The following is a 53771-nucleotide window of genomic DNA, read 5'->3' on the forward strand; positions in this document are numbered from 1 at the left end:
TGGACACAGAACTCGCCGCGCTGGGGATTGAGATGATCGCGCCAAACCGTAAGAACCGAAAGCACAAAACGCAAGACGGACGACCGCTGCGCCGTTATAGGCGGCGCTGGAAAGTGGAGCGAACCATCGCCTGGTTGCAGTCCTTCCGCCGTGTCCGAACCCGCGACGAGCACAAAGCCCAGAACTTCTTAGGCTTTGTCCAGCTCGCCTGCATTCTCATCCTGCTGCGCCGAATTTCCGGATGATCTCTAGAGGGTTGAAACCGTGAGTCTTATCAGGTCGACAAACTCTTGGGAGAGGAGGTGACCGAAAATCAGCGAGAGGAGGGCTTTACGGAGGCGGCAGAACAGCGCAGAGATTCGGAACACCATTGTGGCTAAGCCTCACCTAGCAATCGGCATTCTTATATCTTGCCACCACTCTCTTCATCAGCGGATGTCGGTTTTGAAGAACTTCTGCGACGTTCCGGCATAAGAACCGTCTTTCAGAACTTTGGCCAGCGCCACATTCAGGGCACTGCGCAATCCAGTATTGCCCTTTTCCACAGCTATACCGCTGCTGGTGCTCCAGAGCGTCTCCCCGATGGTCAGACCAGCCTTGCTGTATGTTTCCAGGGCTTTGACAGCGCCCAACCGGTCGACCAGGACGGCGTCCACTTCACCGAGCGCCACGCTCCGAATCGCCAGGTCAGAGGTCCGGTAGACCTCAATCTGCTTTTGAAACGGCAATTTCTGCAAGAAACCCAGGTTGATGCCGCCCGACTCCGCACCAATTCGGCGCCCTTCCAATGCCTTGCTGGTCAGCGGTCCGCCACTTTTGGCCAGCAAAACATTGCTGCCGCACGAATGGGGGTTGGTGAAGTCCACAATTTTGGCGCGAGTGGACGTGATGGCGTGCGCTGCAATCACCACGTCATATTCACCGCTCTCAAAATCATTGAGCAGCGTGTCGAAGGGATGCTTCACCTAGACGGCCTTGACATTCATCTGTTTGGCCAGGAGGTTACCCAGTTCGACCTCGAATCCCGCAAACTGGCCGTCTTGCATAAAGTTGAACGGTTCGTAATCGGCACTGGTGGCCAGCCGAAGGACACCGCTGGCCCGGATTTCGGTGAGGGTGCGGGCCTGGCCGGTAGAGAGCAGGGGCAACAGAAGCAATGGGGCAAGGAAGATGGGACGCATAACAGCTCCTTTTCAGCAGCCCAGGAAGACAGGCCCTGTGAGTTTCAGGACTTTAGAGTCGCCCTTCTCGCAGCGGCGTCACAGGAGATGGAAGGACAACAGGACAACATTCAAGGTATTTCCCCGAGAGGTCGTCCTGCTCTCTAGCACAAAGGAGTCTTGAATTCTCAGTCGTCACTTTCTTCTAGCGTCATCACTTGACGACAGAGTGAGCGAGACTGCTCCGAAGCACAACCACAAAGATTTTCCGGATCACTCGCAGTTTTTGCACTACTGCTCAAGGAGTCGTGGTACTTCGGCGTGGTGGCCTGACCCTCGCCTTTTCCACAACTTGACTTGCTGCCTGCAGCACCACGCTGGTTGCTGAAGCGCCCCCAATCCCCAGTCAAGCTTCCAGGCACAAGAGCTTATCCCGCGCAGGTGGCTGGCAGCGCCGATAGGATCGTTCATCGCCTCCAGCCTTCGTCGTGAACGGACGCCCCGAAGGACGCCACTCCTCCCGTATTTCTTGCCCCTCACTCTGCTTCGCCGCTGTGCCAGTCCACTCAGATGATTCTCGCGCAGTCTCGTCACTTGATACCAGACCAGGACAGCCCCGCACTCGCGGAACAGTTTGGCAGCGGCCTGAACAGTGCGTTCCCAGTTCTGGGCAGCCTGCGACCTGAACACTCTGTGCATGATTGCTCCTCTGCTGGCATGGGTGGTGGGTGCGTGGGAGCCTACATGGAACAATCGCCCATTGACTCTCTTTAGATCATCATTGTAATCTATTCTTAGATGAGGAAGATCATCTAAATGGCCTGGGAGCTTGGTCCAAAGTGGTCAGCTTTCCCGCATCCTTCAGGAGACGCATGCAAATCGAAAATTCCGTTGCTCTCGTTACCGGAGCCAACCGTGGCCTCGGCCTGGCTTTCGTCCAGGCCCTTCTCGCGGGCGGGGCGCACAAGGTTTACGCTGCCGTCCGTGACCCTTCCAGCATCCAGATTCCTGGCGTGCAGGCGATTCGGCTGGACGTCACCTCGGCGGCAGACATTGCCGCCGCCGCTCAACACTGCGGTGACGTGACCCTCCTGATCAACAACGCCGGGATCTCGGACGCCCAGGGCCAGCTTCTTTTACAGGCAGGCAGCACCCAGGCCGCGCAACGTGAGTTCGAGACGAACGTGCTGGGGCCGCTGCAACTCAGCCAGGCCTTCGCACCAGTACTGGCCCGGAATGGGGGCGGCGCAATCCTGAACGTGCTGTCCGTGCTGAGCTGGATCAGTGTTCCTGGGGCAGCCACCTACAGCGTGTCCAAGGCGGCGGCGTGGTCGCTGACCAATGGCCTGCGCCACGAACTGCAAGCTCAGGGAACCCAGGTCACCGGCCTGCACGTCGGTTATATCGACACCGATATGTCGCGCGGCGTGACTGGTGACAAGACCGCGCCGGAAGAGGTGGTACGCCAGGCGCTGCTGGGCCTTGAAGCGGGACAGCCCGAGGTGCTGGCCGACGCAGTTTCCCGGCAGGTCCGCGCAGGACTCTCGGCCATACCGGCGGCCTATTTCTGAACTCGGGCTGTCCGGGAATCCGGGCCAGTTCTGTTTTCACGTCTCAGCCGTGTGACCCCACGGTCTGACCAGGCCAGCAGGTTAAGTGAGGCAGCCTGGACGGAGACCATTCCGTCGCCCTCAAGGAGACCGCCATGACTCAGCACGCGTCCGGCCAGCTCACCCCACAGATCGCCCCTTCCCCCTGGCCGATCTTCCTGACCGCCAGCATTGCGGTGCTGCTGATCTCCATCGACGCCACCGTGCTGTACGCCGCCTTTCCCGTGCTCTCCCGCGCCTTTTCGGCTGCCCAGCCCAGTGATCTCTCGTGGGTTCTCAACGCCTACACCGTCGTGTACGCCGTGCTGCTCATCCCCGCTGGCCGCTTCGCCGACCTGTACGGACGCAAACGCATGTTCCTGATCGGCTTGCTCATTTTTCTGGTGGCTTCTCTGGGATGCGGACTGTCGGGCCAGGTCTGGGTGCTGATCTTCTTCCGGGCGCTTCAGGCGGTTGGCGCGGCGGCCCTGCTTCCGGCCTCGCTGGCCGTGGTGCTGGGGGCCTTTCCCACCGAGCGCCGCGCGGTCGCCGTCAGTCTCTGGGGGGCGGTCAGTGCGCTGGGAGCCGCCGTTGGTCCGAGTCTGGGGTCGTGGCTGATCGAGCTGGGCGGCTGGCCCTGGGCCTTCTACCTGAATCTGCCGCTGGGTATCCTCTCGGTCTGGGGAGCGAGCCGTTTGCTGAAATCTGCTCCACCCGAAGGCACCCCGGCCCGGCTGGACGTGACCGGCCTACTGCTGCTGATGGTCAGCGTGGGAGCCGTCGCCCTGGGTCTGGTTCGCTCGGAAGCGCTGGGATGGACCTCGCCAGCGGTGCTGGGGTCTCTTGCCGGAGGCGTGCTGACCCTGCTCGTCTTCGTGGGGTGGGCGCGGCGGGTCCCGGCTCCGGCTGTGGACCTCACGCTGTTCGACAACCCCACCTACCGCTTTGTCAATCTGGCGACGCTGAGTTTCGGAATGGCCTTTTCCATGATGTTCTTCTCGTACTTCCTGTTCATGGCGGACATCTGGCACCTCCCGCTGGCCGTGGCGGGCATCGCCATCCTGCCCGGCCCACTGCTGGTCATTCCCACCTCGGTGGTTTCGGGGCGGGTGGCCTCGCGGCTAGGGCACCGCCCCCTGCTAGTAGGCGGCAGTCTGGTTTTCGCGGCGGGGGCGCTGTGGACCATGCTGGTGCCGGGTCTCACGCCCTCCTATCTGGCCCACTGGCTGCCCGCACTGCTGCTCACGGGTGTCGGCACCGGGATGGTGTTGCCCTCTCTGTCTGCCGCCGCCGTCTCGCGGTTGAATCCTGCCCGGTTCGGGGTCGGCAGCGCGATCAATCAGGCGGTGCGTCAGATCGGCACCGTGCTGGGGGTGGCCGTGACCGTGGCGCTGCTGGGAGGCGCGTCAGCACAACTCACCGATTTCAGGACTGTTTTCGGCTGGGAGGTGGCGCTGTGCCTGGTGACCGCCGCGCTCTGCCTCTCTGTGGATACCCGTCCCCAGCAACTCAGGGCAAGTTCCTGATCAGATGGTTGGCGGGCTGTGGTCACACACACAGCGATTACTCCGCTTTTGCATTCAACTCCGGGATTTTTTGTGGCTGATGCTTTCTTTATCCGCAAGTATGGTGGGCCAGAGGTACTGGAGGGTGGCCCACTCCCCTCACTGCGCCCCGGCCAGCCCAGCGGGAGAGTATTCACCTTGCAGGACGCCTGCCCACCCCTGTTTGGGCACCCCCCACAGCGGCGGGATTCGGGCCGGTTCAGCCCCGGTCCTCCAAAACTCCCGGTGAGAGGGAGCCTGATGCCGAGTTACTGCTTTCTCCGCTCTCACTTTTAAAGGCATGAAGTACGTCGGGATGAACGCAGACCCGGTTGCGGCCTGCTCTTTTGGCGGCGTACAGCGCTGCGTCCGCCCGTTCCAGAAGAGCAGGTTCCCTTGTATAGCAGGCTACACCAATGGACACGGTTACCCTCCCGCCCCCCAGCATCGACAGGGGGTGTTCTTCGACTGCTGCCCGCAGACGCTCTGCCACCTCCACCAGACGGACGGATTCCACCCGGCGCAGAATCAATGCGAATTCTTCTCCGCCGTACCGGTAGACGGTATCCCGCGTGCGTACCTTTTCTGCAAGGCACCGCGCAACCTCTTCAAGAACTTCGTCTCCCACGGCATGCCCGAACGTATCGTTGACGCGCTTGAAGTGATCGATGTCGATCAGCAGCAGCGCGTCTTGCTCATCCATCTGGGCCAGGTCCGCGTTGAAGCGTCGGCGGTTTGCCAGACCTGTCAGGGCGTCCACTTCCGCCTGCCGGGTCAGGTGCTGTAAGGCTCTGAGCGCCTGAAAGCGTCCCACCAGAATCGAGGCGCACACCAGCAGGCCCACGGCGTTGAACAGCACGAGCGGGCCACCCAGCCGCATAAACACGGCCTCTCCGTTCGGCAGAAGGAGGAGTGTGAGCGGATAAGGCAGCAACAGCAGGAAAGCCCAGTAGAACAGCCGACCAACCAGATCCTCCATGCGCAGAGAAACCCACCGACGCGCGGCCCCGGCGAGGACCGTCACCGACAACAGGGCGAGGGCTGCTGGCAGGACACCCGCTCCCCCCTGAAGGTACCGGACCGACAGAATGGAAGCGGCAATCCCCAGTCCGGGGAGCAGGCCGTATTCGAGTGTGACCAGCAGGACAGGCACGGCCCGCAAGTCCAGGACCACGCCAGGAGCAAGTTGCGCTGGAAAGAAGAGCAGCACGGTGCCCATCACATTGAATGCCACGAGCCGCTGCAACGATCCCCCTTCCCCGGAAACTGGAGAGCGCTGGTAGGTCAGACTCAACAGATACGTCAGGGTGATCAGGACGCAGGCGTTCAGGAACAGTGCCCTGAGCATCAACTGCTCCCGCGCAGACGGCCAAGGGATTCCCCAAACGGTGCGGGGCGGCCCAACAGGTAGCCCTGTCCTCGCCGGACCCCCATCTGCCGCAGCAGCACCAGCGTGTCGATGTTCTCGATGCCTTCGGCCACCACCGGAAACCCGAGCTGGGTCGCAAGTACGACCGTCTGCGCCAGTACCGTTTGCGCGGCTGGTTGGCTGAGGGCCTCGGTCAGGAACGTTCGGTCAAGTTTGATCACGTCGATGGGCAGGCGCGACAGCAGCGAGAGGCTGGAGTACCCGGCCCCGAAGTCGTCCAGCGCGATCTGAATGCCAGCGTTTCGGAGGGTGTTCAGCTGCGCCGTGGCCAGTTCGAGGTTTTCCAGCACTGCGCTTTCAGTCACTTCCAGTACCAGCCGCGGTGGCGGCAGGCCGACCTGTCTGATGGTGGCGAGGGTATCTTCCGCGAACGATGGACTGAGAAGTTGCAGTGGGCTGACGTTCACGTTCACGTTCAGGGTGGGGTGGCCCACGCTCAGCAGGTCACGCGCGGCCTGCCGCAGCACCCACTGACCCAGCGCGTAGATGTGCCCCCCACGTTCGGCCAGCGGAATGAACTCGGCGGGCGACACTGCCCCCAATTCCGGATGCTGCCAGCGCAGCAGCGCCTCGAACGCCACAGGCCGCTGCCCGTTGAGGTCGACGATCGTCTGGTAGTGCAGCGTGAACGTTTCGTCGGTCAGGCTGCGCAGACTCTCTTCCAGCGTGCGGGTTCGCGTGAGTCGTTGCCGGGTCTGGCGGGTGTACGTCCGGGTGAAGTCTCCAAATTCATGCGTTTCTTGAAGCGCAAGCTCCGCACACTCCAAGAGTTCCTCGGCGGATTTCAACCCGTCGCCCTCCACCAGACCGACGTAGAGGCGCAGCTGCACTTCACCGGTATTGACCGGGTAGGGTCTAGCGGCCGCCGTGATGGCAGGCATCAGAGAACTGAGCGGCTGGTTGCACAGCAGCGCGAAAGTGTCTGACCGGATGCGTGCCCAGAGCGAGGCAGGAGCGTGTTCACGCAGCCGCGCGGCGAATTCCAGCAATAACTGGTCGGCCCGGACAGACCCGTACAGGCCGCTGAGACTTTCCAGGCTGCCGATCTGCACGATGACCGCCGCCTGGAGCGAATAGGGGCGAGCCGCGAGAACCAGACCATCACGGTTGAGCAGACCGGTCAGTGCGTCCCGCTCCTGCATGGTCTGAATCCTGGTGTACTGCCGCCGGTGCTGGTCGGTGAGTTCGTTGATGGTGGTTGCCAGGCGGCCCAGTTCGTTGTTGCCCTGAACGGTAAGTCGGTATTCGGGATCCTGACGCATCTGCTGAACGCCGCGGTCGTAACGTTCCACGACCTGCAGCACCTGACGGCGGATGAAAGCTGTGCCCAGCAGCAGCGCGATCAGGGCGCTCAGAGCGGTAATCAGTGAAATCTGCACGGTGGCGGCGCGGCCCGCTTCCAGAATGCGCCGGGGTTGCGTGACACGCAGCGTGGCCGAGGGAACGCCATCTGGAGAAAGGAGGGGCAGTGTCAATGTCAGCTGATCGGCGGGATCATTGTTCTCGGGAACAGCTGAAGCTGGAGGTATCAGGCGCAACCGGGTATCTGCTCCAGGGGAAACGACCTCGGAAAGTGCCTGCGGGGTCAGCTCACGCGCCATAAGAAAACGGCCAGCCAGTCCACTTCCGTCGTCCCGAGTGACGGGTTGTGAGGCCATCAGGTAGAACTTTCCGTTGATCTGCAACACTCCCGAGGCGGTCTGGGCGGAGTCGGACGGCGTCTGCCGGATCAGTACAGCTACGAGCGAACGGGCCGCCTCACCGGTCTGGAGGCCAGAGGAGTTGTAGGTGGCGGCAGAGAGCAGCTGGCCTGTGCGGTTGGTGACGCCCCACACGCTGACGTTGCCGCCCTCGAAGGTACTGGGGATCAGGTTGGAATTCAGGAACCCAGGGTTGCGGCCCTGCGCGAAGCGGAACGTTTCGGACCACGCGGCGAAGTTCTTGGTGAACGCACGGATCCGGGTTTCTTCCCTGACGTAAGCCCGTTTGATCGTCTCGCCACTGTCGGTCAGCTGCTCTTGCTCCAGCGTCCTGAAGCGTTGCAGGAGCAGCTGCGGTATGACGACGGCCTGCAGCAAGACAGAGGGAATGATGATGGTCAGGATCAGGAGATTGGCCTGCCGGCGCAAAGACAGATGACTCAGATGAGAGAACGGCAGGTGCTTGAGGCTCGTCATAGGACTCCTGAACAGGGAAGAAAAACGGTGCGGCAAAAATCGAGAGGCTCCTTTGGGTAGAGCGGCGTTGCGTTGAAAGGATTTCGAAGTTGACTCATCTCTTCGCGCCGCGTGAGGGGTCGGAGCAGTACCGGGCTGAATATTCCGGCTGATTTGCGTGTCGGCCTGAGACGTAAATCAGCCAGCCCCCTTCTAGGACATCGCTGCACGGAGACTTCCAGCCCTCGCCCACACCACTGAAGGCACAGGATTCGTTTCGGCTCCTGTTCCAGACGAGTGAGTGGATGCCCTTCTACCGGGCAATGGCCCCGGCAGCATGACAGGCCATAGGAACTGACGGATCTGAACTCCCTCCAGAAACGCAGCCTCCTGTGCGTCCATCAGTGAACCCCACCCTGAAGACAGCACTGCCCGGCGATATGGGTGGTCAGGGCACTCACCCAACCCGGAAGAATGGCGGCATCAAACGGACTGACGCTGGTCCTCGGCTGAACTCTGTCCATCCGGGCGGCGCTGGTGGTGGGATAAGCGCAGATTGGCCAGCCTGTCTTGTCCATAAGAGTCGCCCGTAGCGCGTTCTTCTGGCTGATCGCGCCATAAAGGTGACCCACCGACTGCCAGTCCAGGCTGGCCCAGGAACCTGTGGCCGGAGACAGAGGACGGCTGCCGTCAGCCAGCGCCTGACCGGAGAAGAGGTTGAGAAAAACCGATCTCCAGAATGTTGCTTTTTTCCTGCCTTTCATTGTTGAGACCTCGGCATTCAGATGGTGTTTGGGGGAGGCCGAGCGTCTTTTGGGAGAGACATATCCGGTACAAAGCGCTTGGGAGTTACTTCTGAATTTCCACGAATTTTATCCGAGGGTTCATTCAAATTTCGTACAAATATCTGCTCTAAACGCCAATTTGAATGATTAGAGTCCTATAAAGCATTCATTTGGCAGGCTTTAATCTATAGAGTGAAGTTTCCCCAGCGCGGTCCGATCCGGTTGTACGGCAACACTTATCTCAGCCCGCTGGGTTGAGGCGAGCGACTGGTTGCGCTGAATGATTGTCGAGCGATCTATAGGCACGCACCCCGTTGTCATCCCGGTGCCGGGCCTCCACAACTTGGTGGATTTGGGGCGCGGCAAGACCGACACGATGGATGCCGAGATCATCGCGTGGTATGGCGTAGTGATATGGCCGAGCCTGTGGGAACCCCCTGCCGCCTCCGCCGAAGAATTGAAAGTCCTGGTGCGGGACCGGGAAACCTTGCCGCACACCTTGACTCAGGAGCACAACCGGCTGCATGCCCTCCAGCACAGGCCCGCAGCATCACTGCGGTCGTGGTTCTGGTTCAACAACGCACCCTCCTGCTCCAGGAGCAGATCACCGCCCTCAAATCTTCCGGCACACCCTGGTGGCCCTGAAGACGACACCTTCCAAACCGTTGAACCTGTGGTTGACGGTTCCGGGATAGGGGTTCATGACCACAGTCAGCGTGCTTGCTGAGACCCAGGGCTTTTACGATCTGCAGTCCAGCCGCCAACTTTTTGCCTCTGCAGGCATGGCCCCAGCTCCACATCAATCGGGTGCACCAACGGGGCAGCCCACCTCTCAAACACTGAAAATGAACATCTCCGCCGTGCGGCTGGCCCTGCGCCCGGTGGCAATCCAGACCCTGCACCGCCTGCAACTGCGTGAGCGGCACGCTGCCCCAGCCCCCAATTCGACGTTCAGGCGTGAGGTGAAAATCTGCAGGGCGTGCATGAGCCGCTGGCCTTTCGGTTGCTCCCTCATGTTCGCGATCAGGTTTCGGTTCAGGGCCTCAGGCTAGAGATTGGGCGTCGTCTACTTCCAGCAGCAATTCCTGTACCAGTCCCAGCAGGCGCGGCTCGGTGTCCAGAACCCTCAGCTGCTCTGCTGTACGGATGACCTGTTCCTGAATGGCAATCGTCTCGATCATGGTCCGAGCAGACTGAACCGCCTGTTGATGCTCTGAACTCTTGGAGTCGAAACCTTCAAGAAGCACGTCCAGGTGAAACTGGAGTTGGACTTTGTTGAGTTGAGGTGTTCTCTGGATGGCCCGCAGGACATTCCGGGTGAGGGCCTGTTCAGGTGGAGCAGGGGAAGGTGTGGTCATGAGGTCGCTCCTGGCGCGGATACAGATGGAAGAGGGGGGAAGTGATGTTAAGCGGGTGGACACACGTTGAATTCGTTGCTGTGGCCGATTGCACGTATAGCAACGGCATCCGGGCGAAAACGCCTCCTGCCGCTGCTCAACGGCAAGAGATATGTGGCAAGCGGGCTGAGCCGTGGTCTGTAGAGGGCCATGGGTGTCCACATGACAGAACCTGAGCAGAGGATCTTCGAGTCTAGTTGTTTATGCGGCAGGCATGGGCCGTGAACAACTGCTCTCCAACTTCGGCGGATTTACAAGCATTCCGATCCTGTCAACTTAAACTTGGGTGTTCAGTCACTCATGTCACTTTATATCCATCAGTCAATTGCAAATACTTGTGAATGAATTTAATTCCAGGCAAACTGAGAGGGTGCTCAAGAGCTATTTACCCTGGGTCAGCTACCCATTCAGGTCGGCACAGACTCATGTTCTAGAGGGCGTTCAGCCAACTCAATACGTCCCTGGCAACGTCATCATTGGTGTAGTCCAGCCAGAATTCTGCTCCACATTTGAATCCAGAGGCAGGGCATTTTGTGGGCGAACCGACAGGTTTTTTGCACCTCACCTGCCACTGTGTCGCCACAGGAGGCAAGCATGGCATTCAAGATTGGAGACCAGGTGAAATGGAACAGTCACAGCGGTGAGGCGCACGGCAAGGTGGTGCGTGTGGCCCTAGAGGACGGCGAGGTGGGTGGATTCCATTACCGGGCCAGCCGCGAAGATCCGAGATACATCGTAGAACTGGAGGACGGCAGGAAGGCTGCGCACACAGAGCAGGCTCTTTCAAAGCTGGATTGAATCAGGACTGGCTTCAGTCTCTGCTTTCTGCGGGGCATTCTCCGGTGAGAACCGGGTTTCGCAGGTCATTCATCTCGATCAGATCCAGAACTCTGGTGCAGTGATCCGTGGATTCCCTGTGCTATGGAGCACAGAGTACGTTCAGGTTGCCTCGGCTACATGCTGCCGTAAGCCCATCAAACCCGGCACGACACGCCAGAGTCTCGAACATCCAGCAGCATCCTCGAACCACTGTCCTCCGTCCCAGGCCGATGAAATCAGTTGACCCATGCCCTGCAACGCTGATGTGAGGGCGTGCAGCAGGCAGACTGGATTTGAAACGAGCTAACCCGGAGGGGTGAAAAAGTCGGCTCCTGTCACGTGTTTTTCTGACCCTCTGGCAGAGATTGCGACGATCCTCAACCGTGTTTGCCAAGCCGGATCATCCCCAATTGCTCAGTCCAGGAACAACTCGCCCTCAATCCACACGGCCCAGGCCGCTGGAGCCTGTGTGCTCATCAGGTAACGGCGGAGGTGCCCGGCGTCGTCGAAGGCAGACATCCCCCACAGATGAAAGGCGTCGACATACCCCATGTCGTTCTCGAAGGAGTCCTCGAACTCGTCGAGCGAGAGGCCGAGCTGCCAGGGTGCCCACACCTGCCCGGCGCAGAACATGACAGCCAGGGAAAGAAGCCCCTGGTGGAGCTGAATTGCATCAGCCTCGCCGCTCTCCAGCGCATGCCGACAGGCTTGCCAGGCATCGGGCATCGTGGGAGGCGTCCAGCCGCCTGCTCTCCGCAACGCCGCGACCTGCCGCGACCAGAACCAGAATTCACGGGTGGAGTACCGGGCCGCGTCCTCCGGCGTCTCGTTATGTTCCCACGGCCAGCACACCCTGGTCTGCTGACCAAGCCAGGTGGAATAGGCAATGTCAGAGGCAATGAGACCTTGTTCCAGGAGGGCGGTCCGGCGCTGGACCCTGTTCAGATCGTCTTCGTCACTGTCATTGTCATCCCCCTGTTCCAAGGGAAACAGGACGTGGTGAACTGTGTCCGCCCAGCTGACAGGCGCGGGCGGGTGACGCTGGAGGTAAGCGGTGCGGGTGTCATGGTCCTGCGGCAGCTGCTCCAGAAAGGCGCTCCACAGCTCTATCCAGTCTTCCCCCTCTCCCATTCGCCAGCCGATGGTGTGGCGCTCGTAGTCGGGAAAGCGTGCCCAGGGAGGCGCGAGGTCGCCGTTCAGATCAAGGTGAGTTTGAAGTCGAGCGAGGAGACGACTGCGGGAATTCTCTGTCCAGTCCATGGAAAACTATAGGTGACGCTGATCTTCAAATGCTGGCTGCTGTGGGGCCTTGACTTGTCCTGGGCAGACGGGTTGAGGTCATAACACCGCAAACAGCAAATTGGAGGCAGCTGGATCTCGGGCTGCCTCCTTATAGGTTTTTAGGATTGAATCTGGAAGATTTTGCTGAGTGTCCGACAGGCTGGGCACTGCTCAGGCGGCGGCCTTCAGCATGTTCTTCGGCGTTCACGTCGGCATTCACCGGAGGCAACTGCTCGCCGTTCAGCACGCGGGTCAGGCGTTCCTGGTCAAGTGCACGCTCGCTGCGGGCGACCACCAGCGTGGCGACGCCGTTGCCGATAATGTTGGTGAGGGCCCGGCCTTCGCTCATGAAGCGGTCAATTCCCAGGATCAGGGCGAGGCCCGCCACAGGCACGCTGCCCAGGGCAGTGAGGGTGCCGGCCAGCACCACGAACCCGCTTCCGGTGACGCCCGCTGCACCCTTGCTGGTCAGCAGCAATATGGTGATCAGGGCGAGTTCTTGCGTCAGAGAAAGATTCGTATTGGTGGCCTGCGCGATGAATACGGCGGCCATGGTCAGGTAAATGCTGGTGCCGTCCAGATTGAAGGAGTAGCCCGTGGGCACGACCAGCCCCACGACACTCTTGTCTGCGCCCGCGTGCTCCAATTTGGCCATCAGGCGTGGCAGGGCACTCTCGCTCGAACTCGTTCCCAGTACCAGCACGAGTTCCTCCCGGATGTAACGCAGAAACTTCACCAGACTGAAGCCTGCGGCGCGGGCGATCAGATTGAGCAGAACGAAGATAAACAGCGCACATGTGAGATAGAAGGTGCCCATCAGGTACGCGAGCTGTTGGAGACTTCCCACGCCGTACTTCCCAATCGTGAACGCCATCGCTCCGAAGGCTCCAATGGGCGCGAGCTTCATGATGAACCCCAAAATCTGGAAGACCAGGATGCTGACTGCGTCAATACCTTTCAGCAGGCGTGCGCCCAGGTCACCCATACGGATCAGCGCGAAGCCGCTCAAGAGCGCGATCAGGAGAATCTGTAGCAGGTCGCCCTCGGTAAAAGCGCTGACAAAGGTCGTCGGAATGATATGCAGAATGAAGTCCGCTACCGTCTGCTCTCCAGCGGCTTCGGTGTACTTGGTGATCCCACTGGTGTCGAGGGTAGCGGGGTTGATGTTCATGTCCCGTCCTGGGCCAATCAGGTTCACAGCAGTCAGGCCGATGATCAGGGCGAGGGTGGTCACGACTTCAAAGTAGAGAAGGGCTTTGCCCCCCACCCGTCCGATCTTCTTCGTGTCGCGCATGCTGGCAACGCCACTGACGACGGTGCAGAAGATGATCGGGCCGATCACGACCTTGATCAGCTTGATGAAGCCGTCTCCCAAAGGCTTGAGGGTTTCTCCAACGCTGGGGAAAAAATGCCCGACGGCAACACCAATGACGATGGCGGTCAGCACCTGTACGTACAAACTGCGGAATAGTGTGGGCATAGAAGCTCCTGGGCGCTGCAATCAGCGCGGAACAGAGTGCGGTAGGGCTTGCACGGCTGCAGGCCAGTCCTGTGAAGGTGGTGGCCGTCAGTATGCCGGGCACCCCGCACAGCTCTCTGGGGGCGCGGCAGTTCAGGAGAAGCGCTGGGAATTGCAGGCGTCTGGGAGGAGGTTTCCCGGAACAGGGGCCAAACCGATATCGTGCATGGCGTGAACACAACTCCCCGGTTCTGGGTTGGCCCTACACTGGGTGAACTGTGGGATTCTTGTCCTCTGCATCTCGCGTGCCTGCTCTGGCCCGTGAGGTCGCCCTGCCGCATACTCCGGGGCTGCTGCGTGTGCAGTCCCGGCTGTTCCTGACAACTCTGGGGGCGTTCCTGGTGCTGGGCCTGCCTCTGGCGGGAGTTGTGAGTCGGGGTGTGTACCAGGGCATCTACCAGTCGTTTGCAGAGCGGTCCTTACGAGAATCGACGCTCATGGCGACTCTGCCGCTGGTAAGGGTGGCCCTTGAGGGTACCTCTTCAAAGCGTGCGGATCTCAATTCCCTTCTCAACCAGTACCGGGCGCAACTGGGCGCGGATTACATCGTGATCACCGACCGCGCCGCACGCCGCCTGACACATCCAAACCCTGTGGAGATCGGAAAGAAGATGCAGGGCGGAGATTTTACGGCGTTTCTGCGGGGACAGAGCGTGACAGAGACGGTACAGGGCACGCTGGGACGGTCTGTGCGGTCAAAAGTATCGGTGATGAATGCAGAGGGCCGCGTGGTGGGCCTGGCCAGTGTCGGGTTCCTGCTGCCCCGGTTGCGAGACGTGTTTGTGGAGGTGCTGCGGGCTGGATTGCCGTGGTACCTGGGCATGCTGGGTTTGGCACTGCTCCTGTCTCTGCTGGTGGCGCGGCGCGTGCAGGCGGAGATGCTGGGCCTGGAACCCGAGCAGATTGCAGGTGGCCTGCAGCAGTACCGCACCGTTCTGAACACGCTGGAAGAGGGCGTACTGGTCACGCGAGCGGGTCAGGTATTCGTGATGAACCCGCAGGCACGCGCCCTGCTGGGAACTCCAGACGCGGCCCTTCCTATCGCCTGGCCGCCTGAACTGCAGCTGCCAGAGCCGGGACACAGGCTCACCATCGAACTCCAGGGCTGTCCGGTGCTGCTAACCGCACAGGACGCGGGCGAGGGAGCCTTGGTGGTCACGATACGGGATCTGGCCCGTGTGCGTGCGCTGGCGGACGAACTCACGCAGTCACAGCGGTACGCAGAGTTGCTCCGCGCCCAGACGCATGAATTTACCAACCGCCTTCATACCCTGGCGGGCCTGCTCTATCTGGGCGAAACCCACGAAGCCCTGCGTCTCATTCATACCCAGGCAGAGCGCCACACCGCGCACGCACAGGCCGTCCGGGGTTTGCGGCATCTGCGTCTCTCGGCGCTGCTGCTCGGCAAATACGACCGTGCGGCAGAACTGGGCGTCCAACTGACCCTCGATCCGCTCTCGTTCCTGCCCGCTGCCCTCCCTGCAGGTGTGCTGGACCTGCTCGAACTCGCAGCCGGAAATCTCATTGAGAATGCCCTGGAAGCGGCCTGCCTGCCGGGCGCGACAGGCGCGGAGGTGTGCGTTCTGATCGCCGCCGACCCAGAAGGTCTGATCCTGGAGGTGCGGGACACTGGGCCGGGCGTGCTGCCCGAACTGGCCGGAGGCATCATGATGAGGGGAGTGAGCAGCAAGGGAACCGGCACAAACGGGCAGGGGCGGGGAGTGGGCCTGTCTCTGGTAGTGACCCGTGCCCAATCGCTGGGTGCCACGCTAACCCATGACCGCGTCCAGGTCGGGCAGCAGACCTGGACGCGCTTCACCCTGGACCTTCCTCTGCCAGAAGAGGTCAGCACGTGATGCCCACAACTCCACTGCTGCGCGTCCTGATCGTAGAGGACGACCCGTTGATCGCTGCGCTGCACTGGCAGCTCGTGGAGCGTGCTGGGGGGTTCACCGTGCTTGGTCAGGCGGAATCCATGCAGGTGGCGCGTGCCATGATCCGTACGCTGCGGCCCAATCTCCTGTTGCTGGACGTTTACCTGCCCGATGGGCGCGGCCTGGACCTGTTGCGTGAGACGCGTCTGGCGGGGGAACTGGTAGACGCCGTCCTGGTCACGGCGGCCAGCGACGCGCTGAGCGTACAGGACGCGCTCCTTCACGGCGCAGCTGATTATCTCGTGAAGCCCGTCACGCCAGAACGGTTCTCGCAGGCACTGGAGCGCGTGAGGGAACGCGCCGCCTTATGGATGCAAGGTGACGTTCAACAGGGGCAGCTGGACGCTCTGCTGACTCCGCAGACCCCAGACGCTGCTGGGCTGGACGGTGAAACGCTTCGCCAGGTGCGCCTGGCCCTGCGAACTGTGACCGAAGTCAGCTCCACGGAGCTGGGCACCCAGCTGGGACTGAGCCGCGTGACTGCCTGGCGGTACCTGGAACATCTCGTCCAGACTGGGGAGGCCCGGGTCAGCCTGGAGGCCCGGACAGTTGGCCGACCCACCAAGCGTTACCGAAGAACCTAGGGTCCACTCACTGTGCGCGGCAACTGGACCTCAGCGGAACGCGTTGGCCCAGAAGGGCACGCTGGTGTTCATCCCGCGCCTGAAGAGCGATCTCCAGGACGGCCCCGAACTCATCAGCGGTCCTCCAGAGGCTGGGCGTCACCCTGCTGAGTCGAATCCACACTCTGTCGGGTTCCCCGTGTCGAAACTCCTGAGCCAGACGTGGACTGAATTTGATGCCTCACCGTCTCAGGGCTGACCTCCAGACCCCGAACGTGAAGCAGTTCCTGAATATTCGGTTCGGGCCTGACTACAGGGTGCTCAGGTCCTGAGGCACAGGACACCCGATCAGATACCTGGCATCCCAGATGACATGAATCTGGGCCTTCGGTAGCTCAAGTACTGCCAGGACTCAGCTCAGCCTGTGGCGTTCCAGCTCATGTGCTCCCTGTTTCTACAAAACGAAGGCCTGCAGGCCCGGACTGACTTCGGTTGCTACTGATCCATTCACTGGCGGGCATCCATTCCACGGGTCAACAGACGACCAACAGGCGGATCTGAAGGAGACCATGCACTGAGGGACGCCCACCGGAGGCAGTCCCGCTGGACATCATGTGGCGGGTGCCCGAGGTGAAAAGGGGTGTTTTCAAGCACAGGCCCGTCTGTTTCTGGGGCGCGGCTTCCAACGGAGGTTCTGAATTCGATTGTTGTCAGAGTGCGGCCCTTAGGATGCCTCATGTCCACTGAGCAACCGCCGCCGAACCTGCGTGCTGTGTTATACAGCGTCGTCGCAGTGATCGCTGTGTTCGGAGGCTTATCCAATGTGTTCCTGGCCCGTGGGATGGCGCAGATCCAGGACGGAATGGCGCTCGTCAACACCACCAGCCGTCAGCAGATGCTTGCAGAACAGGTGGCCCGTTACGCTGGTCAACTGGTCACGGCCCTCACCTCTGAAGAACGGCAGCAGGCCCGCCTGCACTTGAAAGGCAGTGTGACCCAGATGCAGGAGGGGCATCAGAGGTTGAGCCAGGATCCTCATTCCAATCCTCAAACTGGCTTGAGTCAGGAAAAAGATCCAGTTTTTTCTCGGCTCACCGCCGAAGTGCAGGACTATCTCGCCGCAGCCAACAGTATTCTCCTGACCTCAGATGCCCAACTGACCCGCCGAAATGCTGACATCCGCCAGTTGCAGCAGCAGGCCAGCACCTCACTGACCGTGGTTCTGGGAGAAGCCAACACCCGAATGGAGCTTCAGAACGCTGAACATGCTCGCCAGATCAATGCCTTCGCCTGGCTGCGGCTCGGCAGCATTCTCGCTCTGCTGCTGGGGCTGTCTCTGATCATCTTTCGGCCACTCGAACGGCGAATTCGGCAAATCCAGGAACACCTCATTCAGGAACGGGATTTTGCGCAACAGATCATGACCACGGTTGCTCAGGGTCTTTCTGTCACTGATGCTCAGGGACGGTTCGAGTACGTCAATCCAGCCTATGCCCATATGCTCGGCGTCTCTCAGAAGAGTCTCCTGGAACGGACGCCCTTTGAGATCACGTTTGAAGAAGAGCATGAAGTCCTTTCAAGAGCCAAAGCGCAGGAAGACCATGGACAAAGCAGTTCTTACGAAACCCGCCTGAGACGCGCCGACGGGACAGCCGTTCCTGTGCTGGTCACGGGTGCCCCCCGTATCGCAGGAAGCAGGCACAGCGGCACCATTGTGTCCATCACTGATCTGACCGAACAGAAGGAGAATGAACAGACCGTCCTTACTCTGGCGGCCCTCTCACACAGCCTCGAACAGGAGCGGATCCCCTAGGGCGTCGGTGAGCGTGCGCTGGATCTGCTGTCTCGGTCCATGGATCTGACCGGGCTGGCGCTGTGGGCACTGGAAGGTGAACGATTTGTTCCCCACGCCTTTTCAGACTCCATGCCGCCTGATCTTCAGGATCAGATGAGGGTGGGAGTGTTGCGTGGTGGGGGAGCCATCTGGGACACGTTGGTGGGCAATGCCGTGTACCTGGAAGAGTCCACAATCCCGGCTGACCTCGCCTTGGGGGTTCGGAGCGTCGCACTGGTGCCACTGCCCGCTTCATCGCAGGTCGTCACCCAGGTTCTCTGTGCCTACCGGGGCGGCAAAGCTCGGCTCTGGACTGTGCAGGAACGGACGCTGCTGGAAACGGCGTCCCGATCAATTGCCGCGGCCCTGGAGCGGGCCGCACTTCATCAACAGGCCCAAGAGGCTGCCGAGTACGCGCAGACTCTTCTGGCCGTCTCTGCCCTGGTCGAAAGCCCATTTGAGCCGTCCGTGATGGCGCAACAAGTCTTGGGACTGCTGGGCAGCGCTATGAAACTGGATTGGGGCAGCCTGCTCCTGGTTCGCGGTCACCACATCGAGGCCATGAGTACCTGGGGGCGTGTGGAGACAGAACAGGGCGTGCAGGAGCAGCTCGGAAGTCTGGACAGCCCGGGACTTCAGGCGCAGGTTCGGCAGGTTCTCAAAACGGGACAGGCCCTGTATATCGGTCATAATCCAGCTCAACCCCCCCTCTCACTGACACGGGGAACTGAAGGGGTGCGGAGCCTTGCGTGGATTCCACTGACGGATCTGAACGACACGAGCTATCTGTTTGCCGTAACCCGGCGTCATCAGGCACCCGCCTGGTCGCCGCGAGATCAAGCCCTGCTCGCGGCTGCCGCACGGACGGTGCGGATCGCGTTTGAGCGTCAGGAACATCTCCGGCTTATAGAGCAGGCATCTCTGACAGATTCCCTGACAGGACTGGCTAATCGCCGGGCATTCAACGGAGCTTCAGAGAATATGGGGGCACGATCTTCACAGGTTTTTGGGTTGATCAGCATCGATATCGACGGCCTCAAACAAGTCAACGATACGCTGGGGCATCAGTGGGGCGATCTCCTCCTGCAGGAATTTGGAGAGGCGTTGCAGGAGCAGTTTCGGGAACAGGATCAGGTGTTCCGGTTGGGAGGTGACGAGTACGTGGTGCTGCTGCCCGCATGCCGCCCAGAGCAGACCCAGTTGATGCTGGACCGGGTTCAGCGTGCGGCAGACTGGGTACGGCGCCGCCCCGAGTTGCAGGCCTGCGGGGCCAGTGCGGGTATGGCCTTTAGCCCGGAAGATGGGCACACGCTTGCCAGCCTCACCAATACGGCGGATGTCCGGATGTACCTTAATAAGAAACAGCGCCAACAGCAACGTGCATTGACCTGAACAGACGAGGATAGGCCGTGTCAGGCCAACTGAACCTGCTGCCAAATATAGATCGACGCCTGCCTAAATCCAGAGCGGAACAGGGCGAGCAGGCGTTCGGTGCCTTTTATGTTGTGTTTGAAGATAAATTATACGGACTTGCCTTGATTCCCGAACATCCAGGAAAGTGCCGATAGGGTCGTCCATCGTCGCCAGCCCGTATCACATCCGGCTCTTCCATCACTTCTGCCGAACGTGCATCTCACCGGGCCGATCCGCAACTACCCGCAGTCCCAGGCAAAATTGGTGGTATCCATCAAACTCAGGCGTCACGTACAGCGGCAACCACCCCAGTCTGATCCTCAGAGCAGGGGTGGGGCCGCCACGCAATCTCAGCTCAATCTCCTGTACCCTGACCCGCTCGACCGGGGAGGACCAGTGAACTGCGTCCCAGAACCAGCTCACCTGCAACACGCCGCCCCGCAGAATAAGCTTCTGGGTGCTTGAGATTGCCATCAACAAGGCCAGGAGGCACCAGAGGGCCGAAAAGTGAATGGCGGCGTCATGATTCCAGTACAGCGGCGTGCAGCAAGGGCCACGTGGTCGGCTGAGATCGGTCTGCAGCGTCATCAGCCCGCAACCCAGCAGGGCAAAGCCGAACACCTGAACCCAGCAGGCCGCCTTTACGACCACCTGACCGGTGGGCAACGGCTCAAGCTTCAGATGGGGCACGACCACAGGATAGCGGCGCTGTGTTGGCGGGGGATACGGTCCTCTTGCCATCGGTGATCGGTGGGATGATTGTTACTCGAGTTCCTTGAGCTGTTCGGCCAGAACGCTGCGGAGCGCTTGGCTGCTGGGCCAGGCCAGGAAGCCGCGCCGATAGCCTTCTCCTGATCGATCACCTGCACTTGGGCCGCCAGAGCGAACAGCCGGGGCGAAGACTTGAAAACAGGGCTGGAGAGCAAGGGCTTTTTACGTGTGGATCAGGAGAAATGACTCTTTCCTCTGGTCCTCTCGCAGCCTCATGTGCTGGACTGCTCCGGCCTGACCCCCGGCAGCGTAAAGAAGAAGGTTGATCCCTCCCCCAACGTGCTCTCCAGCCAGAGCCGTCCGCCGTGACGCTCCACGATTTTTTTGCACACGGCCAAACCGATCCCCGTGCCCTCGTAGCTCTCGCGCCCATGCAGCCGCTGGAAAATCTCAAAAATGCGCCCGAAGTATTGCGGCTCGATGCCGATGCCGTTGTCTGAAACCGCAAAGCGCCAGTCGTCGCCATCATGCTCGGCAGAAACGTTCACCTGTGGGACCACCCCTTCCCGGTGATACTTCAACCCGTTCGAGATCAGGTTCTGCAGCAACTGATCAAATTGCTGGGCGTCTGCGGCGACCACCGGCAGAGCATCCCGGGTGATGCTTAATGTGAGAGGTGGCACTCCTTCCAATAGTCGCCTGGAAACCGCGTCAAAGACGGCCTGCGCGTCAACGGGCAGCAGTTCGCCCCGCTGGGTATGCAGCCGTGAAAAGGCCAGCAGGTCGTCCACCAGCCGTTTCATGTGCTCTCCACCTTCGACGATCTGCCGCAGGTAGACCCGGCCGCGCTCGTCCAGCTTCTCTCCATACCTCTTATCGATAATTCCGGCGAAACTCGTCACCGCCCGAATCGGCGCCTGCAGGTCATGAGAGGCAATGTAGGCGAATTGTTCCAGTTCCGCGTTGCTGCGCCGGAGTTCCTCATTGGCCCGCACAAGTTCGCTGGTTCGTTGTTGCAATGCCCCCGTCTGCTTCGCGCGTTCGAGGGCCAGGGCCAGGCTCTGCAAGACGGTGTTCAGCAGAACCCGCTCGACAGATGTCCACCGATGAGCCTGGTGCAGCCCGACGGCCAACACCCCACGTGGGTCGTTTCCGTCAAAGACTGGAAAGGCCACGCTGGCCCGAATCACCTGGATCTCCTCACGGGCGGCGGCCACACTGTTGGGATCATGCTGATCCTGGTAGTAGGGCTGACGGGTCTCGAAAGCCTGGTCCACGTTGAGGGTACCGCCACGCGGCAACCCACGTCCCAGAGCGTGCAGCAGCGCAGGATGATGGAATTTCCCCCGGTGGGACAGCAGTCTCCAGGTGTCGCCGTCCGGTTCGTAATAGGTACTCACGCTGCCCGGAAGCAGTGACACCACCAGATCCTGTGCGTGCCCGACCAGGGTCACCGCGTCATCTTCTAGGGCCAGATCGCGCGTGAGTTCGGCAAACCCCTCCAGCGCCCGGGTGCGGGCGTCCAGTTCCGCGTTTTGAAGTTGCAGTTGCCGCGTGACCTCGGTGCGCTCCAGCGTGATGGTCAACCTACGTGCCACGGCGCGTACCAGAGCTTTTTCACGTTTACGCCACGCCCGGCCTTCGCGCATCCCGACTGTGAAGAGGCTGCGTGCCTCGCCACTGACGACCAGCGGCAGCAGAGCGACTGCGCCGTACACGGTGGTACTGGGCAAGTCGTTGGCGTCCCATCCATCCACGAAAACAGCCGTGCGGGATTGCATGGCTTCCCTGAAGTGAGGAGAGTCTATGGAGACGCCTGCCTGAATTTCTGCCACAACCGCGAGCGGCACATCTTCGGACCAGACCCGTGCCCTCCAGAGGCTGTCTTCGGGTTCGTAATACACGACGCTGACGTGATCCAGGTTGGCGTGCACCACCTGAACGGCCTGGTGGACGAGGGCCAGCACATCGCTCTCGCTGCCGACAGCCTCCTTATAGGCGATAAAAGCGTCCAGAGCGGCGCGTTCTTCTTGCAGTTCGGTGGTCCGAGCGGTTACCCGCGCTTCCAGATCGTGCTGGAGTTGCGCCCGTCCCAGGGCCACGCTGCACTGGGCCGCCAGGGTGCGCAGAAAGCGGATTTCAGCTTTGGTGAAGTCATGAGGTTCCAGAAAATCCAGAATGATGGCCCCCAGGGGATGGTCGTCAAGGAACATCGGCAGGACAGCAGTGGCGACTGCGGGAATGCCCTCGGTGCGGGCGGCCAGTTCTGGATAGGCCTGTACCAGAGCGGCCTGATGTTCAAAGAACAGCGGCTCGTGCCGTGCCAGGGCATCTCCGGCAGGCACGTTGTCATCGAGTGGGCCATCTTGCCAGAGGGTCTGGGCCTCCTGCTCATGCCCCTGGGTGGCCGCGATCTCGAGGCGTTTGTTGGAACCGTTGACCAACAGAACGGCCCCAGAGATCGCGTCGAGAGCCTCCATAACGGGTGTGAGGACAATTCCAAAGACGTCCTCCTGAGTCCGGGCGGCGGCCAGGGCCTCTGTGACTGCCTGCAACCGGTCACTAAACGAGAGATGTACCCCCAAAGGCACGGCAAAATGGCTAGGCACAGGATCAGGATACCGTCCAGAGGGTCTTTTCTCCTCGGTCGTCATGTTTGGCCTGCCTTCTGGCAAGTCGACGGCTGATATCTACAGGGTTCCAGCAACTGAAGTGAGGTGGTGAGCAAGCAAGCCCGACTCCTCCCAACCGGCAGCGAGAAGAACCCCTTTCCGAAAGGGGTGCATAACCCCGCTCCGGACTCTGACGCTTCATCAGCGTAATCTGGTTGACACCACGGCTCAGTGAGCAGGCTTGCTCCGGGAGTCCTCTTGCCTGGTCAGAATCCGGTCACGGTATGCCTGTGGGGTAATGCCAGTGACCGTACGGAACTTGCGGGTAAAGGCGCTGTGGTCGGCGTAGCCGCAGGCGTGGGCAATTTCAGAGATAGACAGCCCAGGCCTGCGCAGCAGTTCTACAGCGGCATTGAGCCGCGCCTTGATCAGGAACTGCTGCGGCGTGACCTGACACACCCGCCGTATCAACCGCTCAAAGTTGTCTTCCGATAGGCCGATGTGGGCAGCCAGGGCCGGGATCCGCAGGGGCTGATCGTAATGCACCTGCATATAGCTGAGGGCCTCTGCGATCCGCGCAAAGTCCGCATGTCTCTCCATTGGAACGGGGACGTCCCGCGAGACTCCTGCCAACCCCACCACCTCATCTGCTGCGTTTCGCACGGGGATCTTGTGCGTCAGGCACCAGATTGGTTCGCCGCGCGGGCCGAAATACATTTCCAGCACGTCCCGCAGTTCCTGACCCTCCCGCAACGTCCGCACGTCTTGCTCATTGAAACGCTGCCCAGGGTCGCCCATGAAAACCTCGGCAGCGGTGCGGCCCAGCACATCGCGCTTATGCGGTATTCCAGTGCGCCGCCGCAGGGTGTCATTTACACTGACATAACGGCCCTGAAGGTCCTTGACAAAAAAAATCAGATCGGGCACGCCGTCCAGCAGCGTCTCCATGGGCCAGCTTCCATCTGGTGCGGGGCGCAGCCAAGCCCTGGGATCGTCCATAGACCCAGTCTGTCACACCCAAGCCTTGCCTGAGAATATGCCGACTTCCGCAGGGAAACTCGCGGGATCAATCAAGACGGTTGGCGCTGTTTTGTCTAGGCTGGAAGCATGTTGAAGGCTCCTCCACTCCCGGCCCAGACCACCCAGAGCGCACGCAGCGAAGGAAGTGGCGTTGGATTGGCCCTGCTCTCTGCGGCGGCCTCCGGCACGCTGGGACTCTGGGGCAAGCTGGCCATGACCCTCCAGCTGACCACCCCTACCCTGCTGAGCTGGCGCTTTGGTCTGACAGCCCTGTTGCTTTTCGCTTTGGGCTTCGGTCGCCTCTCCCTGCGCCTGCGGGCTGAACTGCTGCTGCTCAGCGTCATCTATACGGCCTCCACGGTGCTGTACTTCATGGCGCTCGCCCGGATTTCTGCCAGTACCGCTGCGCTGCTGGTCTACATTGCTCCAGCCTTTGTCATCCTGTACGGCGTTCTGGCCCGTGTCCGCCCTTCACGCTGGCAAATGGGGGCGCTGCTCTGCACCCTGACCGGGCTAGGGGTCGTCGTCGGGCTGCCGAGCGCCGCCGACCGGGACCTCACCGGCCTGCTGCTGGGCGGAGTCAGTGGTGGTCTGTACGGCGGATATCTGTTTGCCAGCGGGCGACTGGCCCGCACTGCCTCCCCCCTGACGGTGACCGCGCACCTCTCGCTTGTCTGCGCCGCTACTTTCGTGGTGTTGGGCGGCGTAACTGCACAGTTGGCGGTGCCAAACAGTCCCGCGCAGTGGGGAATCATTCTCGCCATGCTGCTGATCCCAACGCTGGTGGCCCTGCCTGCTCTGTCCGAAGCCGTGCGGCGAATCGGCCCAGCGCGTGTCAGCCTGCTTGCCACGACTGATCCGCTCTGGGCCACCGTGTTTGCACTGCTGTTTTTAGGCGAGCAGCTGCACTTTAGCCAGATGGTGGGGGGAGCGCTGATTCTGGCGGGGGCCGCCTTCGCGCAGTGGACGCCAAAGCCAGTCTCTGCTCCACCTGTGGGGGCAGCACGCATGTAAAGGGCCTTCTGAAAGCTCAGCCCCTGTCTATGCGCGTCAACTTGCCTCCATCCCTCTCACCCCTTCTCACCTCGGTGCCCACCGCCTGCCTTCAGGAGATCCAATGAAAACCACACTGACCATTCTTGCCGCCCTCGCCCTGGGAAGCGCTGGTGCCCAGACCACCATCAAGATCGCCAGTCTCGCGCCGCTGTCCGGCAGTCAGAGTGCCATCGGCATGCAGGCACGCAACGGCATCCAACTGGCGGTACGCGAGTATCAGCCGCAGTTCAGCAAGCTGGGGCTGACCCTTCAGTTTGTCCCGTTCGATGACCAGGCTGACCCGGCCAGCGGCACCTCCGCTGCCCGCAAGATTGCCGCAGACCGTTCCATGCTGGCCGTGGTGGGCGCTCTGAACAGCGGCGTCACCATTCCGGTGAGCGCTGCCTTGGCCTCCAGCCGCGTCGCTCTGGTCAGTTCAGCCAGCACGGCCAATCAGGTCACCGACCGCGGCCTGCGAAATATGAACCGTATTGTTGCTCGTGATGACGCGCAGGGGCCAGCGGGCGCAAATTTCCTCATCAGCAACCTCAAAGCCAAACAGGTCTACATCCTCAACGATAAGACTGCCTATGGGGAAGGACTTGCGAATGAAGTTGAACAGGCCTTGAAAGGCAGAGGCATTCGGGTGGCCACCAATGAAGGGACCGAGGAGAAAAGCGACTTTTCGTCCATTATCTCCAAGATCCGCCTGCAACGTCCAGATGCCATCTACTTTGGCGGCATCTACAGCCAGGTCGGGGTGTTCCTCCGGCAACTTCGGGAAGCTGGAGTCACCGTCCCAGTGGTTGGAGGCGACGGTCTGGACAGCCGGGAACTGCTCAAGATTGCTGGAAAGGGCGCACAGAACCTGTACTTCACGACCGGCGCGGCACCCGTTGAAGCCTTGCCTGCTGCGAAGTCATTTGCCGCCAACTATCAGAAAACCTTCGGACAGGCTGCCCAAGGCTTTGCCGTGTATGGCTACGACGCCGCGAAGGTGGTCTTGCAGGGCATCCTCAACGCCGCCAAAGCGAACGGAAATAAAGCCCCCAGCCGCACGCAGGTGGAAAGCGCCATTCGGAAGGGCACCTTTACGGGACTGCTGTCCGGGACTGCGAGCTTCAACAGTGTGGGGGACCGCAAGGCAGCGACCCTGTACGTCATGAAGGTCAGCGGCGGGCAGGTCAAGCTCAGCACGGTCATTCCCGTCAAACCCGGCAAGCTCTGAATCTAAGCGGCGTGCGAAAGGGCAGAAGGAAATCCTTCTGCCCTTTCGCTTCTGACCCCTGGCGTTCTCCTCTTCATGCGGTGGTGAGCAGCTCACGAGGTCTCTTCAGCTGTTGCCCCGGTTCACCTCAGTACACCTGACCATTGGCAAAAGTCCGGGCTGGAGGAAGATCCGTCCAGTGAATCCAGACCTGATCAGGGTCAAGCTTCAGGTGCTCCACCAATACTCCAGCGATATCGCTCATGGCCTGGCGTACCGTTTCGTCAGGTCGGGGATTGGCCATGACCGTGACCACGAGATGAGGGGGATCCACGGTGCCGTGCAGGCCCTCCTGAAGGTAAGTGAGAGGGAGAACGTGCACCCACAGCAGCTCGGGCGGTACGTTCAACCTGGGAGACAAGCGCTGTACCAGTGCGTCTGCCAGACGCTGAACTTGTTCTGAAGAGTGAACGTCCGGCGTGTAAAGGGTCAATACAGGCATCAATCTCCTTGCGCAGCGGTCATTGCCAGAGCAGATGGCACCAGCAATCATCAACAGGACTGAGGACCAGGAACAGGCGTGTAAGCGGGCCGTCTGGTCAGTGACTGACAGGTACTCCGGTGTTCCACGACAGGACCGGCCGGGTGTCCAGGGTTGAGAAGGCCTCGCGGACCTGCACCAACTGCTGCGCCCGCTCTTCAGGAGTCTTGCGCACCGGGCTGAAGCTCATGACCGGCGCGAGGACGTTGTAGCCGACAAAATAGAACATGCCGTGCTGAATGTGAAACAGGATGACGTCCATCTCACCGTCCCGCGCGCCGGGACCGAACATGTCCTCGGTGCTGCCGGTGGTAAAGAGGAGCATCGCCCGTCGGCCCTGGAAGCCACCCGTTTCAAAACGGCCGACACTCCCCCCATAGGCCACGCCCATGGCGAACACGCGGTCTACCCAGCCTTTAAGCAGGGCCGGCAGAGAGAACCACCACATCGGGAAGGAGAAGACCAACAGGTCTGCGCGCTGCACCTTCTCGATTTCTGCCGCGACGTCCGGGGCGAACGTGCTGTGGTTGACGGCTTTGACCTGTTCAACCTGTGGTTTGAAGTGTCCGACCAGTTCATGCTCAAAATCGTTCCGGCCAAGTTCTGGGTTCCAACCCATCTGGTAGAGGTCACTGATCTCGACCGTATAGCCCTGGGCTTCAAGAGACCTGGCGGCCTCCCACATCTGAGCAGAGCAAAAGGATTCAGGTTCTGGATGGGCATGAACGATCAGGGCATGTGGCATGAATGTCTCTCCTAAAAAGCGAAGGTGAATGCTCTGGATGCAGGGCGGAGGAGAGGCAACAGGGGGCGGCCCCAGGCGGACACGCTGCCCGGGCAAAGGCGCTCAACTCAGCCCAGAGGTACACGCATTATTTCGTCCACCGCGCCTGGCGTCTTGAATAGATCCTGGCTTCAGGCTGCGGAAGTCAGCACAGGAACCCATCTCTCGTCTGACTAGACCAAACAGCCGCGGCGATTCAACCCGTAGTGCGGCACAAATTCTCCTGTTGGTCGGCCTCCGGCTCCCTCACCGTGCAGGTGATGCCGAGCCCCGTGCGACATCCGAACGCACAGCATTCAACTTCACGCGACCAGTGTCTCGCCCAGCGCCTGTGCCAATTTCCGCAGGACAGACGGGTGAAACGCTCAAGACACTTCGCCGGAACCGGAGGACAATGAACAGTCAAGATTGTAAGGAGAACCGCGTGACCCACGCTGGAACCAGTGCCGTCCTCGCCGCATTCATGGCGAGCCCTCCCTTTATTCCGGATTCCGTTCTTGAGGATGCCCGCCGGAGCGTCCTCGACGGGCTCGGCTCTCTGCTCGCCGGTTCGCTGGAACCCCAAGCCCGCATCATCCAGGACCTCGTACGCGGCCTCGGACAGGCTGACGACGCCACTGTCTTTAGTGCTGGACGGGCCAGTGCCGCGGGAGCAGCTCTTGCCAACGGCGTCGCGACGCACATCCTCGAACTCGACGACATTCACAAGGGCTCCACCATCCATGGCGCTGCGCCCATCATCCCGGCCGCCCTTGCTGTGGCCGAACGTGAACATCAGAGCGGCGCCGCTTTTCTGCGGGCCGTCGTGCTGGGTTACGAAGCCGCGCTGCGCATCGGGGAAGCCGTCAATCCGAGCCATTACCGCCACTGGCACCCCACCGGCACGGTCGCCACCTTTGGCGCGGCGGTTGCGGCCGGCACCCTGATGGGCCTCGACGAGCGCCAGATGCTTGACGCGCTGGGTACCGCCGGCACTCAGGCGGCTGGCCTGTGGGAATTCAATGCGAGCGGTGCCATGAGCAAAACCCTGCATCCTGGCAAGGCGGCCATGAACGGCGTGATGGCCGCGGACCTGGCCCGGCGCGGCTTCACTGGCGCACCGACCATCCTGGAGGGGCCACGCGGGTTTTTTGCGGCGACCAGCGCTGTCCACGACGCCGAGCGGGTAACCGCTGACCTGGGCCAGCGGTGGAAGGTCAGCGAGAACGGCTACAAACTGTACTCGTGCTGCGGCCACACCCACACGGCCATCGACGCGGCTCTCGCGCTGCGCCAAGCCCACGGGTGGACGGCCGAGTGGGTGCTGAACCAGGTTCGTGAAGTGCGCGTGGCCACGTACGGTCCGGGCTGGGACATCGTGAGCGAACGCAATCCCCGCACGCCCTACCAGGCCAAATTCAGCCTGTCCTATGTGGTCAGTGCGGCCTTGCTGGAAGGCGCGGTGGGCCTGACCCAGTTCAGCGAGGACCGTTTTGGCCCTTCCGGAGTGACGCAGGAGCTGTTGGCCCGCCTGCTGCCGCGGGTCCAACCCGCCGTCTCTGCGGAGCTGACCGCCCTGTATCCGGCGGCATGGCCTGCCCGTGTGGAAGTGGAATTGATTGACGGTCAGGTGCTGCGAGCCGGGGGTGACTTCCCCCGCGGCAATCAGGAGAACCCCGTCAGCACAGCCGAGCTGGAAGCCAAATTCCGCGCCCTCGTTGAGCCCCGCTTCAGTGAGGAAGTGAGTGAACGGGCGCTGGCGCTGGTCCGTCATATCGAAGCCCTCCCCGACCTGGCGGTGGCCAGCGCGGAACTCAACACCCTCTGCCAAGGAGCGCGACATGAGTGAACCCGTCTCAACTTTTCAGAACCCCGCCGGAACATGGTCCCAGGCGGTCTATGACGTCATCAAAGCGCAGAACGTTCGGCTGGTGCCGTTTGTGCCGGATGGAGGGCACCGTGGCCTGATCGAGCACTGTCAGGCCGATCCGGACATGCGCGCTGTGACCCTCACCACCGAGGAAGAAGGCGTCGCGCTGGCAGCCGGTGCCTGGGTGGGCGGCGTGCGGTCCGTGCTGCTCATGCAGTCGAGCGGCGTTGGCAACTGTATCAACATGCTCTCACTCCTCAAGACCTGCCAGATGCCCCTCGTCACCCTGGTCACGATGCGCGGCGAGTGGGGAGAATTCAATCCCTGGCAAGTCCCCATGGGTCAGGCCACTCCGGACGTGCTGCGGGCCATGGGCGTTCTGGTCCAGCGGGTGGATGATCCGGAGCTCCTGCCTGGGGAGGTGGACGCTGCCCTGCGGCTGGCGTACAGCACCTACAGTCCGGTCGCGGTGCTGCTCTCGCAAAAGCTGCTGGGCGCCAAGAAGTTCGGAGGGAGCAAATGAACGCGTCCCGACTGGAACGCCGGGCGGTCATGGCACAGCTGCTCGAGGAGCGCGGAGGCCTGCTGGTCGTCACCGGCCTGGGGGCCACGGCCTGGGACCTCGCTTCACTGTCCGACAGCCCGCACGACTTCCCGTTGTGGGGCGCGATGGGCGGCGCAGCCATGTTCGGCCTGGGGTTGGCCCTCGCCCAACCGGACCGGCGGGTCGTGGTCTTCACAGGGGACGGTGAGATGCTGATGGGCCTCGGCGCACTGTCGACCATCGCCACCACGCGACCTTCCAACCTGAGTGTGGTCGTGCTGGACAACGAACGCTACGGGGAGACTGGCTCCCAGCGCACCCACACTGCGGCCGGAGTGGACCTTGCCGCTGTGGCACGCGCCTGCGGGTTCGAGCGGACCACAACCGTCCGGGAGGCGAGCGACATTCCGGCCTTGCGGGCCGACCTGCACGCCGGTGGAAATCCCCTGCTGGCTGTGGTGAAAGTGGCGCTCACGGCGGACCCCATGACCCTCCCGCCCCGGGACGGCACCTACCTGAAAAACCGCATGCGGGCCGCGCTGCTGGGCCCAACGGCGATCTACGAGTGAGGGGAAAATGTTCGTCGACCTGAATGCCGACGTGGGCGAAAGCTTTGGAGCGTGGACGCTCGGGCAAGACGAGGCGCTTTTCCCCTTCCTGTCTTCTGCCAACGTGGCCTGCGGCGTTCATGCCGGGGATCCCGTCACTATGCACGCCACCCTCAAGCTAGCCCGGCAGTTCAACGTGGGGGTCGGGGCTCACCCCGGCTTCCCCGACCGAGTCGGGTTCGGGCGGCGCATTCTGGAGACGAGCCCCGAGGAGGTCTACGCAGACGTGCTGTATCAGGTGTCCGCCCTGGCGGGCATGGCGGCCTCACTGGGCGTGCCCCTCCGGCACGTGAAGGCGCACGGCGCCCTCTCCACCCGCGCCTGGACCCATGCCCCAACCGCCCAAGCCATTGCTCAGGCCGTGCACGACGTGCATCCCACTCTTCCCCTCTTGGTGCTGCCCACCACCTTGCTGGAGACCGAAGCGCGGAAGTTGAGCGTCCCCGTCGTGCTGGAACTCTTCCCGGAGCGGGCGTACCTGCATGACGGGCGCCTGGCCCCGCGGAGCCTGCCGGGTTCCAGCATCCACGACCCGCACGAGGCGGCCTCCCGCGCCGTCACGATGGTGAAGGAAGGGCGGATTCAGACCCTGGACGGCGGCTTCTTCACGTTCAAGGCAGACACCTTATGCATTCACGGCGACAACCCCAACGCCGTAGAGATCGCCCGCACCATCCGCGCTGCCCTGGAGGCAGAAGGGATCGAAATTCGGGCCTTTGCCGTTCCCCCCTGTTCCCCCCTGAGGTATCTGCATGACCCTGACCTATCCTGAACTCCGCGAACCGGTCCGTGATCTCTGCGCCCGCTTCGACACCCAGTACTGGCTGGACGCTGAACGCGCCGGCTATCCCGAAGCGTTCGTCGACGCCCTGACCCAGGCTGGCTGGCTCGCGGCCCTGATTCCCGAGGAGTACGGCGGCGCAGGCCTGGGCCTGACCGAAGCCAGCGTCATCCTTGAGGAAATCAACCGCTCCGGTGCGAATTCCGGTGCCTGCCACGCCCAGATGTACATCATGGGCACCCTGCTGCGCCACGGATCACAGGAGCAGAAAGCGCATTACCTGCCCCGCATCGCCAGCGGAGAACTGCGCCTCCAGTCCTTCGGGGTGACCGAACCCACCACTGGTTCCGATACCACCCGGCTCAAGACCACCGCAGTGCGCCGGGATGACACCTACGTGATCAACGGGCAGAAGGTCTGGACCTCCCGCCTTCAGCATTCCGACCTGTTGCTGCTGCTGGCCCGGACCACGCCCCTGGCGGACGTCCGCAAGAAAACAGAAGGCCTGTCCACCTTCCTGGTCGACCTCAGTACCATCGACCGCAGCCGCATGACTGTGCGCCCCATCCAGAACATGGTGGGGCACGAGACCAACGAAGTGTTCTTTGATGACCTGGAAATCCCAGCCAGCAGTCTGGTCGGGCAGGAAGGGCAGGGATTCCGGTACGTGCTTGACGGCATGAACGCCGAGCGGATCCTGATTGCGGCAGAGTGCGTGGGGGACGGCTACTGGTTTACCGAGCGGTCCAGCCGCTACGCCAGCGAGCGAGTGGTGTTCGACCGACCCATCGGGCAGAACCAGGGAGTCCAATTTCCGATTGCCCGCGCTTACGTGAATGTGCGTGCAGCTGACCTGATGCGGTATGAGGCTGCTGCCCTGTTCGATGCGGGGCAACCCTGCGGCGCCGAAGCCAACATGGCCAAGCTGCTGGCTGCAGACGCGTCCTGGGAGGCCGCCAACGCCTGTCTCCAGACGCACGGGGGCTTTGGCTTCGCCGCTGAGTACGATGTGGAACGCAAGTTTCGCGAAACGCGGCTCTATCAAGTCGCGCCGATCAGCACCAACCTGATCTTGTCGTTTGTCGGCGAGAAGGTGCTAGGTATGCCGAGGTCGTACTAGATGCTGCCCCTGGAAGGTCTGCGGGTGGTCGCGCTGGAGCAGGCGGTCGCCGGGCCGTTCTGCTCGCGCCAGCTGGCGGATCTGGGGGCAGATGTCATCAAGGTGGAGCGCCCGGGCGAGGGAGACCTGGCGCGAGGTTATGACGGTGCACTTGGTGGAGTCTCGGCGTACTTTGCCTGGCTCAACCGGGGCAAGCGCAGCGTGGTACTGGATCTGAAGAGTCCGGATGGAGCGGCGACCCTGGAGAAATTGCTGGCCAGCGCAGACGTGTTTGTGCACAATCTTCTGCCTGGGGCGGTCGAGCGTCTGGGCTTCGGATGGGATACGGTCCGCGAGCGCTTCCCGCGCCTGATCTGGGTGTCCATCTCTGGCTACGGCCTGTCCGGTCCATACGCACACAAAAAAGCCTACGACATGCTGATTCAGGCCGAGGCGGGGGTGATCGCCCTGACCGGCAGCGTGGAGGAGGCCGCCAAGGTTGGCATCTCGGTGGCGGATATCGCCAGCGGGCTGTACGCCCACTCCAGCATTCTCGCAGCCCTGCTGGTTCGTGGACGCACCGGGCGGGGGGAGCGCATCGAGATCTCCATGTTTGAGACCCTGACCGAATGGATGATGCCGCCCATGTACAGCCTGATCGGGCAGGGGCGTGCGCCAGGCCGCGCGGGATTGCGGCACAACATGATCGTGCCGTACGGCGCTTACCGCTGTGCAGACGGTCAGGTCATGTTCGCCGTCCAGAACGAGCGTGAATGGGTGAGCTTCTGCGCCGACGTCCTGGAGCGCCCTGATCTGACCCACGATGAACGGTTCGCGACCAATGCCCAGCGACTCGCGCACCGCGCCCCTCTGGAAGACACCATCGAAGCGGCCTTCGCGGGCCTGACCCGGGATGGGGTGAGTGCTCGTCTGGAACAGGCTGGGATTGCCAGCGCCCGGGTCAATAGCGTGCAGGAGGTGGTGAACCACCCGCAGTTGCAGGAGCGTCAGCGCTGGACGCAGGTGCAGACACCTGCGGGCACCATCCCGGCCCTGATTCCACCTCACAACCTTGGAAGTGAGCCCCCACGCATGGGCCGTGTCCCTGCTCTAGGAGAGCACACCGCCGAGGTTCTGGCCGAACTGGAGCGTGCGCCATGATTCCCGCACGACTGGAACGCAGCCAGCTGTACGTCCCTGCCCACCGCTGGCACATGATTGAGAAGGCCGTGACGAGCCCAGCAGACGCGGTCGTGCTGGACCTTGAAGATGCTGTGCCACTGGAGGAAAAGATCACCGCCCGGGCGAACGTCATCCGTGCCCTGACCGAGCTGGAGTTTGGAGGGAGGCTGCGGGTGGTGCGCATGAACGGCCTGGATACCCCCTTCGCCTACCGCGACCTGATCGAGGTGATGGAGGCTGCCGGTGAGAGACTGGATCTCCTCATGCTGCCCAAGGCAAACGCTGCCCGGGACGTGCAGTTCGTCGAAACCTTGCTGACGCAGGTGGAAGCTGCTCAGGGCTCCCCGCAGGCCACCGGCGTTGAAGTTCAGATTGAAACGGCTGCTGGTGTCCTGAACGTCCGCGAGATTGCCGCGGCCTCTCCCCGTCTCGAAGCCCTGATCTTCGGGCCGGGCGACTTCGCGGCGAGTGCTCAAATGCCCATCGAACACATCGGAGAACGCGGCGCTTACGACGCTGATTATCCCGGTGACCGCTGGCACCACGCCATGCAGTCGATCGTCCTGGCCGCCCACGCCCACGGGCTGCGCTGCCTGGACGGCCCTTACGCTCCGCTGGACAACCCGGACGGCCTGGCCCGCATGACCCGTATTGCGCGCGGGCTGGGGTTCGACGGCAAGCAGTGCATCCATCCCAGGCAACTGGACGTGGTGAACGCTGCCTTTTCTCAGCGGCCAGAGGAGGTGGCGCACGCTCAGGCGGTGGTCGCGGCACTGCGCGAAGCCGAGGAAACAGGCCGCGGCGCCGTCAGCCTGGAAGGCCGAATGGTAGACGCCGCAAACATCCGCATGGCGCAGGTGACCCTGCACCGTTACGCTCAGGAAAGGAGAATCCTGTGACCACCCCCGGCAGCAGCAGCAGCGGTCGCTGCTTCGAGGACTTCGAGCCCGGCCAGGTCATTGAGCATCCCCTCGGCCGGACGGTGACCCAGAACGACAATATCTGGTTCACCCTCCTGACCAACAACACCAACCCCATCCACTTCGACGCACATTACGCCGCGCACACAGAGTTCGGGCGGCCCCTGGTCAACAGCGCGTTCACCATCGCCCTCGTCACGGGTCTGTCGGTCTCAGACATGTCACAAAATGCCGTGAACCTCGGCTGGGACGAAGTGCGCCTCCCGCACCCGCTGTTTGAGGGAGACACAGTGTATGCCCGCAGCGAGGTGCTGTCGTTGCGTGAGTCCCGCTCACGGCCCCACCAGGGGGTGCTGACGTTCAAGACCTCCGGGTACAACCAGCACGGCACGGTCGTCTTGGAGTTCAAACGCACTGTTCTGGTGTACCGGCGCGGTCAGGTGCCCAGCGTGACCTCGAGGCCCAGCATGAAGGAGGCCCCATGACCCTGCCCGAGTACCCGCTGTACATTGGCGGCCAGTTCGTTCCCGCTCAGTCCGGCGCATTGGTCGACACCGTCAATCCCTACACCGGGAAGGCCTGGGCACGCGTCCCGGAGGCTGGGGCGGAAGATGTGGATACCGCCGTGCGCGCGGCCCGCACCGCACTGGACGACGGTCCCTGGAGCCGCCTGACCGGGCGGCAACGGTCAAAATTGATCCACGGGCTCGCCCAGATTCTGGAACGTGACGCCGACCTGCTGGGAGAGATCGAGACGCGGGATAACGGCAAGCTGCTGCGGGAAATGCAGGGTCAGTGCCGGATGCTGCCCGAGTGGTACGAATACTACGCGGGAGCGGCCGACAAACTGCATGGTGAGACGATCCCCAGCGACAAACCGAACTATTTCATCTACACCCGCCGCGAGCCCGTCGGCGTGGTGGCCGCGATCGTGCCTTGGAACTCCCCACTGCTGCTGCTCACCTGGAAGTTGGCTCCGCTGCTCGCGGCAGGCTGCACAGTGGTGGTCAAACCTGCGGACCAGACGCCGGTGTCGGCGCTGGAATTCGCCCGGCGGGTGGAGGAGGCCGGGTTTCCACCGGGCGTGTTCAACGTGGTGACCGGCGGCGCGGCTGTGGGCGCGGCTCTGGTGGCGCACCCAGGCGTGGACAAGGTGGCCTTCACTGGCAGCACCGAGGTGGGCATCAAGGTCGGGCAGGCTGCAATGGGGCACCTGGCCAAGGTCAGTCTTGAATTGGGGGGGAAGAGCCCCAACATTGTCTTTGAGGACGCCGACCTGGATGCTGCAGCCAACGGCGTGATCGCGGGGATCTTTGCGGCGGGCGGTCAGACCTGCATCGCCGGATCTCGGTTGCTGGTCCATGACTCCATCCACGATGAGTTGGTGTCGCGTGTGGTGAAACGGGCGCAAACCATCAAGCTGGGGGATCCGCTTGATCCGGCGACCGAGATGGGCCCCGTGGCCTTCCGGGCGCATCTGGACAACATTCTGCGCCGCTGTGAGGCTGGAGAGCAGGAAGGCGCGACGTTGGTGACGGGTGGACGGCGTGCCTCGGGCGGTGACCTGGACGCCGGGTTCTTCGTGGAGCCAACGATTTTCACTGATGTTGACAGCCGCATGAGTCTGGCCGCTGAGGAGATCTTCGGTCCAGTGCTGTCCGTGCTGACCTTCAGAGATGAGGCCGAAGCGGTGCAACTGGCGAATGACTCCCGCTACGGACTGGCCGCAGGTGTCTGGACCCGAGATGTTCAACGTGCCCACCGTGCGGCACACGCTATCAAGGCTGGCACCGTCTGGGTCAACGCCTACCGCGCCGTGAGTTACAACGCACCGTTCGGAGGGTTCAAGCACAGTGGCATCGGCCGGGAGAATTCTCTGGAAGCGGTACACGAATACCTCGACACGAAGACCGTCTGGGTGGAGCTGAGCGGCAGCACCCGCGATCCGTTCACGATCGGCTGACCCGTGCGGCGTCTCGAAGGCTTCTACGTCGTGTTCAGTGCTGAACTGAACCGCAGTGACAATGGCCGTCTGCACGCCCTCCACCAGGCGCTGCGGGACGACCTGATCCTGGGTGTGACGGACCTGTACCCGGGGTACGTCAACCTGTACGTGGAATTTGATGCAGTCCAGACAGACCGGACCACGGTCTGCGGGTGGGTGAGGACCCACCTGCCAGCCGCTCTGGATGCCCAGCACGAGCCACGCCCCCCAGTGATGCTTCCTGTCAGGTACGACGGTGAGGATCTTACGGACGTCGCCGCCCGAACGGGGATGAGCGAGCGTGAGGTGGTTCGCCTGCACACCGAGCCGGACTACCATGTGTACGCAGTGGGGTTCACGCCGGGCTTTCCTTTTCTGGGGGAGGTGCCGGAAGCCCTGCGCCTTCCCAGGCGGGACACGCCACGCCTCAAGGTGCCGTTCAACGCGGTCGCAGTCGCCAATGCGCAGAGCTGCGTGTATGTGCTGCCTTCACCGGGGGGCTGGCACTTGTTGGGCACGGCCCTCACCACGATCTACGACCCGGGCCGGGACGCGCCCTTTCTTCTCTCACCTGGGGATACGGTTCGCTTCGTTGAAGCCCAGGGGGAGACGCCTGCTCCTCTCGGGATTCGCCCTCTGTGGCCCGACGTTCCTGCCCGTCCCGCCTTGCGGGTTGAGAAACCTGGACTGTTTGACCTGCTGGTCGACGAAGGCCGCTTTCTCCAGGCCCATCACGGCATGGCACGCAGCGGTCCATTGGATGAGCGCGCCTCGGCCCTGGCCAACCAGATCGTTGGCAACCCGCCAGGTACCCCACTGCTCGAACTGACGCTCCTGGGACCCACACTGACCGCCTTACAGGAGGTTGTGCTGGCTGCCGTGGGTTACGGCATGACCGGGCAGGTCGCGGGCCGAGCTGTCCCCGCCTCTTCCCCTTTCCTGTTGCGGGCAGGCGAAACGCTGCGGTTCACACCGACGGGGGAAGGCGCCCGCTCTTATCTGGCGGTGGCGGGCGGCCTGGAAACGCGGCCGTTCCTGGGAAGCAGCAGTGTCGACCGCACCGGCCGGGTCGGCCGCCCCCTGATGGCCGGTGACGTGCTCGGCCTGGGCCGGGCAGCAGTCCTCGCAACGGCGGCGTCCAAACTGCTGCCCGGAATTCCCGCTGACCTGACCTTGAGGCTCCTGCCAGGCCCTCAAGCGACTTACGAGGCGCTGGTGGCGCTGGGCAGCGCGCCCTTCCGCGTCCGGGAGGGGGACCGAATGGGCATCCGGCTGGAGGGGCCAGAGGTGCCGGGGGGCAGGTCATCAGTGAAGCCACGCCGCACGGCGCGGTGCAGGTCACCCCTGCTGGGCAGCCCATCTTGCTGCTCAATGACCGGGGCCGCATCGGTGGGTACCAGAAGCCTGCCGTCATCCACCCAGAAGACCTCCCCCTGGCTGGCCAGTTGCGGCCCAATCAACTTGTCCATTTTCGGCCCTACGTGTCTGGCCAGCCTGAGAGTTGGCCGCGCCGCTGGTTCATGCCTGCATGAGGTTTAAGGAGATCCATATGACGAACACTGTTTCTAACCGCTTTGACAACCGCGTGGTTCTGGTGACGGGCGCTGCTGGCGGGATCGGCCGCGCTGTGGCAGAGCGTTTTGCCCGTGAAGGCGCCCAGGTGGCGGTGAATGACCTGAGTGAAGACGCGGTGCGGACAGTGGTGGACAGCATCACGGCGGCGGGTGGCCGTGCCCTGGCCGTGCCTGCTGATGTCTCGGACGCGCTGCAGGTGGACGCCATGTTCACGCTGGTCGAAGCGGAACTCGGTTACGTGGACGTGCTGTACAACAATGCCGGCCTGATCGACACCACCCGGCATTTTCTGGAGGGTGACGAGGGCTGGTGGGACCGGATTATCGGGGTGAACCTGAAAAGCGTTTTCCTGTGTTCGCACCGGGCCGCCCGGATCATGGCGCGGCGCCGCAGGGGCGTCATCATCAGCACCTCGTCTGGCGGCGCGACCCGTGCCCACCGTGGGAATGTTGCCTACGACGCCACGAAGGGTGGGATTGAAGCCATGACCCGTGCCATGGCCCTGGACTTGGCGCCTTACGGCATCCGGGTCAACGGAGTGGTACCGGGATTCATCAATACCTACGGCCTGACAGAAGAGCAACTCCGGGTGCGTGAAAAAACCGTGCCGCTGGGGCGGTACGGCGTGGCAGAGGACATGACGGGGGCCGCGCTGTTTCTGGCGTCGGATGACGCAGCGTATGTGACCGGTCAGTTCATTTCGGTGGACGGGGGGGTCCTGGTGCAGCAGCGCTCGGCAAACGTCGATACCTTTCCTGTGGAGGGCTTTCCGGTGGTCGAGGCTGACCTCACATGACGACCGGCATGAGCTGGGACGTGGCGGTGATCGGGGCAGGCATCATTGGGGCGGCCTGCGCGTGGCGTCTGGCCGAGCAGGGTCTGAGGGTGGTGGTGCTGGAGCAGGGCAGTCCGGCGGGCGGGTCGACGGGCAAAAGCGCTGCGGGCGTCCGCGCCCAGTTCACGTCGGAAACCAACATCCTCCTGTCGAAGTACAGCATTGAGGAGTACGCCAGCATGCCAGAGGCGGGGTACCACCCAGGCGGCTACCTGCTGCTGGTGCCTGAGGCGCAGTGGCCCAGCTATCAACTGGGGGTGGATCTTCAGCACAGATTGGGCGTGCCGACCGAGAGCCTGACACCCACAGAAGCTCAGCTGCATGCCGAATTCCTGCCGGATGGGTTAGGGGGATGCACGTATTGCGGCACAGATGGCCATGTAGACGCTCACGGTCTGACGATGGCGTACGTGAACCGCGCCCGGGAGCTTGGCACACGCTTTTTGTTAGACACCACGGTGACCGGCATTCAGCGGTCCGGCGACATCTGGCGGCTGACCACGTCAGCGGGAATGGTGGAAGCTCCGCTGCTGGTCAATTCGAGTGGAGCCTGGTCGGGGGAGGTGGGCGCGTTGGCAGGTCTGGACATTCCGGTTCGGCCAGCCCGGCGAATGGTGTTCACGACGGGGCCAATCAAGTTACCACGACCCCTGCCCATGATCTTTGACCTGGAGAGCGGTGTGTGGCTGCGTTCTGAGGGAGAGCGGATCATCCTGGGGCGGGCGGATCCAGCAGACGTGGGCTGGCGGGAGGGCATGGAGTGGGACTGGCTGGAGCCCACACTGGAAGCAGCCATGACGCGCTTCCCGTGGCTGGAGATGGCTTCGCTGGACCGGCGTGCCAGCTGGTGGGGCTATTACGAGGTGACCCCTGATCATCAGGCCATCGTGGGCCAGATGCCGGGCGTGGAGGGCTGGCTGAACGCCTGTGGATTCTCAGGGCACGGGGTCATGCATGCGGCTGCCATCGCCCGTGTCGTCGCACAGGAGGCTGTGGGCGAGACACCGTTCATTGACCTCTCACCGCTGCGCTACGAGCGATTCGAACGGACGCCGCAGGGCCTGACCGATATTCAGGTCTGAAAGCGGTTGGTCGCCTCAACCGGGCTGAACCAGGCTGAGCCGCCGTGGCCGACCTGATTCGTGATGACCATCATTCGACACGCCATTTGGCTTTGGCCCGCTTTGAGTGATCGAGATGTTCAAAAATAACTGTACCAGCGCGGCCCGACAGGTCAGTCACGACACCTCGTGCCAGGGATGTATTCCGTTCGGCGCATTCTCGGCTACAGATCTGCGCCACTGACTCTGGAGGGTCATGGACGCGCACGGCTTCAGGCCCGACCTGAAGTGAACCGATTTTCCCCACATAGAGTTCAGCTCCGGTTCACGCGCAGGTACCCCATAACCCAGCGCAAAACGCAGACCGCCGAGTTCAGGAGGGACACTGCTGGGTTCACACACCACTGACCGAAAACGAGGTCTTCTACAGCCGCTGACATAGCCCCTTCGGCCCTAAACGACTCAGCACTATACGGGTTCAAACGCCAGACTCAGGTGGCTGAGCCAGATGTGTGCAAAACCAACTTAAGCCCATTTAAACCTGCTTTGTTAAAGACAGTTCCCGTCATCCCCTCAACTCAGCCTTAAAGTCTCTACCATCTTTTCAAGACTCGGCCTCGTCAGACTGGGCCTCGCGTGCAACAACTCTGACAGGCCAGACCTGTCATTGCACTCTTCCCAGGAGGCAACATGTTACGTACACTCAAAGCAAAACACCTCATTCCGCTCTTGGTTCCTGCCGTGCTTGCCTCTTGTGCTCCGGGCATGATGGCCACCGGCCCAGTCATGAACGCCACCAGCATTGACGGCCTCTTCCTGCAGGCGGCTACCGGCAGCAACCTGTTCGAAATTCAGTCTTCACAAGTTATCCTGACCAAATCCGACAGCGCGGCAGTTAAGGCCTATGCGCAGATGCTTATTGACCATCACACCGCCGCACAGAATCAGGTGGCTACCGCAGCAGCGCCGCGAGCGGTACCGTTACCTCCCGCATTGCCCCCCGAGCTCCAGCTGAAAGTTAATACACTGGCCAGTCTCAGTGCTCCGGCCCTTGATCAAGTGTACCTGCAGGAACAGGTGCTGGCCCATCAAGTGACGCTGAGCCTGCTGCAAAACGAACAGACCGCTGGCAAAGATCCAGGCGTCGTCGCCCTGGCTGTGGATCAGGTGCCCGTGATCACTCAGCATCTGCAGGAAGCTCAAGCCTTGTTGACCAGCACCGCTCCTCCTGCGCCAGCTACCCCTGCCCCAGCAGCGCCCTGAAGTCACTGGATTGATACACGCGCTGATTGCGTTGCTTTGGAGCAGTTCTCCGAATTACGGCCTCCCCGCAACAGCACTGCTGACGCCTCCATTCTCCGTTCTCCTTGCCAAATTCACTCGCTCCGCTCGGTCAGAACAGTAGAGAACAACACGCCGTTTTTCTGACGAATGCTTGAGTTGGCGTTATATCCGGTTAGGAGCAGGGGTGGCCTGAGATTCAAGCCACCCCTGCTGCGACCATTTGACACGCCTGGAAGGTTTGCGTCTGCCTGAGACAACTGCTCCATCCCCTGTCGTCTTGCTGCGCACTGTGCAACTCGCCTGCTGGTGACCAATCTCAGGCAGCTGATCTAACGCTCAGATCAAGGCTCCATCACTCCGCACCTACATTCATGTGAACGGCCACTGAGACATCGTTTTCACCTGAGAGGCGGGGCAGGCCAGTGGAGGTCCGACATCCCGATGCCACTGGTGCAGGTCATGGCCTGAGTGATACGAGCCACGAATGGATGGATTTGACACAGGCGGTAGGCCACACCACGGGAGGTCTGGATCTCCTGCTTGTGCTGCTCAAGAAGCTGAGACTGTGAGCTGAGTTCGGCAAGATGTTGGGCAGGCGTCAGACTGTTTGGCATGTCTGCCCCCACCTTCCGATTCGACAACACCTATGCGCGGGATCTTCAGGGCTTCTACGCCCCCTGGAAGCCGGCTGCCGTTCCTTCACCGAGCTTGCTGTTCTTCAATCAGGAACTGGCACTTGAGCTGGGGCTGGATTCCAAGGTGCTGGACGGGCCTGAAGGTGCCGCCATCTTTGCTGGCAACCTGGTTCCCGAGGGGGCCGAACCGCTCGCCCAGGCCTACGCCGGCCACCAATTCGGCGCGTTCTCGCCTCAACTGGGCGACGGACGCGCCCTGCTGTTGGGTGAGGTCATTGACCAGCGCGGATGCCGCCGCGACATCATGCTCAAGGGTTCAGGCCGCACACCGTTCTCGAGGGGAGGCGACGGCAAGGCGGCCATTGGCCCGATGTTGCGTGAGGTGCTGATCTCCGAAGCCATGCATGCGCTCGGCATCCCGACCACACGTGCACTTGCTGTGGCAGGGACGGGCGAGCCGGTCTACCGCCAGCAGCCTCTGCCCGGTGCCGTTCTTACCCGCGTGGCGGCCAGCCATCTGCGCGTGGGCACCTTCGAATTTTTCAGCGCTCGCGGCGAAACGCAGCGGGTTCGGCAGCTCGCCGACTACACCATTGCCCGGCATGACCCGGACCTGCTCGGTACAGGCGACCAGTATCTTGCCCTGCTCCAGCGTGTGGCGCAGCGGCAGGCGGCCCTCATTGCTCAATGGATGAACGTCGGATTCATTCACGGCGTGATGAACACCGACAACGTGACGATTTCCGGCGAAACGATCGACTACGGACCGTGTGCCTTCATGGAGGCGTACGAGCCAGACGCGGTGTTCAGCTCCATTGATCACGGTGGACGCTACGCCTACAGCAACCAGCCGCTGATTGCCCGCTGGAGCCTGGCACGTCTGGCTGAAACCCTACTGCCGCTCATCGCCGAGGAGGACAGCAAGAGCGCCGTATCGAAAGCCGTCGGCCAGGCAACCGAAGTAATCGATGCCTTCCCCAAGTGGCATGCCGCTGCGCTCCTGAAAGGCCAGAGAGAGAAACTGGGTCTGCAAGGTGGCGACGATGGGCTGGACGGGGCGCTAGTCGCTGACTGGTTGACCCTGCTGCACGAACACAAGGTGGACTTTACTCTCGGGTGGCGCCGGCTTGCAGATGCGGCGGGTGGCAACGAAACACCGCTTCGCTCCCTGTTTCCCCACCCACAGGCAGCCGACGCCTGGCTCACCCGCTGGCGATCACGCGGCGAGAGCGAGGGCGGGCAGGCCCCGGAATGGAGCGAACGGGCCGAGCGCATGCGCCGTGTCAACCCGGCAGTCATCCCACGCAACCACCGGGTTGAGGAAGCATTGTCAGCAGCTTCCGAAAAAGAAGATCTCGCACCTTTCCACCGCCTGCTGACGGCCCTCCAACACCCTTACGACGAGTCGCAGGATCGGGCCGAATACACTGAACCAGCCAGCGCAGAGGCGACCGCCTGTTACCGCACGTTCTGCGGCACCTGACGTGCACGTCTCCGAACTCATGATTCGTCGCCTGACCGAAGGGTGAAGGGCCATCCGTCTGGGACTGACTTTCCTGAGCTTTTCCAGTCTGACTGACAGAGTGTTGAGACGAATCTTGAGGCAACACACCCATATAGAGACGGGTTGAGTACGGGAGTTGCTTACACGGACACCCGCATCAGGTCACGGCCCACTGTGATTTGCCCCGCGTAGATCTCAGCCATGCCTGCGGTATACCTGGCTTCGGCCTCAGCTGTGCGTTTTGGCGCTGGAATATGGTGTGTCAGGACTAGGTGCCGTACCCCGGCGTCGTGCGCGACCTGGGCCGCCTCCAGGGTCGTGGTGTGATACTTCGCCGGATTGGTGACCTGAATAGCAAGCTCGGGGTTCTGGTCACGAATGTCTGCCAGCCAGGCCGCATTGTAGGCGTCGTGAATCAGCACGTCGGCACCGCTTGCCTGAACGACAGTGTTCGGAACAGGCCGCGTGTCCCCTGAAATGACCAGAACCCTGCCCTGCCACTCGATTCGGTAGCCGACAGCCGGTTCGACGGGTCGGTGATCTACCTCGAACGCGGTGACGCGCAGACCATCCTCATCAAGCATGATCCCGGTGTTGCGCTCGGTGATGTGGAGTTCTGCTCCAGCCAGGTCAGACTTGTTGTACGAAATTCTCAGCCCAATATCGTACTCCAGCGCGTGGTGAAAGCGCCCGATCACCTCCTGGGTTCGTGTTGGGCCGAAGACGCGCATCGGCTGGGCGCGGCCCGCCACGACGCCCACATGGGTACGCCAAGAACTGATGAACAGATCTGGAAAGCCTGCATTATGGTCATAGTGGTGGTGGGTGAAAAATACGTCGCGCACCCGTTGCGGCATGAGGCCAGCGTCAATGAGCTGACGAACAGTATCCGCGCCGCAGTCGAACAACAGGATGCGGCCAGCGACCACGACCGCGACGGCAGGTTTGGCCGCACCTGGGTAAGCGCGGGGCGTGCCTGTTCCGAGGAGAATGGCGGTGAACTCGTGTGGGTCAATCGAATAGAGCGGCGTGTCCTCAATCCACGGGGTTGTCATGTCGAACTCAGTCTGGTGGTTGAGAGGTGCGCACCCACCTGGGCTGTGTAGCCCGGGACACTCCAAAAGTCATCGGATCGGCCACGCCACCGGCAGTGGCAAGAGCCTGATGGTGCTGCTGGACCGCGCCCTGACCACTGCACCCACCACCGGTACGCCCGGCACTGCCCCCTCCGGAACGATGGCCAAAGTCCGCCTCGCTGCCACTGCTCCCACTGCCACTCAGGGCTTTACCCCCTCGGCCTGCCCAAGGACGCACCCCTGGCCCAACGGCCACGGTTTCCCGATGGGCAGGCTCAGCGTACCCAGGCGAATGAGCCTCACTCGCCCCTGCTATGGATGGCATGGCAAGCGGCCTGACCAGACCAACATGCCAAAAGGTGCCCCCGCCAGCCAGCCGAAGCTGAGGCGGGGGCGCTGAACTGGAGGAGACCGGTCTACAGAGAAATCTTCGGTCCACACGGCAGGCAACACGTCCAGACCTAGCCAGCGGCTCTTTCGGGAATGCCCAAATCGACCGTCAACCCACGGATCAGCGCCAGGCCCGCCCCTACCCTGAAAGCTGCGTTCAGGGTGGGGATTTCATGCAGCCCGGCTGGAGCGCGGGGTATCAAACGGGTGCGCCCCCGGTCATGGTGGGAACCGGATCGGGTTCAGGAACAGACAGACAAGGGCAGACCCGCATCTCAGACCGACGAACAGTTGAATGCTGCTGTAAAAAAGCCCTGCATTCTGGATGGGACCAGAACGGGTCTCTGAGAATTTGTCAGAATCACCTGAACTTCATGGCGCTACTCTGCCCCTCTATTTCTAGCCCGTCAGAACGGCCAAATCGTCAATAACTTTCTCCAGCGTACCTTCAAAGGCGGCCCTGGTCACCGCCTTGGCGACCTGCCCGGCATCGGCACGCCCCGCAGCCAGGGCGGAACGCAGCCGGGCATACTGGGCTGTGTCCAACCGGGTTTTCAGCACCAGTTGCAGCGTCCGCAACGTCTGATCGGCCTGCGCCTCCAGACCCAACGCCTGAAACGCCGCCTCGCGCTCGCGCTCCTCATGCTCCAGATCCACCACCGCCCGCTGCTGGCGCTTTACCTGCGCCTCTTGCGCCGCCTTCCCCTGCTCCGGCGGGGCAAAGCCCAGCGGATCGGCGTACTTGCCCTCCTCGTCCTTGATGACGTCTACCAGCAGGGCTGACGGATTGCGGGCCTGATAACCTGACGCCAGAAGGGACTGGAATTTGCTCAGCCGGGACTGGACTCGCGCTTCCCCCAGGGTCTCGACCAACTTGCGGGCCACTGGCCGCGCCACCCGCAAAGCCACCAGGGCCACAACCAGGGCAGAGTCGCTCTCCCCCACCGGCTGCACCCCAAAGCGGTAGGTCAGTGCCTGCTTGCGTCCCCGGCCCTCATAGACCACCTCCTGCAGGTAGCCGTGCTCCCGCAACTCCTCGTGGGCCCCTTCCAGGGTACGGCGAATCTTGTCTGTTCGCAGATCCACGATCTTGCATTCGGCGGCCCAGTCCAACAGGTTGACCTGATACGACGCCACCACCCGGCTCAGATCCTGTGGATCATGGCGCTTGGCATCCAGCAGCCGGTAGAGCGCCCGGGTCAGGGGCCGTTCCAGCGAGGTCAAAAAAGCGTAGTCGAGCGGCTTGACGTACTTGGCCCGGATCGACTGGCCGATCTGACGTGCCAGAGTGATAGCCAGCACCGCGCCCTCGGTCACAGTGTCGCGCTCCCCCGAGGTCACCTCATACGCCAGCACGTAGCTGAAAGTGCCGCTGGTCCAGCGTTGCTGCTCATGGTCGCGCCAGGCATGACTGAGGGTGTAGGTGGCCTGCTTGAGCCGCCGCAGGGACTTCGTCAAGACCCGGTGGTAGTGGCCGTTGTTGTGCAGTCCAGCCCGCAGCAGCAGCTGACTGGCAGTGGTGGTGACCGTTCCACTCTCTGGCGCCCCCTGTTCCATAAACAGGTCGATCAGTGCGTTGGCAATGTCACCATCCAGGCCATGCGGCACGCCGCCGCACTCGGCAGGGCTGAAGCAGGAGAGATGACCCATCCGGCCGTCAACCTCAAATTCGAAGGCCCAGCGGGTAAAATCCGCCGGAATGCGTTCCTGAATGGAGATGAGACCCAGCCGCGCCACGTTCGCCTCTGTGAAGCGCTGCATGGCCTGTCCTCGCTGAGCTTTGCTTTTGCGTTCACGCGTCACATCGTCTCCGGTGGGGCCAGTCTACTGCGTGCCGGGCCACGCCTTGAATGTTGATGTTTTTTTAGATTGAAGTAAAGAAGTAAAGAATGATGATTTCAACATCAAGCAGAAGAGGTCTCAACTGTGCCAGACAGCTTTTTCCCCCTCTTTCCCCCCAAGTATGTCGTACAGCCCCAGTAAAATCCCCCAAGAGTGTCGTGCTTTTCAGGGGTTTCCCCCCCAAGTATGTCGTGCCGGATCTGGACCAAATCCCCCAAGTATGTCGTGCTGTTTCTCCCCTCTTTCCCCAAGTATGTCGTACGGGAGTCCAGCTTAGAATCAATGTCGAGGAAAATGTGAAATCCTTGCTCAGGCACGCTAAAAGTCTGTGGGCTCCAGTTGTAATCCCCCAAGTATGTCGTTCCGCTCAGAAAATCAATCCCCCAAGAGTGTCGTGCGGGCGGGGATGAAGTTGGTGCCGCCTTTCCTCGGCCTTTGCCACGTGTTGGCAGCGGCCTTTCTGCAACGAAGATAAGAGGCGGCATGGTTGATCTTTAGAGCAGTTCTCCGAATTACGGCCTCGCCGCAACAGCACCGCCGACGCCCCATTCTCCGTTCTGCTCGCCAAATTCACTCGCTCCGCTCGGTCAGAACAATGGAGAACAACACGCCGTTTTTCTGACAAATGCTCTAGGTTAACTGCGACCTACTTAACGATGTGATTTGTGCTTCGCTGTCTTACGTCCAAAACACCTTTACTGCGCCCAGACCTCTTTCAGCCGCACCCGAACCAGCAGGTCGCTCAGGGCGTGTTGGGTGTCCGTGGGCACCTCATCCCGCAGAACACTCTTGTCGCGGGCCTGAACGAGCGCTTCGGTCAGCCGCCGATATTCGGCCTCATAGAACGTGACTTCTCCGGTCAGGGTGGTCTGCTCTGCCTCGGTAGTCTTGCGCCCAATCAGGTCGTCGAGGTAAGGCAGCCGCGCCTCCTGATTGAGCACCTGCAGATTGGCCTCGATCTCTCCCGTCCGCATCAGGTGAAGTCCGGTCAGCAGCGTGCGGAAGGTATACAGCAGCGGCTTGATCCGCTGGGGACTCTCTTTGGAAAACAGTCGCCACTGGTTGGCACTGAATCCCAGGTAGTGATGCGCGTGATACCGGGTCACGCAGCCCCAGGCCAGCTCACGCAATTCCGCGTGTTCAGAGGTCGTGTGCACCACCAGCGGGGAATGGAGTTGCTCCAGCACATACCCGTTTCGCCGCAGCATCAAAGCGAAGAACTTGGCTGCGTCATGAGTCACCAGGTCGAGTTCCAGTCCGTCCTCCAGGCGCTCAAAGCTGATGGTGTCCTGCGTGGTCTGCAACCCCAAGACTTCCCGGGCGGGCAGCACATGGACGCCGCGCAGATCCCAGTCGCTGTCGGGGCTGGGAAAGCCGTAGAGATGCGCTCCGCTGATGGTGGCGAACAACAGTGGATAGGCATGCACTTGCACTGCTTCCGGAAGTTGAGGGGGCCAACTCATACACTCACGTCCAACATGGTGCGTCTGGCCCGCAGCAGAAAGGCGTTGACGCGGCCATAGTCCGGACGCTCGGGCAGCGTGGTGCGGGTCAGTGCCCGGTCAAAACGGGCGTGCAAGTCCAGACGCCAGGCATTGACCTCGGCCCACGGCATCTCCCCGCGCTTGACGGCCAGCAGGCTCTCCCGGTGTTCCCCCACATGCACGCTGACTTCCCCACGCTCCACCACGGCAATGCCCGAGAGCAGCAGGCGGATCAGGTGCATGGCATGTTTCCAGCGGATTTCCCCGTGATTACGCAGGTCGGCGTCAAGCTTTTTGAACTGCGAGAGCACGTAGCCGTTGTAGGTCTGGTAGACCAGCGTGGACAGGAATGCGCCGCGCATCGAGAGCAGCTCCTCGGCAATCGGGGAGGCGGTCTCGATCAGGGGCGTGTAGAGACATTCGAGGACATTGGGATTGGCTTTGAGCGCCAGGGTCAGGAACTTCTGGAGTTCCCAGTAGGTTTCTTGAGTCGCTTCGTTCTCCAGTTGCTCCGGCAGGCCCCACAAGCTCCAGTGCCGGTCGGCGGGCGCGAGATAAAAGCCCCGCCGATCGGTGTCGCTGTCTCCCGTTTCCAGCCCAAAGGCACGGGATCCGACAATGCAGCGGTACTGCACCCATTGCGTCCAGTCAGGCGCTTCAGGTAGATCGGGCGTCTGATGCTGCTTGCGAACCTCCAGATCCCGGCGGAGGAAGGTCTGCTCGCGGCCATCGGGGAACTGGATGCGGTAGGCATGCTGCAAATCTGCGGGCAACTGCAACACCACACCCACGCTGCCCGTAGGCCGGGTGATCTCGCCACTGGGCGTATGCACGGCGGTTCGGGTGACCACCTGAGTGCCGAGGGGCAACAGGTGCAGATCATTGGGGTTCATCTCAACTCCGCCCAAAGGAGGCTTCCCCACCGGATGTGCGCCACCGCGCTCTGCTGTATTCCAGCTCCGGCGTCTTCTTGTGCAAACAGGTCTTCGGCCCCACCCTCAGGCCTGTCAACGGCAAGCAGAGAGCGGTGAGGCTCATTGGAGAGCAGCACGTCATTCCTCAGCACCGACACAGAAGACGACCTGCACCACCACCTCATTCGTTTCCACCGTCTGCGGCTGGCGCTCCCCGACCCCATGTTCCTGAAGGCATGGTCATATGGACACTCATTCTAACTTGAGCGGTCAATGAGGAGCGAGCAGGGACATTTTGCGTGCCAGAGGCGAGCAGCATAGACCCCATGTCTGTGCCTCCTCCGCTGGCCTCCCTCCATACTCCTGCCGAGTTGGAGGAGACGCTGACATTTCTTGGCCTCTATCACCGCGAAACAGGTATGCCCGGGCGGGCGGCGCGGCAGCAACAGATCAGGCGTCATGGCGACCTTTCCCTCACCACGTCCGAACTGACCCACGGCGCACGAATGGCGTGGCGCAACAGCACACGCTGCGTCGGACGGCTTCCCTGGGCCACCCTGGAGGTGCGTGACCTGCGCCATCTGACGCAGGCACCGCAGGTCTTTGAAGCCCTCTGCCACCACCTGCGCGAGGCACTGAACGGCGGGCGCATCCGCCCCTTGATGAGTGTGTTCGGGCCGGGAGTTCGCATTCACAACGATCAGCTGATTCGCTACGCCGGTTACCGTCAGCCCAGCGGGGAAATCATCGGTGATCCGCAAAACATCGCCTTGACCGAGTATGTGCAGCAGTTGGGTTGGAGGGGTGGGGCTGGACAGGCCTTCGACGTCCTGCCCTTAGTCATCGAGGCTGAAGGGAAGGTCACTCTTTTCGAGCTTCCCGCAGAGGCCATCCACGAAGTTTCGATCACGCATCCCAGTTGCCCTGCGCTTGATGCCTTGGGACTGCGCTGGCACGCCTTACCTGTCATCAGCAACATGACCCTGGAGATTGGAGGGCAACGCTTCGAATGTGCGCCCTTCAACGGCTGGTATCTTCAGACCGAAATTGCAGCGCGGAACCTTGCGGATGAAGCCCGCTACAACATGCTGCCAGCCGTCGCGAAGGCTCTGGGTCTGGACACCTCCCGCCGCCGCACCCTGTGGCTTGACCGCGCCCTGCTGGAACTGAACGTGGCCGTACTGCACTCTTTCGACGAAGCGGGCATCCGTCTGGCCGATCACCATAGCGTTACCCGTCAGTTCCAGCATTTCGAGGAACTGGAGACCCGAGCCGGTCGCCCTGTCAAGGGGAAGTGGTCTTGGCTGGTTCCGCCGCTCTCCCCAGCCACCACACCAGTGTGGCACCGCAGTTATGACGACGCGGAAATCAAACCTAATTTCACCGTGCAGCGTCCTGCCTGGGCAGCCACTCAAGCGGCCTGTCCCTTCCACGCCAGCAAGTAGCCCAGGCCTCAAATGAGGTCAAGCCGGTAGGACCAACTTCGGAAACGGATTTTCCGTGCACGGTACCACCGGCCTCGTCAGAGCAGAGACACGATGTTGAAATTTTTGTGCGTTGCCAGGAAAAGCCAATTCATGCCCCAGATCAGTTGCTCATCGCCGGAGCCTGCCGGATGAAGTTGCCTGCCTCAGCAGCGTCCAGCATGAAGGCCGCAACACTCGCGCGGGTCACACGCGGCCCGGTTTGGCCTACAGCTCCACTCCTGACCGGCGCAACCGGGCCGTCCTGGAGCATCGGCGCACGGACAATCGTCCACTCCAGGTCCGAGGCACGGATCAGGTCGGCGTGGGCCACCGAATCGCGCAGAACATCGGGCTGGAGCACCTTCAACAGCGTGCGGAAGAGCTGGTCTACGGTTCTGGGCTGGTCGCCGGGATGTGGTACGCCCGCGCCCGTCAGCGTGATCAGTCGCTGCACGCCTGCCCCGGGCATCAATTCCAGCAGTTGCGTGGCCGCATCGGTCATCACTGTTTTGGAGCCGCCCCTGACTGGGCCGAGCGCACTGACAACCACATCAGCTCCTGCCAGCACCTGCGACGTCGCCGCACTGTCCATGATCTCGCCCTGAACAACACTCAGGGCAGGAGAGTCTGCGCTGACCTTCTCCGGGCTGCGGGCCAGCAGTTGTACGCGGTGACCCCTTTGTAAAGCCAGGTCCAGAATCAGCCGTCCGGTCCGTCCGGTGCCGCCCAGCAGGGCCATCTTCATTGCGCTGCCGCCCCTGTGGCGTTCCCTGGCTGAAAGGCAGGCTGGTGAAGGGAAAACCACTGTGCAACCCCGGTCATCGGCACGGGAAGGGCGGCGTGCAGCACGGCGGAATCGGTTGCCATCGCGTCCGGCGCACCTTCCCAGGTCAGGCGGTAGGCGCGGGTGGCGGCCTCGCCCATTTCTGGCCCGAAGACCTGCGCCATCTGGCCGCCGAAAGCTTCGGGCGTGATGGCCTGATAATGGATGATGCGCCCGAGAACTCCCGACATCTGCGCGGCCAACTCCGGCCCAGTCAGGGCTTGCGGGCCGCCCACGTTCAGGTGTCCGGTCAGGTCGGTGCGCTCCAGCGCTTCGGCGGTCAGCAGCCCCAGGTCTTCGGCGGCCAACCAGGAAATGCGGTGGGTACTGGGAACCGGGTAGGCCAGAGTATCGCTGGTCACGACAGCAGGCCGCGCCCATGGCCCCAGCAGATTTTGCAGGTAGGCGGTGGGCCGCAGGATCAGGTGGTTCAATCCGCTTTCGCGCAGCAGTTCTTCCAGCGGCAGGCGGTAGTCCATCATCGGCACTCCCGCCGGCGCGTCGGGGGTCTGGCCGCTGGTATTCAGCACCACGCGGCCCACTCCGGCGGCCCGTGCAGCCTCCACTGCAAGGCGTGTGGCAGCCACCGCGTCACCCCCCAGAGGCGGCGTCAACGAAAGCCGGGTCACTCCCTCAAAAGCCCGCTGTACATCGCCTTCCTTCTGGATGTCACCTGTCAACACCTCGGCTCCCTGGGCCGCCAGAGCTGCCGCCCGTTCTGGACGGCGCACCATCACCCGCACCGCCGCGCCCCGGTTCAGAAGTTCTTGTGCCACCGGGCCGCCTCGCTCGCCTGTCGCGCCGTACACCAATGTCAGTTCGCTCATGCAGGCAGCCTAAACAAGGAGAGATCGTTCGGGAAGCAGGCGCAGAAATCCCCCTCGGTATCTTTTTGGAAACCAGGCCAGCAAAAAAGGCTACTTCCTTTTGGGAAGCGGTAGGCTAAGGCCATGCGATACGGACAGGCGATGACCAAGCGGCCCGAATGCGGCGTAGAGCGCACACTGCATGTGATCGGCGGCAAATGGACGACCCTGATCCTGCGCGAACTGCTGGCGGACACGTGCCGTTACAGCGAACTCAAACGCTCGTTGGGCCGCGTCTCCCCCAAAACCCTCACCGAACGCCTGCGTCATCTGGAAGCCGAGGGACTGCTGACCCGCACCGTGTACGCCGAGGTGCCTCCCCGCGTGGAGTACACCCTGACAACGCGGGGTGAGGGCCTGGGCGAGATCATCGCGGCCATGGCCCGCTGGGGCAGCCTTCCGGCACAGGAAGGGGCGCAGCCATCCTTCGGCCTGGGGAGTAATCAGGCCGCGACTTGACCCCTACGCTGATCCCTGAACAAACACAACACGCTACCGCCCCTGCAACTGGAAAGCTGAGGACTCTTCAGGGCCACAGAACGCGACCTGAAAGGCCAGTTTGCCAGTTCACAGCTCTCAGGTTTGATTTGAACCATCACACCTTGTACCCGGCAGGTTGAGCGTCTGAATGTCTGGCAAAAACCAGTTCCTCTCAGAGCGGTAGAGGAAGCCCTGGCCGTCCTCACCACACCTCCTGCCGCATCAACACCCCTGCATCCTCTCAAAAGACAGCCCTCTCTCTGAGGCTACGGGGTCAGGTCTTGGCGCGGTCTGCGGCGAGCATCCCGTAGATCAGGGTGTCCGTCCATTCTCCCTTACTCCAGCAGTCCTGGCGCAGGTGTGCCTCACGCTGCATGCCCAGGCGTTCGCAGAGGCGGGCGGAGGCCACATTCCGGGCGTCCATCTGCGCCGTGATCCGGTGTACTCCGTAGACCTCAAACGCCGCGTCCAATACTGGCCGAACAGCTTCCGTCGCCATCCCCCGTCCCGAATAGTCGGGATGCATGACCCACCCAACTTCCGCCACCTCGCCGCGCTGGTCGGTCAGCCACAATCCCAGATCTCCGATCACCCGCCCAGCCTGTTCCCAGACCAAGGCCAGGGCGCGGGTCTCGGAATCCAGCCCGGTCCGGGCCACCCGCTTGCCCAGCTGTTCCCTGGCATAGTCCGGCGTCCACGGTTCCTCCAGAAGATACCGCGCTACATCGGCGCGGCTGTAGTAGGCCAACAGGTCTTCCGCGTCCTCCGGGCGGGGCAGGCGGAGGGTCAGGCGAGCGGTCTGCAACGGAAGAGGCAACGGTTGTGCTGACATCCCAGGAGTGTAGATCGGTTCCTTCTCCGGCCTGAACAGGAATTGGTCACTTTTCTTGATGACGCCGTTGCTCGAGTTGCTGTTTACGCTTTTCCATACGTCGGAGGATGGCGATTGATTCATCTTGGTAGGGCTCAGAGCTCAGTACCCGACACTTTCTGAATTGAGCGTCTGGCTGGATTTCAAAAGCCCAATGAGTTGCAGGGCTTCCGCCTCCCCACGCTCGTGGATGCAGACGAACGTCCGCACGAGGGTCCGGAGGCCCAGCGTCACCACACTCCAGGCTCGCCGACCGTGCGCCTTCACAGTGCAGGTTTGGAGAACCCCCACCAGCACGCACCAGACGTACGCCAGGGTCAATAGGCAGAGTAGGCGCTCCACGTGATCGTGGAGCGTCATGTGGG

General features: G+C 62.0%; 46 protein-coding genes and 2 pseudogenes. 29 read left to right on the forward strand and 19 right to left on the reverse strand.

All coding sequences use genetic code 11. The annotated features are described in order from the left end of the window. Positions 1–245: IS5 family transposase (locus tag F561_RS0116840; RefSeq protein ID WP_019011138.1), on the forward strand; the 245-nt coding region annotated here is incomplete at its 5' end. Positions 246–428: 183 nt separating this feature from the next. Here the strand turns inward: F561_RS0116840 and F561_RS25775 are convergent. Continuing rightward, positions 429–1181: pseudogene (locus F561_RS25775) on the reverse strand (ABC transporter substrate-binding protein). An 851-nt stretch (positions 1182–2032) separates the two neighbouring features. Between F561_RS25775 and F561_RS0116855 the strand changes: the two are divergent. Continuing rightward, complete coding sequence (locus tag F561_RS0116855; protein WP_019011142.1) at positions 2033–2731, forward strand: SDR family oxidoreductase; 699 nt, start codon at positions 2033–2035, stop codon at positions 2729–2731. Positions 2732–2865: 134 nt separating this feature from the next. Beyond that, a complete protein-coding gene (locus F561_RS0116860) occupies positions 2866–4275 on the forward strand; it encodes an MFS transporter (protein ID WP_019011143.1) in 1410 nt (469 codons plus the stop codon). 238 nt (positions 4276–4513) lie between these two features. On the opposite strand, the gene F561_RS25780 is transcribed toward F561_RS0116860, so the two are convergent. Both F561_RS25780 and F561_RS0116870 read right to left on the reverse strand, forming a co-directional pair. Beyond that, a complete protein-coding gene (locus F561_RS25780) occupies positions 4514–5641 on the reverse strand; it encodes a GGDEF domain-containing protein (RefSeq protein WP_019011144.1) in 1128 nt (375 codons plus the stop codon). Then, on the reverse strand, positions 5641–7899 hold the full coding sequence (locus F561_RS0116870) for an EAL domain-containing protein (RefSeq protein ID WP_019011145.1): 2259 nt from the start codon (positions 7897–7899) through the stop codon (positions 5641–5643). The genes F561_RS25780 and F561_RS0116870 overlap by 1 nt, the downstream gene beginning before the upstream one ends. 1044 nt (positions 7900–8943) lie before the next feature. On the opposite strand from F561_RS0116870, the gene F561_RS30530 reads away from it, so the two are divergent. Next, positions 8944–9390 carry an IS110 family transposase gene (locus tag F561_RS30530; protein WP_026299007.1) on the forward strand — a complete coding sequence of 149 codons (447 nt, stop codon included), beginning with the start codon at positions 8944–8946 and terminating at the stop codon, positions 9388–9390. Continuing rightward, positions 9365–9715, forward strand: coding sequence for a transposase (locus tag F561_RS30535; protein ID WP_083922506.1), 351 nt, complete (start codon positions 9365–9367; stop codon positions 9713–9715). The genes F561_RS30530 and F561_RS30535 overlap by 26 nt, the downstream gene beginning before the upstream one ends. Here F561_RS30535 and F561_RS0116890 read toward each other — a convergent pair. Further along, positions 9707–10021: a hypothetical protein gene (locus tag F561_RS0116890; RefSeq protein WP_019011148.1), complete on the reverse strand. Its 315-nt coding sequence runs from the start codon at positions 10019–10021 to the stop codon at positions 9707–9709. The two genes, F561_RS30535 and F561_RS0116890, sit on opposite strands and share 9 nt — an antisense overlap. 633 nt (positions 10022–10654) lie before the next feature. On the opposite strand from F561_RS0116890, the gene F561_RS0116895 reads away from it, so the two are divergent. Next, a complete protein-coding gene (locus F561_RS0116895; RefSeq protein ID WP_019011149.1) occupies positions 10655–10858 on the forward strand; it encodes a hypervirulence associated TUDOR domain-containing protein in 204 nt (67 codons plus the stop codon). 435 nt (positions 10859–11293) lie between these two features. On the opposite strand, the gene F561_RS0116900 is transcribed toward F561_RS0116895, so the two are convergent. Together F561_RS0116900 and F561_RS0116905 are read right to left on the reverse strand one after the other, a co-directional pair. Continuing rightward, a complete protein-coding gene (locus F561_RS0116900) occupies positions 11294–12139 on the reverse strand; it encodes a hypothetical protein (RefSeq protein ID WP_019011150.1) in 846 nt (281 codons plus the stop codon). Positions 12140–12269: 130 nt separating this feature from the next. Then, complete coding sequence (locus F561_RS0116905; RefSeq protein WP_019011151.1) at positions 12270–13640, reverse strand: dicarboxylate/amino acid:cation symporter; 1371 nt, start codon at positions 13638–13640, stop codon at positions 12270–12272. Positions 13641–13906: 266 nt separating this feature from the next. On the opposite strand from F561_RS0116905, the gene F561_RS0116910 reads away from it, so the two are divergent. From F561_RS0116910 to F561_RS27310, 4 genes are all read left to right on the forward strand, one after another. Further along, the gene (locus F561_RS0116910; protein ID WP_245556558.1) at positions 13907–15535 is read left to right on the forward strand and encodes a sensor histidine kinase; all 1629 of its coding nucleotides are present in this window, start codon (positions 13907–13909) and stop codon (positions 15533–15535) included. Further along, positions 15535–16197, forward strand: a complete 663-nt coding sequence (locus F561_RS0116915; protein WP_019011153.1) for a response regulator — start codon at positions 15535–15537, stop codon at positions 16195–16197. The genes F561_RS0116910 and F561_RS0116915 overlap by 1 nt, the downstream gene beginning before the upstream one ends. 715 nt (positions 16198–16912) lie before the next feature. Further along, entirely contained in the window at positions 16913–17989 is a 1077-nt protein-coding gene (locus F561_RS0116925) for a PAS domain-containing protein (RefSeq protein WP_019011155.1), read from the forward strand. A gap of 39 nt (positions 17990–18028) precedes the next feature. Further along, complete coding sequence (locus F561_RS27310; RefSeq protein ID WP_019011156.1) at positions 18029–19402, forward strand: GGDEF domain-containing protein; 1374 nt, start codon at positions 18029–18031, stop codon at positions 19400–19402. Positions 19403–19621: 219 nt separating this feature from the next. Here the strand turns inward: F561_RS27310 and F561_RS0116935 are convergent, their stop codons facing one another. From F561_RS0116935 to F561_RS0116945, 3 genes are all read right to left on the reverse strand, one after another. Then, complete coding sequence (locus F561_RS0116935; protein WP_157451953.1) at positions 19622–20113, reverse strand: hypothetical protein; 492 nt, start codon at positions 20111–20113, stop codon at positions 19622–19624. 293 nt (positions 20114–20406) lie between these two features. Then, positions 20407–22743 carry an ATP-binding protein gene (locus F561_RS25790; RefSeq protein WP_245556559.1) on the reverse strand — a complete coding sequence of 779 codons (2337 nt, stop codon included), beginning with the start codon at positions 22741–22743 and terminating at the stop codon, positions 20407–20409. Between the two features lie 231 nt (positions 22744–22974). Then, positions 22975–23745, reverse strand: a complete 771-nt coding sequence (locus F561_RS0116945) for an AraC family transcriptional regulator (protein ID WP_019011159.1) — start codon at positions 23743–23745, stop codon at positions 22975–22977. A 108-nt stretch (positions 23746–23853) separates the two neighbouring features. On the opposite strand from F561_RS0116945, the gene F561_RS0116950 reads away from it, so the two are divergent. Both F561_RS0116950 and F561_RS0116955 read left to right on the forward strand, forming a co-directional pair. After that, positions 23854–24780 (forward strand): DMT family transporter, encoded by a 927-nt coding sequence (locus tag F561_RS0116950; protein WP_019011160.1) that lies wholly within the window; start codon positions 23854–23856, stop codon positions 24778–24780. A gap of 103 nt (positions 24781–24883) precedes the next feature. Continuing rightward, a complete protein-coding gene (locus F561_RS0116955; protein ID WP_019011161.1) occupies positions 24884–26029 on the forward strand; it encodes a branched-chain amino acid ABC transporter substrate-binding protein in 1146 nt (381 codons plus the stop codon). 127 nt (positions 26030–26156) lie between these two features. Here F561_RS0116955 and F561_RS0116960 read toward each other — a convergent pair whose 3' ends face one another. Then, a complete protein-coding gene (locus F561_RS0116960; RefSeq protein ID WP_019011162.1) occupies positions 26157–26510 on the reverse strand; it encodes a tautomerase family protein in 354 nt (117 codons plus the stop codon). Positions 26511–26607: 97 nt separating this feature from the next. Continuing rightward, positions 26608–27294: an NAD(P)H-dependent oxidoreductase gene (locus F561_RS0116965; RefSeq protein WP_019011163.1), complete on the reverse strand. Its 687-nt coding sequence runs from the start codon at positions 27292–27294 to the stop codon at positions 26608–26610. Between the two features lie 463 nt (positions 27295–27757). Between F561_RS0116965 and F561_RS25795 the strand changes: the two genes are divergently transcribed. The 14 genes from F561_RS25795 (at position 27758) to F561_RS0117045 (ending at position 43173) form a co-directional block, all read left to right on the forward strand. Continuing rightward, positions 27758–29161, forward strand: coding sequence for an MmgE/PrpD family protein (locus tag F561_RS25795; RefSeq protein ID WP_169389531.1), 1404 nt, complete (start codon positions 27758–27760; stop codon positions 29159–29161). After that, positions 29154–29705: a thiamine pyrophosphate-binding protein gene (locus F561_RS0116975; protein WP_019011165.1), complete on the forward strand. Its 552-nt coding sequence runs from the start codon at positions 29154–29156 to the stop codon at positions 29703–29705. Before F561_RS25795 ends, F561_RS0116975 begins: the two co-directional genes overlap by 8 nt. Next, positions 29702–30295, forward strand: coding sequence for a thiamine pyrophosphate-dependent enzyme (locus F561_RS0116980; RefSeq protein WP_019011166.1), 594 nt, complete (start codon positions 29702–29704; stop codon positions 30293–30295). Before F561_RS0116975 ends, F561_RS0116980 begins: the two co-directional genes overlap by 4 nt. 7 nt (positions 30296–30302) lie before the next feature. Beyond that, a complete protein-coding gene (locus tag F561_RS25800; protein ID WP_019011167.1) occupies positions 30303–31106 on the forward strand; it encodes a LamB/YcsF family protein in 804 nt (267 codons plus the stop codon). Beyond that, positions 31087–32235 carry an acyl-CoA dehydrogenase family protein gene (locus tag F561_RS0116990; protein WP_019011168.1) on the forward strand — a complete coding sequence of 383 codons (1149 nt, stop codon included), beginning with the start codon at positions 31087–31089 and terminating at the stop codon, positions 32233–32235. Before F561_RS25800 ends, F561_RS0116990 begins: the two co-directional genes overlap by 20 nt. Beyond that, entirely contained in the window at positions 32236–33375 is a 1140-nt protein-coding gene (locus F561_RS0116995) for a CaiB/BaiF CoA transferase family protein (protein ID WP_019011169.1), read from the forward strand. It abuts the gene before it with no gap. Beyond that, positions 33372–34295 (forward strand): HpcH/HpaI aldolase/citrate lyase family protein, encoded by a 924-nt coding sequence (locus F561_RS0117000; protein WP_019011170.1) that lies wholly within the window; start codon positions 33372–33374, stop codon positions 34293–34295. The genes F561_RS0116995 and F561_RS0117000 overlap by 4 nt, the downstream gene beginning before the upstream one ends. Further along, on the forward strand, positions 34292–34801 hold the full coding sequence (locus F561_RS0117005) for a MaoC family dehydratase (protein WP_019011171.1): 510 nt from the start codon (positions 34292–34294) through the stop codon (positions 34799–34801). The genes F561_RS0117000 and F561_RS0117005 overlap by 4 nt, the downstream gene beginning before the upstream one ends. Next, positions 34798–36279 carry an aldehyde dehydrogenase gene (locus F561_RS0117010; protein ID WP_019011172.1) on the forward strand — a complete coding sequence of 494 codons (1482 nt, stop codon included), beginning with the start codon at positions 34798–34800 and terminating at the stop codon, positions 36277–36279. The genes F561_RS0117005 and F561_RS0117010 overlap by 4 nt, the downstream gene beginning before the upstream one ends. Before the next feature lie 3 nt (positions 36280–36282). Further along, the gene (locus F561_RS25805) at positions 36283–37839 is read left to right on the forward strand and encodes a 5-oxoprolinase subunit B/C family protein (protein ID WP_245556560.1); all 1557 of its coding nucleotides are present in this window, start codon (positions 36283–36285) and stop codon (positions 37837–37839) included. Between the two features lie 10 nt (positions 37840–37849). Then, positions 37850–38671: an SDR family NAD(P)-dependent oxidoreductase gene (locus tag F561_RS0117020; protein ID WP_019011173.1), complete on the forward strand. Its 822-nt coding sequence runs from the start codon at positions 37850–37852 to the stop codon at positions 38669–38671. Next, positions 38668–39792, forward strand: coding sequence for an NAD(P)/FAD-dependent oxidoreductase (locus F561_RS0117025; RefSeq protein WP_019011174.1), 1125 nt, complete (start codon positions 38668–38670; stop codon positions 39790–39792). Before F561_RS0117020 ends, F561_RS0117025 begins: the two co-directional genes overlap by 4 nt. 669 nt (positions 39793–40461) lie before the next feature. Continuing rightward, positions 40462–41034, forward strand: a complete 573-nt coding sequence (locus F561_RS0117035; RefSeq protein WP_157451954.1) for a DUF4142 domain-containing protein — start codon at positions 40462–40464, stop codon at positions 41032–41034. 633 nt (positions 41035–41667) lie between these two features. Next, the gene (locus F561_RS0117045) at positions 41668–43173 is read left to right on the forward strand and encodes a protein adenylyltransferase SelO (RefSeq protein ID WP_019011177.1); all 1506 of its coding nucleotides are present in this window, start codon (positions 41668–41670) and stop codon (positions 43171–43173) included. A gap of 161 nt (positions 43174–43334) precedes the next feature. Here F561_RS0117045 and F561_RS0117050 read toward each other — a convergent pair whose 3' ends face one another. From F561_RS0117050 to F561_RS0117070, 4 genes are all read right to left on the reverse strand, one after another. Beyond that, a complete protein-coding gene (locus tag F561_RS0117050) occupies positions 43335–44249 on the reverse strand; it encodes an MBL fold metallo-hydrolase (protein WP_019011178.1) in 915 nt (304 codons plus the stop codon). A gap of 810 nt (positions 44250–45059) precedes the next feature. Further along, on the reverse strand, positions 45060–46463 hold the full coding sequence (locus F561_RS0117055; RefSeq protein WP_019011179.1) for a replication initiator protein A: 1404 nt from the start codon (positions 46461–46463) through the stop codon (positions 45060–45062). A 734-nt stretch (positions 46464–47197) separates the two neighbouring features. Continuing rightward, positions 47198–47965, reverse strand: a complete 768-nt coding sequence (locus tag F561_RS0117065) for a nucleotidyltransferase domain-containing protein (protein ID WP_019011181.1) — start codon at positions 47963–47965, stop codon at positions 47198–47200. Next, positions 47962–48879: a nucleotidyltransferase domain-containing protein gene (locus F561_RS0117070; protein ID WP_019011182.1), complete on the reverse strand. Its 918-nt coding sequence runs from the start codon at positions 48877–48879 to the stop codon at positions 47962–47964. The genes F561_RS0117065 and F561_RS0117070 overlap by 4 nt, the downstream gene beginning before the upstream one ends. 35 nt (positions 48880–48914) lie before the next feature. On the opposite strand from F561_RS0117070, the gene F561_RS30540 reads away from it, so the two are divergent. Then, positions 48915–49166 carry a DUF6915 family protein gene (locus F561_RS30540; RefSeq protein ID WP_425386926.1) on the forward strand — a complete coding sequence of 84 codons (252 nt, stop codon included), beginning with the start codon at positions 48915–48917 and terminating at the stop codon, positions 49164–49166. Between the two features lie 60 nt (positions 49167–49226). Continuing rightward, positions 49227–50345, forward strand: a complete 1119-nt coding sequence (locus F561_RS0117080; RefSeq protein WP_019011184.1) for a nitric oxide synthase oxygenase — start codon at positions 49227–49229, stop codon at positions 50343–50345. A gap of 142 nt (positions 50346–50487) precedes the next feature. Here the strand turns inward: F561_RS0117080 and F561_RS0117085 are convergent, their stop codons facing one another. Together F561_RS0117085 and F561_RS25815 are read right to left on the reverse strand one after the other, a co-directional pair. Then, positions 50488–51111 (reverse strand): NAD(P)-dependent oxidoreductase, encoded by a 624-nt coding sequence (locus F561_RS0117085; protein WP_019011185.1) that lies wholly within the window; start codon positions 51109–51111, stop codon positions 50488–50490. Then, the gene (locus F561_RS25815; protein WP_019011186.1) at positions 51108–52016 is read right to left on the reverse strand and encodes an NmrA family NAD(P)-binding protein; all 909 of its coding nucleotides are present in this window, start codon (positions 52014–52016) and stop codon (positions 51108–51110) included. The genes F561_RS0117085 and F561_RS25815 overlap by 4 nt, the downstream gene beginning before the upstream one ends. 123 nt (positions 52017–52139) lie before the next feature. Here F561_RS25815 and F561_RS25820 point away from each other — a divergent pair, with 123 nt between their 5' ends. After that, positions 52140–52514, forward strand: coding sequence for a winged helix-turn-helix transcriptional regulator (locus F561_RS25820; RefSeq protein ID WP_051096979.1), 375 nt, complete (start codon positions 52140–52142; stop codon positions 52512–52514). A gap of 295 nt (positions 52515–52809) precedes the next feature. Here F561_RS25820 and F561_RS0117100 read toward each other — a convergent pair whose 3' ends face one another. Further along, complete coding sequence (locus F561_RS0117100) at positions 52810–53367, reverse strand: GNAT family N-acetyltransferase (RefSeq protein ID WP_026299010.1); 558 nt, start codon at positions 53365–53367, stop codon at positions 52810–52812. Positions 53368–53508: 141 nt separating this feature from the next. Next, positions 53509–53771, reverse strand: a pseudogene (locus tag F561_RS0117105) (IS4 family transposase); the annotation flags it as partial.

This window comes from Deinococcus aquatilis DSM 23025 (genome assembly GCF_000378445.1).
Lineage (GTDB): Bacteria > Deinococcota > Deinococci > Deinococcales > Deinococcaceae > Deinococcus > Deinococcus aquatilis.

Coding starts and splice junctions, on each gene's coding strand:
- F561_RS0116995 (WP_019011169.1), top strand. CDS start 32,236: ATGCTGCCCCTGGAAGGTCTGCGGGTGGTCGCGCTGGAGCAGGCGGTC.
- F561_RS0116855 (WP_019011142.1), top strand. CDS start 2,033: ATGCAAATCGAAAATTCCGTTGCTCTCGTTACCGGAGCCAACCGTGGC.
- F561_RS30530 (WP_026299007.1), top strand. CDS start 8,944: ATGATTGTCGAGCGATCTATAGGCACGCACCCCGTTGTCATCCCGGTG.
- F561_RS0116980 (WP_019011166.1), top strand. CDS start 29,702: ATGAACGCGTCCCGACTGGAACGCCGGGCGGTCATGGCACAGCTGCTC.
- F561_RS0117025 (WP_019011174.1), top strand. CDS start 38,668: ATGACGACCGGCATGAGCTGGGACGTGGCGGTGATCGGGGCAGGCATC.
- F561_RS0117010 (WP_019011172.1), top strand. CDS start 34,798: ATGACCCTGCCCGAGTACCCGCTGTACATTGGCGGCCAGTTCGTTCCC.
- F561_RS0117085 (WP_019011185.1), bottom strand. CDS start 51,111: ATGAAGATGGCCCTGCTGGGCGGCACCGGACGGACCGGACGGCTGATT.
- F561_RS0117065 (WP_019011181.1), bottom strand. CDS start 47,965: ATGAGTTGGCCCCCTCAACTTCCGGAAGCAGTGCAAGTGCATGCCTAT.
- F561_RS0116990 (WP_019011168.1), top strand. CDS start 31,087: ATGACCCTGACCTATCCTGAACTCCGCGAACCGGTCCGTGATCTCTGC.
- F561_RS0117070 (WP_019011182.1), bottom strand. CDS start 48,879: ATGAACCCCAATGATCTGCACCTGTTGCCCCTCGGCACTCAGGTGGTC.
- F561_RS0116870 (WP_019011145.1), bottom strand. CDS start 7,899: ATGACGAGCCTCAAGCACCTGCCGTTCTCTCATCTGAGTCATCTGTCT.
- F561_RS25820 (WP_051096979.1), top strand. CDS start 52,140: ATGCGATACGGACAGGCGATGACCAAGCGGCCCGAATGCGGCGTAGAG.
- F561_RS0116965 (WP_019011163.1), bottom strand. CDS start 27,294: ATGCCACATGCCCTGATCGTTCATGCCCATCCAGAACCTGAATCCTTT.
- F561_RS0117035 (WP_157451954.1), top strand. CDS start 40,462: ATGTTACGTACACTCAAAGCAAAACACCTCATTCCGCTCTTGGTTCCT.
- F561_RS0116860 (WP_019011143.1), top strand. CDS start 2,866: ATGACTCAGCACGCGTCCGGCCAGCTCACCCCACAGATCGCCCCTTCC.
- F561_RS0116905 (WP_019011151.1), bottom strand. CDS start 13,640: ATGCCCACACTATTCCGCAGTTTGTACGTACAGGTGCTGACCGCCATC.
- F561_RS25815 (WP_019011186.1), bottom strand. CDS start 52,016: ATGAGCGAACTGACATTGGTGTACGGCGCGACAGGCGAGCGAGGCGGC.
- F561_RS0117020 (WP_019011173.1), top strand. CDS start 37,850: ATGACGAACACTGTTTCTAACCGCTTTGACAACCGCGTGGTTCTGGTG.
- F561_RS0117000 (WP_019011170.1), top strand. CDS start 33,372: ATGATTCCCGCACGACTGGAACGCAGCCAGCTGTACGTCCCTGCCCAC.
- F561_RS25780 (WP_019011144.1), bottom strand. CDS start 5,641: ATGCTCAGGGCACTGTTCCTGAACGCCTGCGTCCTGATCACCCTGACG.
- F561_RS0117045 (WP_019011177.1), top strand. CDS start 41,668: ATGTCTGCCCCCACCTTCCGATTCGACAACACCTATGCGCGGGATCTT.
- F561_RS25800 (WP_019011167.1), top strand. CDS start 30,303: ATGTTCGTCGACCTGAATGCCGACGTGGGCGAAAGCTTTGGAGCGTGG.
- F561_RS0116975 (WP_019011165.1), top strand. CDS start 29,154: ATGAGTGAACCCGTCTCAACTTTTCAGAACCCCGCCGGAACATGGTCC.
- F561_RS0116960 (WP_019011162.1), bottom strand. CDS start 26,510: ATGCCTGTATTGACCCTTTACACGCCGGACGTTCACTCTTCAGAACAA.
- F561_RS0116950 (WP_019011160.1), top strand. CDS start 23,854: ATGTTGAAGGCTCCTCCACTCCCGGCCCAGACCACCCAGAGCGCACGC.
- F561_RS0116890 (WP_019011148.1), bottom strand. CDS start 10,021: ATGACCACACCTTCCCCTGCTCCACCTGAACAGGCCCTCACCCGGAAT.
- F561_RS30535 (WP_083922506.1), top strand. CDS start 9,365: ATGACCACAGTCAGCGTGCTTGCTGAGACCCAGGGCTTTTACGATCTG.
- F561_RS0116900 (WP_019011150.1), bottom strand. CDS start 12,139: ATGGACTGGACAGAGAATTCCCGCAGTCGTCTCCTCGCTCGACTTCAA.
- F561_RS0117050 (WP_019011178.1), bottom strand. CDS start 44,249: ATGACAACCCCGTGGATTGAGGACACGCCGCTCTATTCGATTGACCCA.
- F561_RS0117100 (WP_026299010.1), bottom strand. CDS start 53,367: ATGTCAGCACAACCGTTGCCTCTTCCGTTGCAGACCGCTCGCCTGACC.
- F561_RS0116895 (WP_019011149.1), top strand. CDS start 10,655: ATGGCATTCAAGATTGGAGACCAGGTGAAATGGAACAGTCACAGCGGT.
- F561_RS0116915 (WP_019011153.1), top strand. CDS start 15,535: ATGCCCACAACTCCACTGCTGCGCGTCCTGATCGTAGAGGACGACCCG.
- F561_RS0116945 (WP_019011159.1), bottom strand. CDS start 23,745: ATGGACGATCCCAGGGCTTGGCTGCGCCCCGCACCAGATGGAAGCTGG.
- F561_RS0116925 (WP_019011155.1), top strand. CDS start 16,913: ATGTCCACTGAGCAACCGCCGCCGAACCTGCGTGCTGTGTTATACAGC.
- F561_RS0117080 (WP_019011184.1), top strand. CDS start 49,227: ATGTCTGTGCCTCCTCCGCTGGCCTCCCTCCATACTCCTGCCGAGTTG.
- F561_RS27310 (WP_019011156.1), top strand. CDS start 18,029: ATGGATCTGACCGGGCTGGCGCTGTGGGCACTGGAAGGTGAACGATTT.
- F561_RS0116955 (WP_019011161.1), top strand. CDS start 24,884: ATGAAAACCACACTGACCATTCTTGCCGCCCTCGCCCTGGGAAGCGCT.